The 57,671-nt window shown below is 56.1% G+C and carries 54 protein-coding genes and 1 tRNA gene (1 of these 55 running past the window's edge); 26 read left to right on the forward strand and 29 right to left on the reverse strand.

What is annotated here, in order from left to right:
* Window positions 1-179: 179 nt before the first annotated feature.
* Window positions 180-956: a ferredoxin--NADP reductase gene (locus AACY26_RS16470; RefSeq protein WP_339515692.1), complete on the reverse strand. Its 777-nt coding sequence runs from the start codon at window positions 954-956 to the stop codon at window positions 180-182.
* A gap of 143 nt (window positions 957-1,099) precedes the next feature.
* Here AACY26_RS16470 and AACY26_RS16475 point away from each other — a divergent pair, with 143 nt between their 5' ends.
* The 4 genes from AACY26_RS16475 to AACY26_RS16490 all read left to right on the forward strand — a co-directional run bounded on the left by AACY26_RS16475 (window position 1,100) and on the right by AACY26_RS16490 (window position 4,963).
* On the forward strand, window positions 1,100-2,236 hold the full coding sequence (locus tag AACY26_RS16475; protein WP_339515693.1) for a class I SAM-dependent methyltransferase: 1,137 nt from the start codon (window positions 1,100-1,102) through the stop codon (window positions 2,234-2,236).
* Window positions 2,237-2,388: 152 nt separating this feature from the next.
* Entirely contained in the window at window positions 2,389-3,186 is a 798-nt protein-coding gene (locus tag AACY26_RS16480) for a transporter substrate-binding domain-containing protein (RefSeq protein ID WP_339515694.1), read from the forward strand.
* A gap of 84 nt (window positions 3,187-3,270) precedes the next feature.
* Window positions 3,271-4,218 carry an amino acid ABC transporter permease gene (locus AACY26_RS16485; RefSeq protein ID WP_445261318.1) on the forward strand — a complete coding sequence of 316 codons (948 nt, stop codon included), beginning with the start codon at window positions 3,271-3,273 and terminating at the stop codon, window positions 4,216-4,218.
* A 19-nt stretch (window positions 4,219-4,237) separates the two neighbouring features.
* Complete coding sequence (locus AACY26_RS16490) at window positions 4,238-4,963, forward strand: amino acid ABC transporter ATP-binding protein (protein WP_339516091.1); 726 nt, start codon at window positions 4,238-4,240, stop codon at window positions 4,961-4,963.
* 195 nt (window positions 4,964-5,158) lie between these two features.
* Here AACY26_RS16490 and AACY26_RS16495 read toward each other — a convergent pair whose 3' ends face one another.
* The 5 genes from AACY26_RS16495 to AACY26_RS16515 form a co-directional block, all read right to left on the reverse strand.
* The gene (locus AACY26_RS16495; RefSeq protein WP_339515696.1) at window positions 5,159-5,299 is read right to left on the reverse strand and encodes a DUF2474 domain-containing protein; all 141 of its coding nucleotides are present in this window, start codon (window positions 5,297-5,299) and stop codon (window positions 5,159-5,161) included.
* A gap of 10 nt (window positions 5,300-5,309) precedes the next feature.
* Window positions 5,310-6,320 carry a cytochrome d ubiquinol oxidase subunit II gene (cydB, locus tag AACY26_RS16500; protein ID WP_339515697.1) on the reverse strand — a complete coding sequence of 337 codons (1,011 nt, stop codon included), beginning with the start codon at window positions 6,318-6,320 and terminating at the stop codon, window positions 5,310-5,312.
* 2 nt (window positions 6,321-6,322) lie between these two features.
* Window positions 6,323-7,750, reverse strand: a complete 1,428-nt coding sequence (locus AACY26_RS16505) for a cytochrome ubiquinol oxidase subunit I (protein WP_339515698.1) — start codon at window positions 7,748-7,750, stop codon at window positions 6,323-6,325.
* Between the two features lie 262 nt (window positions 7,751-8,012).
* Window positions 8,013-8,597: a nucleotidyltransferase family protein gene (locus tag AACY26_RS16510; RefSeq protein WP_339515699.1), complete on the reverse strand. Its 585-nt coding sequence runs from the start codon at window positions 8,595-8,597 to the stop codon at window positions 8,013-8,015.
* On the reverse strand, window positions 8,594-9,565 hold the full coding sequence (locus AACY26_RS16515; RefSeq protein WP_339515700.1) for an XdhC family protein: 972 nt from the start codon (window positions 9,563-9,565) through the stop codon (window positions 8,594-8,596). The genes AACY26_RS16510 and AACY26_RS16515 overlap by 4 nt, the downstream gene beginning before the upstream one ends.
* A gap of 167 nt (window positions 9,566-9,732) precedes the next feature.
* Between AACY26_RS16515 and AACY26_RS16520 the strand changes: the two genes are divergently transcribed.
* From AACY26_RS16520 to trmA, 3 genes are all read left to right on the forward strand, one after another.
* On the forward strand, window positions 9,733-10,995 hold the full coding sequence (locus AACY26_RS16520) for an MFS transporter (protein ID WP_339515701.1): 1,263 nt from the start codon (window positions 9,733-9,735) through the stop codon (window positions 10,993-10,995).
* Window positions 10,996-11,281: 286 nt separating this feature from the next.
* On the forward strand, window positions 11,282-12,577 hold the full coding sequence (locus tag AACY26_RS16525) for an NCS2 family permease (RefSeq protein ID WP_339515702.1): 1,296 nt from the start codon (window positions 11,282-11,284) through the stop codon (window positions 12,575-12,577).
* Window positions 12,578-12,654: 77 nt separating this feature from the next.
* A complete protein-coding gene (gene trmA / locus AACY26_RS16530) occupies window positions 12,655-13,743 on the forward strand; it encodes a tRNA (uridine(54)-C5)-methyltransferase TrmA (RefSeq protein WP_339515703.1) in 1,089 nt (362 codons plus the stop codon).
* A 51-nt stretch (window positions 13,744-13,794) separates the two neighbouring features.
* Here trmA and AACY26_RS16535 read toward each other — a convergent pair whose 3' ends face one another.
* The gene (locus AACY26_RS16535) at window positions 13,795-14,181 is read right to left on the reverse strand and encodes a DUF4345 domain-containing protein (protein ID WP_339515704.1); all 387 of its coding nucleotides are present in this window, start codon (window positions 14,179-14,181) and stop codon (window positions 13,795-13,797) included.
* 156 nt (window positions 14,182-14,337) lie between these two features.
* Here AACY26_RS16535 and ypfJ point away from each other — a divergent pair, with 156 nt between their 5' ends.
* The gene (gene ypfJ, locus AACY26_RS16540; RefSeq protein ID WP_339515705.1) at window positions 14,338-15,219 is read left to right on the forward strand and encodes a KPN_02809 family neutral zinc metallopeptidase; all 882 of its coding nucleotides are present in this window, start codon (window positions 14,338-14,340) and stop codon (window positions 15,217-15,219) included.
* 50 nt (window positions 15,220-15,269) lie between these two features.
* On the opposite strand, the gene AACY26_RS16545 is transcribed toward ypfJ, so the two are convergent.
* Together AACY26_RS16545 and AACY26_RS16550 are read right to left on the reverse strand one after the other, a co-directional pair.
* A complete protein-coding gene (locus AACY26_RS16545) occupies window positions 15,270-16,157 on the reverse strand; it encodes a PA4780 family RIO1-like protein kinase (protein WP_339515706.1) in 888 nt (295 codons plus the stop codon).
* Between the two features lie 107 nt (window positions 16,158-16,264).
* Entirely contained in the window at window positions 16,265-17,155 is an 891-nt protein-coding gene (locus AACY26_RS16550) for a LysR family transcriptional regulator (protein ID WP_339515707.1), read from the reverse strand.
* Window positions 17,156-17,256: 101 nt separating this feature from the next.
* Between AACY26_RS16550 and AACY26_RS16555 the strand changes: the two genes are divergently transcribed.
* Both AACY26_RS16555 and AACY26_RS16560 read left to right on the forward strand, forming a co-directional pair.
* Entirely contained in the window at window positions 17,257-17,898 is a 642-nt protein-coding gene (locus AACY26_RS16555; protein ID WP_339515708.1) for an NAD(P)-dependent oxidoreductase, read from the forward strand.
* A 31-nt stretch (window positions 17,899-17,929) separates the two neighbouring features.
* Window positions 17,930-18,214: a DUF2218 domain-containing protein gene (locus AACY26_RS16560; RefSeq protein ID WP_339515709.1), complete on the forward strand. Its 285-nt coding sequence runs from the start codon at window positions 17,930-17,932 to the stop codon at window positions 18,212-18,214.
* Window positions 18,215-18,219: 5 nt separating this feature from the next.
* On the opposite strand, the gene AACY26_RS16565 is transcribed toward AACY26_RS16560, so the two are convergent.
* From AACY26_RS16565 to AACY26_RS16575, 3 genes are all read right to left on the reverse strand, one after another.
* Window positions 18,220-19,407: a response regulator gene (locus AACY26_RS16565; protein ID WP_339515710.1), complete on the reverse strand. Its 1,188-nt coding sequence runs from the start codon at window positions 19,405-19,407 to the stop codon at window positions 18,220-18,222.
* 26 nt (window positions 19,408-19,433) lie between these two features.
* On the reverse strand, window positions 19,434-22,952 hold the full coding sequence (locus AACY26_RS16570) for a response regulator (protein WP_339515711.1): 3,519 nt from the start codon (window positions 22,950-22,952) through the stop codon (window positions 19,434-19,436).
* Between the two features lie 157 nt (window positions 22,953-23,109).
* Window positions 23,110-24,393 (reverse strand): acetyl-CoA C-acetyltransferase, encoded by a 1,284-nt coding sequence (locus AACY26_RS16575; RefSeq protein WP_339515712.1) that lies wholly within the window; start codon window positions 24,391-24,393, stop codon window positions 23,110-23,112.
* Window positions 24,394-24,629: 236 nt separating this feature from the next.
* Between AACY26_RS16575 and AACY26_RS16580 the strand changes: the two genes are divergently transcribed.
* A complete protein-coding gene (locus AACY26_RS16580) occupies window positions 24,630-25,982 on the forward strand; it encodes a 3-oxoacyl-ACP reductase (protein ID WP_339515713.1) in 1,353 nt (450 codons plus the stop codon).
* 48 nt (window positions 25,983-26,030) lie between these two features.
* Here AACY26_RS16580 and AACY26_RS16585 read toward each other — a convergent pair whose 3' ends face one another.
* The gene (locus tag AACY26_RS16585) at window positions 26,031-27,023 is read right to left on the reverse strand and encodes an AraC family transcriptional regulator (RefSeq protein WP_339515714.1); all 993 of its coding nucleotides are present in this window, start codon (window positions 27,021-27,023) and stop codon (window positions 26,031-26,033) included.
* 220 nt (window positions 27,024-27,243) lie between these two features.
* Between AACY26_RS16585 and AACY26_RS16590 the strand changes: the two genes are divergently transcribed.
* The 12 genes from AACY26_RS16590 (at window position 27,244) to AACY26_RS16645 (ending at window position 35,875) form a co-directional block, all read left to right on the forward strand.
* Window positions 27,244-28,104: a MaoC family dehydratase gene (locus tag AACY26_RS16590; RefSeq protein ID WP_339515715.1), complete on the forward strand. Its 861-nt coding sequence runs from the start codon at window positions 27,244-27,246 to the stop codon at window positions 28,102-28,104.
* A gap of 127 nt (window positions 28,105-28,231) precedes the next feature.
* Window positions 28,232-28,537 (forward strand): nucleotide pyrophosphohydrolase, encoded by a 306-nt coding sequence (locus tag AACY26_RS16595; protein ID WP_339515716.1) that lies wholly within the window; start codon window positions 28,232-28,234, stop codon window positions 28,535-28,537.
* On the forward strand, window positions 28,534-29,283 hold the full coding sequence (locus tag AACY26_RS16600) for a methyltransferase domain-containing protein (RefSeq protein ID WP_339515717.1): 750 nt from the start codon (window positions 28,534-28,536) through the stop codon (window positions 29,281-29,283). Before AACY26_RS16595 ends, AACY26_RS16600 begins: the two co-directional genes overlap by 4 nt.
* A 9-nt stretch (window positions 29,284-29,292) precedes the next feature.
* Entirely contained in the window at window positions 29,293-29,919 is a 627-nt protein-coding gene (locus tag AACY26_RS16605; protein WP_339515718.1) for a DUF4136 domain-containing protein, read from the forward strand.
* A gap of 108 nt (window positions 29,920-30,027) precedes the next feature.
* Window positions 30,028-30,591 (forward strand): DUF4136 domain-containing protein, encoded by a 564-nt coding sequence (locus tag AACY26_RS16610; RefSeq protein ID WP_339515719.1) that lies wholly within the window; start codon window positions 30,028-30,030, stop codon window positions 30,589-30,591.
* Entirely contained in the window at window positions 30,591-31,079 is a 489-nt protein-coding gene (locus AACY26_RS16615) for a GNAT family N-acetyltransferase (RefSeq protein ID WP_339515720.1), read from the forward strand. The genes AACY26_RS16610 and AACY26_RS16615 overlap by 1 nt, the downstream gene beginning before the upstream one ends.
* Window positions 31,076-31,450: a DsrE family protein gene (locus AACY26_RS16620; RefSeq protein ID WP_339515721.1), complete on the forward strand. Its 375-nt coding sequence runs from the start codon at window positions 31,076-31,078 to the stop codon at window positions 31,448-31,450. Before AACY26_RS16615 ends, AACY26_RS16620 begins: the two co-directional genes overlap by 4 nt.
* Window positions 31,447-31,905 carry a glycine cleavage system protein H gene (locus AACY26_RS16625; protein WP_339515722.1) on the forward strand — a complete coding sequence of 153 codons (459 nt, stop codon included), beginning with the start codon at window positions 31,447-31,449 and terminating at the stop codon, window positions 31,903-31,905. The genes AACY26_RS16620 and AACY26_RS16625 overlap by 4 nt, the downstream gene beginning before the upstream one ends.
* A 107-nt stretch (window positions 31,906-32,012) precedes the next feature.
* A complete protein-coding gene (locus AACY26_RS16630) occupies window positions 32,013-32,963 on the forward strand; it encodes an alpha/beta fold hydrolase (protein ID WP_339515723.1) in 951 nt (316 codons plus the stop codon).
* A 567-nt stretch (window positions 32,964-33,530) separates the two neighbouring features.
* Complete coding sequence (locus tag AACY26_RS16635; RefSeq protein WP_339515724.1) at window positions 33,531-34,481, forward strand: hypothetical protein; 951 nt, start codon at window positions 33,531-33,533, stop codon at window positions 34,479-34,481.
* Between the two features lie 56 nt (window positions 34,482-34,537).
* Window positions 34,538-35,422 carry a hypothetical protein gene (locus AACY26_RS16640; protein ID WP_339515725.1) on the forward strand — a complete coding sequence of 295 codons (885 nt, stop codon included), beginning with the start codon at window positions 34,538-34,540 and terminating at the stop codon, window positions 35,420-35,422.
* Window positions 35,423-35,587: 165 nt separating this feature from the next.
* Window positions 35,588-35,875, forward strand: coding sequence for a hypothetical protein (locus tag AACY26_RS16645; RefSeq protein ID WP_339515726.1), 288 nt, complete (start codon window positions 35,588-35,590; stop codon window positions 35,873-35,875).
* Between the two features lie 127 nt (window positions 35,876-36,002).
* On the opposite strand, the gene AACY26_RS16650 is transcribed toward AACY26_RS16645, so the two are convergent.
* A tRNA-Sec gene (locus tag AACY26_RS16650) sits at window positions 36,003-36,098 on the reverse strand.
* A 198-nt stretch (window positions 36,099-36,296) separates the two neighbouring features.
* On the opposite strand from AACY26_RS16650, the gene AACY26_RS16655 reads away from it, so the two are divergent.
* Window positions 36,297-36,857, forward strand: a complete 561-nt coding sequence (locus AACY26_RS16655; RefSeq protein WP_339515727.1) for a hypothetical protein — start codon at window positions 36,297-36,299, stop codon at window positions 36,855-36,857.
* 84 nt (window positions 36,858-36,941) lie between these two features.
* On the opposite strand, the gene AACY26_RS16660 is transcribed toward AACY26_RS16655, so the two are convergent.
* The 9 genes from AACY26_RS16660 to AACY26_RS16700 all read right to left on the reverse strand — a co-directional run bounded on the left by AACY26_RS16660 (window position 36,942) and on the right by AACY26_RS16700 (window position 49,925).
* Window positions 36,942-37,481 (reverse strand): metal-dependent hydrolase, encoded by a 540-nt coding sequence (locus AACY26_RS16660; protein WP_339515728.1) that lies wholly within the window; start codon window positions 37,479-37,481, stop codon window positions 36,942-36,944.
* A gap of 36 nt (window positions 37,482-37,517) precedes the next feature.
* Entirely contained in the window at window positions 37,518-39,425 is a 1,908-nt protein-coding gene (selB, locus tag AACY26_RS16665; protein WP_339515729.1) for a selenocysteine-specific translation elongation factor, read from the reverse strand.
* Between the two features lie 3 nt (window positions 39,426-39,428).
* Window positions 39,429-40,829, reverse strand: a complete 1,401-nt coding sequence (selA, locus tag AACY26_RS16670) for an L-seryl-tRNA(Sec) selenium transferase (protein ID WP_339515730.1) — start codon at window positions 40,827-40,829, stop codon at window positions 39,429-39,431.
* Between the two features lie 41 nt (window positions 40,830-40,870).
* A complete protein-coding gene (gene fdhE / locus AACY26_RS16675) occupies window positions 40,871-41,800 on the reverse strand; it encodes a formate dehydrogenase accessory protein FdhE (protein WP_339515731.1) in 930 nt (309 codons plus the stop codon).
* Window positions 41,801-41,887: 87 nt separating this feature from the next.
* The gene (locus AACY26_RS16680; RefSeq protein ID WP_339515732.1) at window positions 41,888-42,517 is read right to left on the reverse strand and encodes a formate dehydrogenase subunit gamma; all 630 of its coding nucleotides are present in this window, start codon (window positions 42,515-42,517) and stop codon (window positions 41,888-41,890) included.
* A gap of 58 nt (window positions 42,518-42,575) precedes the next feature.
* Window positions 42,576-43,505, reverse strand: a complete 930-nt coding sequence (fdxH, locus tag AACY26_RS16685; RefSeq protein WP_339515733.1) for a formate dehydrogenase subunit beta — start codon at window positions 43,503-43,505, stop codon at window positions 42,576-42,578.
* A gap of 10 nt (window positions 43,506-43,515) precedes the next feature.
* A complete protein-coding gene (gene fdnG, locus AACY26_RS16690) occupies window positions 43,516-46,596 on the reverse strand; it encodes a formate dehydrogenase-N subunit alpha (RefSeq protein ID WP_339515734.1) in 3,081 nt (1,026 codons plus the stop codon).
* A gap of 122 nt (window positions 46,597-46,718) precedes the next feature.
* Window positions 46,719-49,472 carry a PAS domain-containing protein gene (locus tag AACY26_RS16695; protein ID WP_339515735.1) on the reverse strand — a complete coding sequence of 918 codons (2,754 nt, stop codon included), beginning with the start codon at window positions 49,470-49,472 and terminating at the stop codon, window positions 46,719-46,721.
* Between the two features lie 9 nt (window positions 49,473-49,481).
* A complete protein-coding gene (locus tag AACY26_RS16700) occupies window positions 49,482-49,925 on the reverse strand; it encodes a TadE/TadG family type IV pilus assembly protein (protein WP_339515736.1) in 444 nt (147 codons plus the stop codon).
* 128 nt (window positions 49,926-50,053) lie between these two features.
* Here AACY26_RS16700 and AACY26_RS16705 point away from each other — a divergent pair, with 128 nt between their 5' ends.
* Window positions 50,054-50,530, forward strand: a complete 477-nt coding sequence (locus AACY26_RS16705; protein WP_339515737.1) for a prepilin peptidase — start codon at window positions 50,054-50,056, stop codon at window positions 50,528-50,530.
* A 149-nt stretch (window positions 50,531-50,679) separates the two neighbouring features.
* Window positions 50,680-51,456, forward strand: a complete 777-nt coding sequence (locus tag AACY26_RS16710) for a response regulator transcription factor (RefSeq protein ID WP_339515738.1) — start codon at window positions 50,680-50,682, stop codon at window positions 51,454-51,456.
* 86 nt (window positions 51,457-51,542) lie between these two features.
* On the opposite strand, the gene AACY26_RS16715 is transcribed toward AACY26_RS16710, so the two are convergent.
* The 6 genes from AACY26_RS16715 to AACY26_RS16740 form a co-directional block, all read right to left on the reverse strand.
* Complete coding sequence (locus AACY26_RS16715; protein ID WP_339515739.1) at window positions 51,543-53,612, reverse strand: pilus assembly protein TadG-related protein; 2,070 nt, start codon at window positions 53,610-53,612, stop codon at window positions 51,543-51,545.
* A 137-nt stretch (window positions 53,613-53,749) separates the two neighbouring features.
* A complete protein-coding gene (locus tag AACY26_RS16720) occupies window positions 53,750-54,052 on the reverse strand; it encodes a DUF3613 domain-containing protein (RefSeq protein ID WP_339515740.1) in 303 nt (100 codons plus the stop codon).
* Entirely contained in the window at window positions 54,049-54,837 is a 789-nt protein-coding gene (locus tag AACY26_RS16725; protein ID WP_339515741.1) for a tetratricopeptide repeat protein, read from the reverse strand. Before AACY26_RS16725 ends, AACY26_RS16720 begins: the two co-directional genes overlap by 4 nt.
* Window positions 54,834-55,736: a type II secretion system F family protein gene (locus AACY26_RS16730; protein WP_339515742.1), complete on the reverse strand. Its 903-nt coding sequence runs from the start codon at window positions 55,734-55,736 to the stop codon at window positions 54,834-54,836. The genes AACY26_RS16725 and AACY26_RS16730 overlap by 4 nt, the downstream gene beginning before the upstream one ends.
* Window position 55,737: 1 nt before the next feature.
* Complete coding sequence (locus AACY26_RS16735) at window positions 55,738-56,619, reverse strand: type II secretion system F family protein (protein ID WP_339515743.1); 882 nt, start codon at window positions 56,617-56,619, stop codon at window positions 55,738-55,740.
* A protein-coding gene (locus AACY26_RS16740; RefSeq protein WP_339515744.1) for a CpaF family protein crosses the window boundary here: on the reverse strand, window positions 56,616-57,671 show its 3' portion. Its footprint extends 216 nt past the window's final position; only the last 1,056 of its 1,272 coding nucleotides appear in the window; the start codon falls outside the window, past its right edge; it ends in the stop codon at window positions 56,616-56,618. The genes AACY26_RS16735 and AACY26_RS16740 overlap by 4 nt, the downstream gene beginning before the upstream one ends.

Raw genomic sequence — 57,671 nt, forward strand, 5'->3', positions numbered from 1 at the left:
GACACGGCTTGCACTCGCTCCCCCGAGGATCAATCGGGAACTATCGCTCTAAAATAAGCAGTAGTCGAGATACAAGGGCGGGCAACGCGAAGTTTGCCCGCCATGACACTGCGATTAACTGAATATTCACTACTCCGGTGGACAAGCTTCGCGCTGTCGCACCCCACACCTGTCGCAGCCTACCAATAATTCTCAACGGCTACCTGGCCAGGCCTGCGGGTCAGGCTTAGCTGCATGTCACGTTGTTTCAAGAGTTGGCGCAGGTCATCAATCATCTGTGGATTACCGCAGAGCATCACCCGCGAGTTTTCAGCATCCATCGCTACACCTGCTGCACGCTCCAGTTCGCCGCTCTCAAGTAACGTGGTGATCCGTTGGTTGAGGCAACCCGGCAGGGGCTCACGCGTAACCACGGGCACATACACCAGCTTGTGCGCATGCTCGGCAAGGTGTTCCATCGTCCTGAGTTGCTTGATCAACGCTTGATAGGCCAACTCCTGCTGAGTGCGAGCGCTGTAAACCAAAATAATCCGTTCAAAGCGCTCCCACACCTCCAAGCCTTGCAGTATCGACAGAAACGGCGCCAACCCCGTGCCGCTGGCGACCAACCACAGGTCACGGCCATCAATAAAACGATCAAGGGTGAGAAAGCCAAAAGCTTGTTTATCCACCAACAGCGTATCGCCGACAGACAAACGACTCAGTTCGCTGGTGAACTCACCGTCCGGCACGACGATTGAAAAGAACTCGAGAAAATCGTCGTGCGGCGCCGAAACCATTGAATAGGCTCGCCAGACAATACTGCCATCGGGCTTGGAAACGCCTAGACGAGCGAATTGCCCGGCAACAAATCTAAACCCTTGGTCACGTGAACAGCGCAAACTGAATAAAGTCGGCGACCAGACATGCACATCGCTAAGCGTTTGCCGGGTAAACTTGTCATCACTTGCGCTCATAGGGCTCCCCAATTGAGTTGGCGGACGGGCTTGAGCAATTCATTAATGCGGCACGGCTACCAAGCTACGACAGCTAAGCAACCGCTCGGCCCATGAGCCTGCAGTGTCGCGCACTTTTCCGTTGATAAAAACCAGCAGCTTATATGCCTATATTCGTTACGCCTTTTGCTCCACTGGAATTGATCCGCCAGCCAGAACAGTCGCACGAGACCTTGCAGGCCTTTGACGCTGCGGATGAATACCTGCTCAACCAATTTGCCGAACGAGGCGTTGAGGCGAACCTGCGCGTGTTGATTCTCAACGACAACTTTGGCGCACTGGCCTGCGCGTTGGCCGCTATTAAACAACCGCGCATGCTGATCACCAGCAGTTCAGACTCACATTTGGGGCACATGGCGCTGGGGATCAATCTGCAACGCAATCAGTTGGCCGCAGACGCAGTCAATTTCGTACCAGCGCAGCAATCGCCGCAAGGGCCCTTTGATCGTGTATTGATCCGAATCCCCAAGACACTGGCCCTGCTCGAAGAGCAACTGATCCGCCTGCACGGCCAGTTGGCACCGGGGGCTCAGGTTGTGGCAGCGGGCATGGTCAAACATCTACCGCGCGCAGCAGGCGATCTGTTGGAAAAATACATCGGGCCGGTGCAAGCGTCCCTGGCCGTCAAAAAGGCGCGCCTGCTGATTGCCTCGCCTGAACCCAAACCGCAGCCAGTATCTCCTTATCCCAGCCGCTACAGCCTGGATAAGCCGCCGCTCAACCTGATAAACCATGCCAATGTGTTCTGCCGCGAAGGCCTCGACATCGGCACGCGGGCCTTCTTGCCACACCTGCCCAAGGATCAACGCCCGCTACGGGTTGCAGACTTGGGGTGCGGCAATGGTGTCCTGGCGATCACCTACGCACTGAGCAATCCCGAGGCGCAACTGACACTGGTTGATGAGTCTTACATGGCGGTGCAATCGGCACGGGAGAACTGGCTAGCCGCGCTTGGCGAGAGGCCGGTGGATATCCGTGCTGGCGATGGCCTGGCTGAACAACCGACTGAGTCATTGGACAGGGTGCTGTGCAATCCACCCTTTCACCAACAGCAGGTGGTGGGCGACTTCCTGGCCTGGCGAATGTTCCAGCAAGCACACTCGGCGCTGGTGACGGGCGGCGAACTGTGGATTGTCGGCAATCGTCACCTGGGCTACCACCATAAGCTCAAGCGCCTGTTTCGTGGCGTCGAACAAATGGCGTCGAACCCTAAGTTCGTCATTCTCAAAGCCATCAAGTAGCTGATAACGACCAACTTCCCTTTAAGCGACCAGCAACGTCTCCCGGACTTTTTCATTCAAGGCTTAACCTGTTATAACAAATAGCCTTTACAAAAGGCCGATGCCAACAAATAAGAACGCACTAATGCGCTCAAAAGAATAAGGACTCTCACATGAGAAAATTTTTTACCGGTTTGGCGATTACCGCCAGCCTGCTAGGTGCTTCAATCACAGCTCAAGCGGGTCCAGTTCTTGATGACATTGTTAAATCCGGGGAGCTTAAGGTTTGTTTCGATGCGGGCTACATGCCTTTCGAAATGAAGAGCAAGTCAGGCCAATTTATCGGTTTTGATATCGACATGAGCAAACTGCTCGCCAAGCAGATGGGGGTTAAATACGTCCCAGTCAACACCGCTTGGGATGGCATTATTCCGACCCTGCTGACTGGCAAGTGCCACATGATCAACGGCGGCATGACCATCAACACCCAGCGCAATATGCGGGTGAACTTCGCAGATCCCTACATCGTGATCGGCCAGAGCATCCTGCTGAACCCTAAGCTCAAGGGCAAAATCAACGACTACAAAGACCTCAATGATCCGCAATACACCATCACCACCAAACTCGGCACCACCGGTGAGCAAGCGGTCAAGCGCCTGCTGAGCAAAGCCAAGATCAATGTCTTTGAAACCCAGTCTGATGCCGTGCTTGAAGTCACCAACGGCAAAGCGGATGCCTTTATCTACGACCTGCCATTCAACGCGATCTACTTTGCCCAGAACAAAGACAAGATCGTTCACCTGGATAAGCCATTCACCTTCGAGCCACTGGGCTGGGCTGTTGCCCAGGGTGACCCGGAAATGCTCAATGTGCTGAACAACTTCCTGCGTCAGATCAAGGGTGAAGGTACCTACGATCGTCTCTACGCCAAGTGGTTCGAAAGCGACGCCTGGCTCAACCAGGTTCAGTAAGACCATCAGGCCAGACTCAACCTCTGGCCTGATTTCCACTTGCCCCGCGCGTTACCGTAAAACCTAAATTTTCAGGAGGTCACTTTGTTGACCAGTCCCCGACGATGGCTTTGGCACGGCCTATCAGTACTTATCATTGCGGGCCTTATGGGCACGCTGTACATAGCCTCCAAGCAGATCAACTACAGCTGGCAATGGGCACGTGTGCTGCCTTACATCGTCAACACCGCCCCGCTCGACTTGCGGGCCAGCGGCAATGGCACCATCACTGATGTTACTCCAGATGCGATCACCCTGACCCTCGACGACGGCGGCAACACACAAGTCTTCAAGCCCTATGACCAGGCAGTTGCGACCCAGGGCGACTTGATATTCGAAGGTGATGTGGTCGCACGCACCGTGCAATGGCGCGCGGGTCCACTGCTCCATGGCTTGTGGGTAACCCTGAAGATATCGGTGATTTCACTGTTCTTCGCCACACTGCTCGGTCTGGCTGCTGGCCTGATGCGAATTTCCAGCAATCCGGCCTGCCAAAACCTGGCATTTGCCTACGTCGGCTTGATTCGCGGCACGCCGTTGCTGGTACAGATATTTATCATGTACTTCTTTGTCGGCACCATGCTCAACCTTGACCGCTTCTCTGCCGGGGTCATGGCGCTGTCGATCTTTACCGGTGCCTACATTGCTGAAATCGTACGTTCCGGCATCCAGTCGATCTCACCTGGACAAATGGAAGCTGCGCGCTCGCTGGGCATGTCTTATCCCAAGGCGATGACCCACGTTATCCTGCCGCAGGCATTCAAGCGCACACTGCCGCCAATGGCGGGCCAATTGATCAACCTGATCAAGGATTCCTCGCTGGTTTCGGTGATTGCGATTACCGACCTGACCAAAGCTGGCCGCGAGGCTATCAGCGGTAACTTCGCGACCTTCGAAGTATGGATTACCGTTGCCGGCCTGTACCTGATTCTGACAACACTGCTGTCGTGGGTTGTCCGCCGCATTGAAAAGAGGTTAGCCGCTAGTGACTGAAGCCTATACCGGCAAGGACATGATCGTTGCCACCCAAGTTAACAAAATCTACGCCAATGGTTGCCATGCCCTTAAAAACGTCAGTGCGACCATTGCGCGTGGCGAAGTGGTTGTCATCATCGGGCCATCCGGCTCGGGAAAATCGACCTTTTTGCGCGCACTCAACCAGCTTGAGCAGATCAATAACGGCCAGATCATTATCGATGGCATCAACATGTATGCCCCCGGCACCAACATCAACAAGCTGCGTGAACGCGTCGGCATGGTGTTTCAGTCGTTCAACCTGTTTCCGCACAAGACGGTTAAAGGCAATGTCATGCTCGCGCCGATCAAGGTCGCCAAGCGCGATCCAAAGAAGGCCGAGCAAGATGCCGAACAACTGCTTAAACGCGTAGGTTTGGGCGACAAGCTGAACGTTTACCCGGCGCAACTTTCCGGGGGCCAGCAACAACGCGTAGCCATCGCCCGCGCACTGGCAATGAACCCGGATGTAATGCTGTTTGATGAACCCACATCGGCGCTTGACCCGGAAATGGTCGGCGAAGTGCTGGATGTAATGAAGAGCCTGGCCAATGATGGCATGACCATGGTGGTGGTAACCCACGAGATGGGTTTTGCCCGCGAAGTGGCTGACCGCGTGCTGTTTATGGAAGACGGCGAACTGCTGGTCAGCGACACGCCAGACAATATCTTCAGCAGCACCAAGCACCCGCGGCTAGAGCAGTTTCTATCGAAGCTGCTGTAGGGTGGACGGCGCTCTTCCGTCCACCATTAAACACCGCAAACATTTAAGCCGATTGCCAACGCTGGTGGGCAAGCTGCGCGTTGCCACACCCTACGAGGAAGACGACGCTTTATCGCTCAGCGTCAACACCCGCGTAGGGTGGACGGCGCTTTTCCGTCCACCATTGAACACCGCAAACAATTAAGCCGATTGCCCTTAGCTGGTCATGCCTGCTGCGCTCATAAACCAGCGCAGCAGCAATGACACAACCCCCAGTGCCAGTACGCTGCCCGCCCAGATTGCCACCAGCCAGCCGATACGCTGATACAAGGGTTTCTTCTGTTGCGGGCCGGTCATGCTGCGCTCCTTAGTGGTAGCCATGTTCGTGGGTTATCTTGCCGCGGAACACGTAGTAGCTCCAGGCGGTGTACATCAGAATAAACGGAATGATGAACAGCGCCCCTACCAGGATAAACGCCTGGCTTTGCGGCGGCGATGCGGCCTCCCAGATAGTCACGCTTGGCGGGATAATGTTCGGCCACAGGCTCAGACCCAAACCGCTGTAGCCCAAGAAGATAAGGCCAAGGGTTAGCAAAAATGGCGCGTAGTGCTGACGCTTTTGCACGGCCCGCCACAATGCCCAGGTACAGACCAGTACCAGTATTGGCACCGGTGAGAGCCAGAAAAGGTTCGGCAGGCTGAACCAGCGCTCAGCAATTTCGGGGTGGGCCAACGGCGTCCACAGGCTGACGATACCGGTAACCGCCAGGACCACAAGAATCAGCGGCTTGCCCAGGTCATGCATCTGCTCTTGCAGGCGCCCTTCGGTTTTCATGATCAGCCAAGTGCAACCCAGCAAGGCATAGGCGGCGACCAGCGCCAGGCCACAAAACAGCGCGAAGGGTTTTAGCCAGTCCAGCGGGCCACCGGCATATGTCCGGCCAACCACTTCGATACCATCGATATAGGCGCCAAGGGTGACGCCTTGAAAGAAGGTTGCGGTGATTGAGCCACCAATAAAGGCCTTGTCCCAGATATGCCGCTTGTGGGCTTTGGCCTTGAAGCGAAACTCAAAGGCCACACCGCGAAAAATCAAACCGAGCAGCATGAAGATCAGCGGCAGATAGAGGGCATCCAGCACCACTGCATAGGCCAGCGGAAATGCGCCAAACAGCGCCGCGCCCCCCAGTACCAGCCAGGTTTCATTGCCATCCCAAACCGGCGCCACCGAGTTCATCATCAGGTCACGTTCGCTATCATCCTTGACGAACGGGAAAAGGATACCGATGCCCAGATCGAATCCATCCATGACTACGTACATCATCACACCGAACGCGATGATCACCGCCCAGATATGCGAGAGATCTATGCCGACCATGTTCAGCTCCTTTCAGTCTGGATGTCGTCTTCATCATCCGGTGCAGCAGACAGCGGACGAGACGGCGTGCGTTGTTGGCCTGGGCCACCCTCTTGATGGTTAGTGCCTTCAACAGGCAAAGGCCCTTTGCGCACCAGGCGCATCATGTAGCCGAGACCGGCACCGAAGAGCGCGAAATAAACCACCACAAACAGCACCAAGGTCACGCTCATCTGCACGACCGTATGATTTGAAACCGCGTCTGAGGTGCGCATCAACCCGTACACAACCCAGGGTTGGCGGCCAATTTCCGTGGTGAACCAGCCCGCCAGGATTGCGATCAAGCCCGAAGGTCCCATCCATAGCGCCATGTACAAGAAAGCACGGTTGTTATAGAGCCTACCTTTGGGGCGCAACAGCAACGCCCAGGCGCCCATCATGATCATCAACAAGCCAAGCCCCACCATGATCCGGAAGCTCCAGAACACCACGGTCGAGTTGGGCCGGTCTTCCTTGGGGAATTCCTTGAGCGCGGGCACTTGCTTATCGAGGCTGTGGGTCAGGATCAAGCTGCCCAATTTAGGAATTTCGACCTTGAAGCGGGTTTCCTCGCGCTCCATGTCCGGCCAACCAAACAGAATCAACGGCGTTGCTTCACCCGGAGGGTTTTCCCAGTGCCCCTCAATCGCAGCAATTTTGGCAGGTTGATGCTCCAGCGTATTGAGGCCGTGGGCATCGCCGATCACCGCCTGAATGGGTGCAACGATAAGCGCCATCCACATTGCCATTGAGAGCATCTTGCGCACAGCGGGATTATCTCGACCGCGCAGTAGGTGCCAGGCCGCAGATGCGCCGACAAAGAAAGCCGTTGCCAAGAAGGCAGCCGTTGCCATGTGCATCAGGCGATAAGGGAACGACGGATTGAACACCACCGCGAACCAATCGACGGGAATCACCCGGCCATCAACAATTTCGAAGCCTTGCGGCGTCTGCATCCAACTGTTGGAGGCGAGAATCCAGAATGTCGAGATCAGTGTGCCGATGGCGACCATCAGCGTAGAAAAGAAGTGCAAGCCTGGTCCGACGCGGTTCAAGCCAAAGAGCATGACACCGAGAAAACCGGCTTCGAGAAAGAATGCAGTGAGCACTTCGTACGTCAGCAAGGGGCCGGTAACGGCACCGGCAAAGTCAGAGAAGGCACTCCAGTTAGTCCCAAACTGATAAGCCATCACCAGGCCTGAAACCACGCCCATGCCAAAGTTGACGGCAAAGATTTTCGACCAAAAGTGATACAAATCCATGTATACGCTTTTGCCGGTTTTCAGCCACAAGCCTTCAAGAACGGCCAAGTAGCTGGCCAAACCAATGGTGATTGCAGGGAAGATGATATGAAACGAAATAGTGAAAGCAAACTGGATCCGGGCTAACTCCAATGCCTCTAAGCCAAACATGGCGCGTCCTCAATCAGGTGATACACAACCTCGCGTCATTCGAGGCCTGCTAATAACGTACTAGACTCTGATCATCAAATGACGCCAGCGTTCTTATCGTAAACACATGCAGCGATACCGGGCACATTCCTTGGCCTCTAGTTGCAGTGAAAAGCATCCGCTCGTAACAAGCCAGACGTTGATCCATATCAATACCCAACTAAGGATAGCTGGATAGCTGGAATTAACCGCTGTGGCTCTTTGTCGCGATCAGTCGCGCTTGTCAGCGCAATGCCTGCGGACAATCGACATCGAGCAAGACTGCAGGGTCATCAACATCCAGCCCGACGCAGGCATGGGCATGCGCTTGTAAAATTGTCCGGGCACCCTGCTCGCCCTTGAGCGCCTGCAGTTGCGGCCAGTACTTGCGACCGAATATGACCGGATGACCGCGCGAGCCCTTGTGCACAGGAAACACAATCTGTGAAATGTCGGCCGCTTGAACCAGGCGCTGCAGCGTCTGGTCCGCGAGCCAGGGCATGTCCCCCAGCAAGACGGCAACAGCAGACGCCTGGCTGTCCAGCACTGCAACCTGGGTAATAGCTGCGGCTAAACTAGTGCCCATGCCTTGATCGGCATCAGCACAACGCACAATTTGCGTGTGCGGCCCGAGGCCCAGCGCCTGCGGCTCGTCATCGTCACGCAGAACCACATAAAGTTGCCCGAAGTGGCGTTGAGCGCGAGCGACAGCCGTTGCCAGCAAGCCTTGGCCATCACTGAGCCGTGCGATGCGCTTATCACTGCCAAAACGCCGCCCTCGCCCAGCGGCCAGCACCACGGCAACAACTGAGTTTGGCGCGCTGTTCAAAGTTGCGCCTTGGCGATGCCGTTGCGCAGGCGGACGATATCTGCGAGCACGGCCAGAGCAATTTCAGCCGGGGTTTTACTGCCGAGGTTAAGACCAATAGGCGCCTGTATCCGCGCCAGATCAGCCTCACACAGGCCACCCGAACGCAACAAACGCTCGAAACGCTTGCGAGTGGTTTGCTGCGAGCCCATCACGCCGATATAAAAGGCCTCGGTGCGCACCGCTTCGATCATCGCCAAATCATCGATTCGCGGGTCGTGGGTCAGCGCGACAACGGCGGTGTCGGCATGACAGCCACCCGCGGCGATAACCATCGAGGGCAACTCACGGCGGATCTCGACGCCCGGCAGCTCAACACCGTCAAGCACCTCATCGCGCGGGTCACAGAGCACCACTTCAAAGCCGAGGGTCTTGCCAAACTCGGCGCAGACATGGGCGACGCTGGAATAACCAGCCAGCAGCAGACGTTGCGCGGCGCCAATCCGGATATGCAAGGTGTCCAGGTCGCGGCGTACCCGAGGCCCATGATCAGAGTCTGCACTCAACTGCCATGTGCCCTGCGGCACTGTGACCGAACGCAATAAGCGGCGCTGCCCAAGCAAGGCGCTTTCCAGCTCCCGCAAATGCGCCTGCACTTCACAGCTGGAGGCCAGGTTCTCGACCAGCACTTCCAGGACACCGCCGCAGGGCAAGCTGATATTGGAGTGACTGTCACTGCCGTCGCCGTAGCGCACCAAGGCTGAAGGCTCAGCAAATGCACCTTCAGCCACACGTTGCAGAAAGTCATCTTCTACACAACCGCCAGACAAGGACCCCAGCCAATTGCCCTGTTCGTTGACGACCAACAAAGAGCCAGGCGCCCTGGGCGCCGAGCCATAGGTAAATAGCACTGTGCACAGCCAAACCCGCTGGCCAGCCTGCGACCACTGCAATGCCTGACGAATCACCAGTAAATCTAGATGCTGCATTAACGGCTCCGCCCCTTTGGTAGCGCATCACTTTATCAGGACTTTAGGACCCAGGCAGGCCTGAGTCATACAAAGCCATTGTCGGCAACGATGATATGCACAGAAGCAGCCGAAACAATTTGTTTCAGTTAGACTTTGCGGCCGACCACGCCCGAGCTGACGCTGTTATGTCAAATACCACGCCAACCCTGTTGCGCCACCATCGCCCCTTTATAGCTTTCTGGCTGGCGCGCGTTGCAACTGCCAGCGGCTTCCAGATGCTGACGGTTGCCATCGGTTGGCATATCTACAAGCTCACTGGCAGCGTGCTCGACCTGGGGTTGGTTGGCTTGGCCGAATTTCTACCGCGCGTACTGTTTATGCTGCACACCGGCCACGTTGCCGATCGCTACAACCGTGCACGCATTGCTGCCCTCTGCCAGACCGTGCAGGCGTTGATTGCCCTGGCATTGGTGATTAGCAGCTACAGCGGTGATATCAGCCGCGAGATGATTTTCCTGCTGGCGTTCAGCCTGGGGGCGGCAAGAGCCTTTGAAATGCCCGCCACGCAAGCATTACTGCCGCGCTTGGTGCCGCCGGCATTGTTTCCCGCAGCGGTTGCGGCATCGGCATCGGCCATGCAAACCGCAACCATTGTCGCCCCTGCTCTGGGCGGCTTCCTGTTTGCCTTTGGCAGCATCTGGGTGTATGTGCCGACCGCAATCCTGTATGCGCTGGCCTGCGCCTTGATGCTCAGCCTGCCCAAACACCAAGAGCAGCAAAGCAAGGAAAAAGCATCGCTGAACAACCTGCTGGCTGGCATTCGCTTTATTCGCAGTCGCCCCGATGTGTTTGGGGCTATCTCGCTCGACCTGTTTGCGGTGTTGCTCGGCGGCGCAACCGCGCTCTTGCCAGTATTTGCCAAAGACATCCTGATGACCGGCCCATGGGGACTTGGCTTGCTGCGCTCGGCGCCAGCGGTGGGCGCGTTGCTGATGTCCTTCTGGTTGGCGCGTTTTCCGATCAACCGTCATGTCGGACGGACCATGTTCACCGCAGTGGCGATTTTTGGTGTCGCCACTATCGCTTTCGGAATCTCGACCTCATTCTGGTTCAGCCTCTTGGTACTGGTGGTGCTTGGCGCTGCCGACATGATCAGCATGGTTATCCGTGGTGCCTTTGTGCAACTACAAACACCTGACGCCATGCGTGGCCGGGTCAGCGCGGTCAATGGCTTGTTTATTGGCGCATCCAACCAGCTCGGCGAGTTCGAATCCGGCCTTACCGCACACTGGTTCGGCACTGTGCCTGCTGTTGTGCTCGGCGGTGTCGGCACGCTGCTGGTAACCGGCACATGGATCAAGCTGTTCCCGACGTTGGCTCATCGCGACACGCTGGAACAAACCGAGCAAGAACTGGCCGCAACCCAGAAAGCAGGAGCCAGCACTTAAAGCCACATGGCGCCGACAGTGGCGCCTGTACTACGCTGCCTTATACCCGCCCGGCGCCGGGCACGTATTCAGACTCAGGCATCCGCGATTGGCGCTGCCAGTCGTTGATGCATCATGGGTACAGAAGCCAAGCAGCCTGTCGGCTCATAAATTCACCGCCAGCGGGCTTACTGCTATGATGCGCGCCTTTTTCGCAATCGCCAGCTATACAGTTCACCCATGGATGGATGTAGTTAGCTATCGATCAGGCCACTTTCGGCGCATTTAGCGTCATGGGGAACTCCGCATGCTGGAAAGACTGTTCCAACTCAAAGCACACAACACCAACATTCGAACAGAGATGCTGGCCGGTCTGACCACCTTCCTGACGATGGCGTACATCTTGTTCGTCAATCCGAGCATCCTCGGGGAAACAGGCATGGATAAAGGCGCAATCTTTGTCGCCACCTGCCTGGCCGCAGCGATTGGCTCGGCGATCATGGGGTTTATCGCCAACTACCCAATCGCCCTCGCCCCGGGCATGGGGCTCAATGCCTTTTTCACTTACACCGTGGTCCTGCATATGGGCCACACCTGGCAAGTCGCGCTGGGCGCAGTGTTCCTCTCGGCGTGCATGTTCTTTCTGTTGTCGATTTTCAAGATTCGTGAATGGATCATCAACAGCATCCCGCTGGAACTGCGCTCGGCGATTGCCGCAGGCATTGGTCTATTCCTCGCGCTAATTGCCCTCAAGGAGTCGGGCATCGTCGTTTCCAACCCTGCCACCCTGGTGGGCATGGGCGACCTGTCCAAACCCGAGCCGCTGCTGGCGATCCTCGGCTTTTTCGTTATCGTCGCGCTTGAAGCGCGCCGGGTTACAGGTGCGGTGCTGATCGGTATTTTGCTGACCACCGGCATTGGTATTGCGCTGGGGGTTTCACAATTCGGCGGTTTTGTATCCATGCCACCATCGCTGGCCCCGACCTTTATGCAACTGGACATCATGGGCGCGCTGGACATCGGCTTGGTTAGCGTGGTGTTCGCGTTTCTCTTCGTTGACCTGTTCGATAACTCCGGCACCTTGATTGCCGTCGCGAAAAAAGCTGGCCTGATGCGCGCTGACGGCCATATGCCGAAAATGGGCCGGGCGCTGATCGCCGACAGCAGCGCGGCCATGGTCGGCTCACTGCTCGGTACTTCAACCACCACCAGCTATATCGAGTCAGCCGCAGGCGTCACCGCTGGCGGACGCACCGGCCTGACTGCCGTCGTGGTTGCCCTCCTGTTCTTGCTGGCGTTGTTCTTCTCGCCATTGGCAGGCAGTGTTCCGGCATTCGCCACGGCACCTGCACTGTTGTTTGTCGCGGTACTGATGACCGCTGGCCTGGCCGAGATCGACTGGAGTGACATCACCCTTGCCGCTCCCGTGGTGATCACTGCACTGGCAATGCCACTGACCTTCTCGATCGCCAACGGCATTGCCTTTGGTTTTATCGCATGGGCCGCTATCAAGTTGCTGGCGGGGCGCTGGAAAGAACTGAACCCAGCGCTGGTCATCCTGGCTATTCTGTTTGTGATGAAATTCGCCTGGTTTAACGCCTAGAACCGTTCGCTAAAGTCCACACCTGATGATCGCAGCAAGATACCCTGCTGCCTTCTGACCACGCTGAAGAGTTACTCATGAGTGCGCCACAATTCGATCCAGCCAGCTACGACGCTCAACTGGAAGAAAAAAAGCAACGTCTGGTCAACCTGCTCGCGCCGTTCAACGCGCCTGCGCCAGATGTTTTCGATTCGCCGCGCGAAAATTACCGTTTGCGCGCCGAGTTCCGTTTGTGGCGTGAAGGCAATGAACGCTTTTATGCAATGTTTGCCGCAGGCGACAAGCGCACCCCAATCCTGATTGATGACTTTCCGATTGCCAGCCAGCGCATCAATGATTTGATGCCGCGTGTAAAAGCGGCTTGGCAAGCCAGCGAGGCGCTGAACTTCAAGCTGTTCCAGGCGGAGTTCCTGACAACCTTGGCCGGTGATGCGCTGATCACCCTGTGTTATCACCGCCCGCTTGATGAGCACTGGCAAAACGCGGCTCAACAGCTTGCCAACGAGCTGGGCGTCAGCCTGATCGGACGCTCCCGTGGCCAGCGCCTGGTAATTGGCCGCGATCATGTGGTTGAAGAGTTAGAGGTAAACGGGCGCGGCTTCAGTTATCGCCAGCCTGAAGGTGCCTTCACCCAACCCAACGGCACGGTCAACCAGAAGATGCTCAACTGGGCCTTCGATGCCTTGGGCGAACGCCAGGACGACTTGCTTGAGCTGTATTGCGGCAACGGCAATTTCACCCTGCCGTTGGCCACCCGCGTGCGCAAGGTGCTGGCCACTGAGATCAGCAAGTCGTCAGTCAACGCCGCCCTGGCCAATCTTGCCGACAACCAAGTCGATAACGTCAGCCTGGTGCGTTTGTCTGCTGAAGAGCTCACCGAAGCGCTCAATGAGGTGCGTCCGTTCCGCCGTCTGGCTGGCATCGACCTCAAAAGCTACGACTTTGGCACCGTGTTTGTTGACCCGCCGCGCGCCGGCATGGACCCGGACACCTGCGAACTGTGCCGACGCTTCGAGCGCATCTTGTATATTTCCTGCAACCCGCAGACGCTGGCCGACAACATCGAACAGCTTAGCGACACACACCGCATTGAGCGCTGCGCGGTATTCGACCAATTCCCCTACACCCATCATATGGAATCGGGTGTGTTGCTGGTGCGCAAGTAAGCACATTGCTCAACTCGCCACTACACAGCCCATCAAAGGGCTGTGTAGCACCTAGCCTCGATTGAGGCTGCGCAAGGCATAGAAACTCAGCCCACCGGCCACCACTTCCGCTAGCAGGGCGTAGAGATTGAAGGTTTGCCCAGCGCCACCATCGAGCCACAAGCCGCCCAATCTGGCGACGGCCAGAGCGCTGTAAAGCAGCACCATCAAGGTCAAAGCACTGCGGGTCAGGTCGATGCGGGTCAGCGCCAGCCCCAGGAAAGCCGCCAAGCCGATTTGCAGGCCGCCGTAATAGGCGCGCACGTCGGTCACAGCCGCAGCCTCCATCAGCAACATGCCGGAAACATTGGCCATGGGTTGTGGGTTCACAAAGTAAGCCAGGCCCAAGCCAAACAAAATAATGATTTGGATCGTCAAAACAACTCTTGCCACTAACATCACTTACTCCTTCTAAGCCATTTATAGCTGCCAGCTTAGGCGCCATCAGAGTCCAAGCCCAGCAATACTCATAATTGACTCTGACTGACGACTGGACTGGCGTCTGGCTTATACTGAGCAACACTGATTAACAGCAATATCACAGGGAATCGAGTAATGCGCTGGAGCAAAGGACGACGCAGTGACAACGTGGTGGATGCCCGCGGCAGCGGTGGTGCAGGCAGACGGTTCGGTGGCGGCCGAGGCTTGAGCCTGGGTGGGATCGCCGTAATCGTAGTGGTCGGGCTGCTAATGGGCCAGGACCCGCTGCAGATCCTTGGCAACATAGCAGGCCAAGCCACGCAAACCAGTGCGCCAGCCCCTCAGCAACAGCCCAACAACCCGGCTGCCAATGACCAGCAGTCTGAGTTCGTACGTTCGATTCTGGGCGACACCGAAGACACTTGGCGCGAGATTTTCAGCAACGCCAATCGCCAATACCAGGACCCGAAGCTGGTGTTATTCAGTGGTGGGGTTAACTCAGCCTGCGGCTTTGCCGACGCGGCGGTAGGCCCGTTCTATTGCCCGGGCGATCGTCAGGTCTACCTCGACTTGTCGTTCTTCCAAGAGCTTGAACAACGCTTCGGCGCGGCCGGTGACTTCGCCCAGGCTTACGTCATTGCCCATGAGATCGGCCACCATGTGCAAACCTTGCTCGGCGTATCGGCAAAAGTGGATGCCGCCCGCAGGGCTGGTCAACGCATGGAAGGCAACAATGGCTTGCTGGTCCGCCAGGAACTGCAGGCAGACTGCCTCGCTGGAGTTTGGGCCAACAGCGCGCAACGTCGCCTGAACTGGCTGGAGCCTGGTGACCTTGAGGAAGCCTTGAATGCGGCCAATGCCATTGGTGATGATCGCCTGCAGAAACAAACACGCGGCCAGGTGATGCCTGACTCCTTCACCCACGGCACCTCGGCGCAGCGCACCCGTTGGTTCAAGGCCGGATTTGAAAGCGGCAAGCTGGGCAGCTGTGACACCTTTGGCGCTGCGAGCCTGTAACCCGAACCTGCATCGAGACATAAAAAAGCCCCTTTACAGGGGCTTTTTAGTTACTGCATCCACGGCGGTGGCGGCTCTTCCCCGGACGGGGCATCATCCGCGTCGAGCAGTGCCTGGCGTCGCGCTTCCTCAGCCAATGCGGCCTTGATTTCACGCATCACCGCCTCAACGTCTGCGGCATCTTCCGGGTCATCAAACTCTCCGGTCAATACCGACTCGGGCGTTAGTTTGCCCTCCTCGTATAAGGCCCACATTTCCTTGGCGTACTTGGTGTATTTGAGCTCAGGGGCAAACTGCCCGAAATAGGCAGCCATGTTGCCCACGTCGCGCTCAAGCATCTTGAACGCATGGTTATTGCCCGCAGCATCGACCGCTTGCGGCAAGTCGATAATCACCGGTCCTTCTGGGCCGAGCAATACGTTGAACTCGGACAAGTCGCCGTGCACCAGGCCGGCGCAGAGCATCTTGACGATTTCCTCGATCATAAATGCATGGAATTCGCGGGCATCATCCGGATGCAGGTCAACATCATTGAGGCGAGGCGCAACATCACCCTCGCCATCATCGACCAACTCCATCAATAGCACGCCTTCGAGGAAATCATAGGGCTTGGGCACGCGTACGCCTGCACTGGCCAGCCTGAACAAAGCGCCTACCTCAGCATTTTGCCAGGCATCTTCCTGACCTTTACGACCGTACTTGGAGCCCTTGGCCATTGCCCGCGCGTCGCGGCTGTTACGCACCTTGCGACCTTCCTGGTATTCCGCAGCCTGGCGGAACCCACGCTTATTTGCCTCCTTATAGACCTTTGCACACCGCAATTCCTGACCACAGCGCACCACATAAACTGCAGCCTCTTTACCACTCATTAGCGGGCGTATCACCTCGTCGATCAGACCATCTTCGACTAAGGGTTCAAGACGTTTTGGAGTCTTCATCAGCTTTAATCACGGGTCCTTTGTGGCTCACTTCACCTGTTCTGCTCGTTATACGGCAATCTTTCGACAGCGCCCAGTCTATACGACCATTACCTTGCTTGAGCCTGTTAATTCGCCAACAAATGTCGGCGTAGTGCCTCAACCGCATAACGCACCTTGGCTGGCTGTACATCGCGCCTCGGCGTCACTATATAAATCCCCACCGGAGGCATTTGCCAACCGGGTAACACTGCTCGTAACTGACCTGTCGCCAGTTCATCACGAATCTCATGCTCGGGCTGCAGCGATATGCCCATCCCTGCCAGCGTAAAGTTACGCACCGCAAGCAGATTGTTGCAACCCACCCGACCTTCAATACGAATTTTCTCAACCTGAGAGTCTGGTCCTTGTAGGCTGAGGGTTTCATGCATCTGCATCGTACTGAGCATTACCCAATCGGCGGTTACCAGGTCTTGTGGGCTGTTTATCGGTGGGCGGTTCAATAAATAACTCGGTGCCGCGCAAAATACGAAGACGGCATCGCCAATGTGCCGCGCAACCAGGCTGGAGTCTTGCTGAGGGCCTACGCGGATAGCCAGATCGATACGCTTATCAACCAGATCGATACGCTCGTCCTGAAAGAACAGCTGCACACTCAAGCCCTTGTGCGCTTGCAGTAACGGCGCCAGTGCGTCACTCAAGTGGCGCCCTGAAAAGCCCACCGGCACCGCGATTCGCAACTCACCGACCGCCGCATCCCGCATCTCGGCCAACCGCTGCTCAGCCTCCTGCGCCAGCGCCATGACCTGTGCGCTGCTTTGGTAAAAGGCCGCGCCTGCTTCGGTCAGGGTGAGCTTGCGCGTGGTGCGATGCAGCAGACTGACTTGGGTGCTTTGTTCCAGCTTGCGGATCTGCTGGCTAACCGCAGATGCGGTCATTCCGAGCACCTCAGCGGCAGCAACCATCGAGCCACGCTCAACCACAGTGGCAAAGATTGCCATGCGCTTTAACTGCTCCATTATTAAGCCCTGCTTATTAGTCAAAGCGTTTATAGCCTATTTATCCGACCTTTACCCGTATGAAATTATCTATCCACTGAATCACATTGGAAATGCAGCAGATGAAAATCGCCCTGATTGGCGCCACAGGATTTGTCGGTGCAGGCGTTCTGTCCGAAGCATTGAGCCGTGGCCACGAGGTGACCGGCATTGTCCGTTCACCTGAAAAGTTACCGAACAACCCTTTGCTCACGGCGCGCAAAGGCGATGCATACGATGCCAACGATATCGCTCAAGCCGTTGCCGGCCACGATGCTGTGGTGCACGCCTTCAACCCCGGCTGGGGCGAGGCAAATATCCGCCAGTTGTTTATTCAAGGCAGCCAGGCGATCTACGCCGGAACCAAGCAAGCTGGGGTCAAACGTTTGTTGGTGGTTGGCGGCGCAGGCAGTTTGTATGTCGCCCCTGGCGTGCAGTTGATCGACACTCCAGAGTTTCCAGCGGCCTACAAGGAAGGGGCTGAAGGGGCACGCCAGGTGCTGCACCTGTTGCAAGACAAAGTTGATCTCGACTGGAGCTTTATCTCACCGCCAGCCCTTTTGGAGCCGGGCGAGCGCAGCGGTAAGTTTCGTATTGGCACCGACCAACTACTGATGAGCGGGCAAACGCCTGCCAACATCAGTGTCGCAGACTTGGCGGTGGCCATTATTGATGAACTGGAAGCACCCGCGCATATCCATCAACGTTTTACCGTCGGCTATTGAGCCTTCCACAAACCTGCAAAAGGCATTACCCATGACCTTAACTTCATCAGCATTCGTCAGCACCGACAGCCCGGCGCGTTATATCAGCCGGCTATGCAAACATTTCGCCCATAAAATCCCGGTCAGCTTTGACGAGCAACAGGGGCGCATCGAGTTTGAGTTTGGCCTGGCATTACTCCAAGCCAGCGAAACCGGCCTGCAACTGAGCGTACAGGCCGGAACAGAAGAGCAATTGGAACGACTCAAAGGCGTGGTAGCCAGCCACTTTGAGCGGTTTGCCTGGAAGGAAGCCCTGACGCTCGACTGGAGTCAGTAACCGGCTTACTCCTCGCTCGGCAAGCTCAACTCTATCGCTTCGCCCATCGAGTCATTAAGGCGCTCAAGCTCGAAATTGAGGGCATCTGCGTCTTCCTCCAGGGACAAAGCGATCGCGGCAAAAGCATCTGCAGCCTCAATGAACGCCAGCACCACCGATGGGTCGAATAAGGTTCCGCTGGCAGCATTGATTCGTGCCATGGCCGCGGCGTGACTGAGCGGCTGGCGATACGCATGATGGCTGGTCAGTTGCTCGTAACAACCCGCTACGGCCATCAATCGCGCCGAAAGCGGGATTTGCTCGCCACGCAAACCTTGCGGATAACCAGTACCGTCCCAGTTTTCATGTTGGCTGTAGACAATATCCTTGGCCTCGCTCAAAAAGCTGTTCGCGCCTTCGAGTTTTTGCTCAGCGGCGTCCAGCGCCACATAGCCAGCCTTGGCATGACTGCGCATCAGCTCCAGGTCACGGCCTTCAAGCTCCGTCGGGCTCAGCAGGATACGGTCCGGCAACACCAGCTTGCCAATACCGTGCAGCAAGGCTGAGCGCCCTAGCTGGGCAATTCGCTCCTCGCTGAGTTCAGCACTCAAGCCTGGCTGCTGGCGCGCCAATGCCGTCGCCAAGGTGACAATATAGGCTTTTATGCGCGCCAGATGCTGGCTACAGGGATTGTCACGCATGGCCGCCAACCCGGCCATGGCCTCAATCGCGACCTCCTGGTGCTTTTCGATGTCACGGGTGCGCCGACGCACCTCCAGCTCCAGGTACTCGCTTTTGTCACGCAGAAAATCTGCGCCGGCCTTGAGCTGCAGGTGTGATTTGACCCGTGCCATCACAATCGGCGGGCTAATCGGCTTGGTGATGTAGTCAACGGCGCCCAGGTCGAAACCAAGCTGCTCATCGGCAATCTCGCTCTTGGCCGTCAGGAAGATGACTGGAATATTCTCGGTCCGGGGGTTTTGCTTTAACGCACGGCAGACTTCATAGCCGTCCATACCGGGCATCATCACATCAAGCAAAATCAAGTCCGGTGGCGTGTCACTCGCCGCGATTCGCAAGGCATTGATACCAGTGCTGGCCACTTTCACCCGGTAACTGTCGAGCAGTAACTCACTCATCAGCTCAAGGTTGTCAGGAACATCATCAACAACAAGCACCAGCGGCTGATCTGAATAATTGAAGCTGTCGTCCATCATCCTATCTCCTGAATACTTCATATCTAGTCGCTGCATCGCTTGCGGATTATGTGTAGCGCACCAGAGAAGTCATAAGCTCGCATGGCACTGGCTAGCCCGTCGTAATCAGCTTTGAAGAAGATGCACAGTTGCTGTGCATGTGCATCAAAAAGCTTCCCGGCGCGCGGATCATCATCAATCAGTAATCGTTCAAGCTTGACGCACAGATCACGCATCGCGGCCTCGTCGACTGCAGACTCACTGGCCGAATCAAACACTGGAAACTGTCTGCGGATCGCGCTCACTAACTCCTGCAGATTGTTTTGCACGCGTTGCAGCACCTCCTCCAAATCCTGGTGCTGTGCATCCTTGATTGCAGACTCCAACGCCATCGTTTGCACTTGCAAGTCATTGGCGCCCAAATTACCGGCCAGGCCTTTTAGTGTGTGTGCCAATCGCTCGGCCACTTGCAATTCACCGGCCTGGATTGCCGCTCGGATTTGCTCTGCAGCATCGCTTTGACTGCTGGCAAATTTAGTCAGCAAGCGTTGGTACAAGCCGATCTTTCCCAGCACGCGGCGCAAACCGCTGTTGCCATCAATTCCGGGAAGCTGCCAACTCGCAACCACTGCCTGAGCCACATTCGACACTTTGTCGATACCGGCGGTGACGGGCGCCTGCGATGCCGAGGGCTGGACCAGCATCCAACGCGTTAGAGTCGCCCAAAGCTCGCGAGGTTCGATAGGTTTACCAATATAGTCATTCATTCCAGCACGAATGCAGCGCTCACGATCCTCGGGGAGCGCGTTGGCGGTCATGGCGATCACCGGGAGCGTAGCGAAGCGAGGCTCTTTGCGAAGCGCAAAGGTGGCTGAAATCCCGTCAAGCACGGGCATCTGCATGTCCATCAAGACGACTGAATAGTAGCCATCGGGATTGGCTCGCAGCTTGGTCAAGGCAACCTCGCCATGTTCAGCCTCATCAATCTGCAAGCCACTGCCTTCAGCCAGACCAATCACCACTTCGCGATTGAGTTCATTATCTTCAACCAACAATACCCGATGGCCGCTAAAGTCAGGCAGCTCCTCGCCACGCTGCGCACGCACCTCAAGATCGACCACATCGGCATCAAAGCTGCGCAGCACCGCATCACGCAGCAGGCCGGGATTGACGGGTTTAAACAGCACATCATCAATACCAACTGAATTGGCGCTGACCAACAATTCTTCACGACCATAGGCGGTGACCATCAAGATTTGCGGCGGGCTTGATAGGTCGAGTGCGCGCAGGCGGCGAGTGGTTTCAATGCCGTCCATCACCGGCATTTGCCAGTCGATCAGCACCAAATCATAAGGCTGGCCCTGGTCAATAGCCTGGGGGATTTGGCTAAGCGCCTGGGCGCCTGACTCAACAACATCAACCACCATGCCCATATTGCTGAGCAAGCCATCAAGTACCTGGCGCGCAGTGCTGTTGTCGTCCACCACCAAGACTCGACGACCTTGCAGTTGAACAGGAGACTCTAGCGGCGCATCTTGGGCAAGCCCGATACCAAAGGGTACCGAGCACCAGAACAAACTCCCCTTGCCCTGCTGGCTCTCGACACCAACCTGCCCGCCCATGGCCTCAACCAGCTTTTTGCAGATAGCCAAGCCAAGCCCGGTGCCACCGTATTTGCGGGTGGTCGAGGTATCTGCCTGCTGGAATGACTGAAACAACCGGCTAATTTGTTCCTTGCTCATGCCTATGCCGGTGTCGCGTACCGCAAAGTAAATATGCGTTTCCTTGGCGCTACTGTGCTGCACGCTTATTCGCAGTTCGACTTCGCCGGATTCAGTGAACTTAACCGCGTTATTGCAGAAGTTAATCAACACCTGGCCCAAGCGCAGTGGGTCTCCAATTAAAAACTGCGGCACTGCCGGATCAAGGTTGAAGACCAACTCAAGGTTCTTTTCATTGGCCTTGTCGGCGATCAGGTTGGCGACATTTTCCAGCACCTGGCGCAGGTCGAAATCGATATGTTCGACATTCAGCTTGCCAGCCTCAATCTTCGAGAAATCCAGGATGTCGTTGATAATGCCCAGCAAGTGTTGCCCGGACTGCTGGATCTTATTCAGGTAATCACGCTGCCGTGGAGAAGGGTCGGCGCGCAACCCAAGGTGTGACATGCCGATGATGGCATTCATCGGGGTACGGATCTCGTGGCTCATGTTGGCCAAGAAGTCTGACTTGAGCCGCGCGGTATCTTCAGCCATCTCCTTGGCAGCCAAGAGCGCTTCCTCTGCCTGTTTGCGCGAGGTGATGTCACGGCTCACGCCAACCAACCCGAGCAATGCGCCCTGATCATCTTGGAATGTGGTGCGCAAGGTATCAAAGACCGCGCGACGCCCATCCGGATAGCGCGCCCAGCCTTCGGTTTCAAATGCGCCCTGGCGGGTCAGGGCAACTTTATCGTGGCCCGCACGGGCATTTGCCCATTCGGCGCCGAGCAACTCAAGATCGCTCTTGCCGATAGCCTCTTCGGGCGTAATGCCGAACAATTCGGCGCAAGCTTGGTTAATCCCGCCGTAATGACCTTTTTCGTCCTTGAACCAGATCGGATCAGGAATCGCATTGATCAAGGCGATCAGCGTGCGGCGCTGGAGCTGCGCCTCTGCCTCTGCCCGCTCGCGCTCGGCAATTTGCACGCTGAGCCGTCGGTTCCACACCAAGACAAAGCCCATCAACAGCATCAGACCGAGCAGATAGGGCCAACCGACCGTCAACAACCGCTGCCAGTTGAACTCAGTCAGTGCTGGCAACCAGTGGCCTTTAATAGTTGCAGTGTCTTCATCGGTGACCGTCAGCAGCGCCTTATCCAGAACCCGCTGCAGCTGTGGCGCGCTCTTGCGCACGGCAAACCTCAGCTCGCTACTGCTCAAACCTGACTCAGCCCGAACCTCGATATTGGTCAGGTTCAGCTCTCGAATCAGGTAGGTCGCAACGATCATATCGCCGACATAAGCGTCGACACGTCCGGATGACAACGCCTGCAATGCCTCGGAGGTATTGTCGACCCGCATCAACCGGATACCTGGAACACTTTCCTTGAGCCGCGACTCAATCAAGTAGCCTCGTTCAACCGCAACTTCGTGCCCCTGCAAATCAGACAGGGTTTGCAGCGTCTCTTCCGCGCGGGTAAACACCAGGCTGCTGCTGACAACATAAGGCTGGGTAAACAGCATAAAGGTATCGCGCTCGGGCGAGCTAACCACTGAAGGCAGCACATCGACCTCATCGGTGCGCAAGGCGACCAAGGCGGCGTCCCAGTTATCAAACTGCACCACCTCGACGCGCATCCCCAGCCGACGACTGATCAGCTGTAAGTACTCACCACTGAGCCCGGTATGCACACCTTGCTTGTCGATCACATCAAAGGGTGCCCAGCCATCACGCTCGACACCAACACGAATAACAGGGTGAGCCTTGACCCACGCCTGATCGTCATCACTGAGCGGCACTTGCGCGGCCTGCACCGAAACACACAGCAACCAGCACAGCAGCAACCCACCAAAACGCACCATTGTTCGAATCCTTTGCCCAAGCCGTCCTTGAATTAACTAGTTGCAGCTTAGACTCTGCGAGCGAAAACACCTGCTGCTGACAAATAAATGCAGCTATAAAAAAACGGCGCCATAAAGGCGCCGTTTTTAGTCAGAGTCGGTGCGCAGCGCACCCACCTCACTTCTCTAGAATAGCCGTCACACCTTGTCCGCCAGCGGCGCAGATAGAAATCAAACCGCGGGCTTCGGTTTGCTCGGCCGCCGCCAGCAATTTGGCAAGGTTAGCCACGATGCGTCCACCGGTCGCCGCGAATGGATGACCCGCAGCCAACGAACTGCCTTTGACATTCATCTTGCTGCGATCAATCGAACCCAGGGGCTTATCCAAGCCCAGCCGCGTCTTGCAGTACTCAGGATCTTCCCAAGCCTTGAGCGTGCATAACACTTGCGCGGCAAATGCTTCATGGATCTCGTAAAAGTCGAAGTCTTGCAAACTCAGGTTGTTACGCGCCAGCAACCGGGGCACGGCGTAGACAGGCGCCATAAGCAAGCCTTCAGCACCATCGACAAAGTCCACCGCTGCGGCTTCACCATCGCGCCAATAAGCCAGAATGGGTAGACCACGCGCCTTTGCCCACTCTTCGCTGGCGAGCAGCACCAGGGAAGCGCCATCGGTCAACGGTGTTGAATTTGCTGCGGTCAGGGTACCGCGCGAGCTGCGCTCAAAGACGGGCTTGAGCGTTGCGAGCTTTTCGAGGCTGATATCCGGACGGAGGTTGTTATCGCGGGTCAGGCTGCGAAATGGCGTCAGCAAATCATCTTGCCAACCCTCAGCGTAAGCCGCTGCCATTTTCTGATGGCTGGCGACGGCCAGCTGATCTTGCTCATCACGCGGAATCATCCATGTTTGCGCCATCAGTTCGCAATGCTCGCCCATCGACAAGCCAGTACGTGGCTCGCCATTGCGCGGCAGGGATGGCGCCAAATGGCGGGGGCGGATTTTCAGCAGGGTCTTGATCTTGTCACCGGTGGATTTGCTGCGATTGGCTTCAAGCAGAATCTTGCGCAAGCCTTCGTTAACCCCAATGGGCGCATCCGAGGTCGTATCGACACCGCCGGCGACGCCGCACTCAATCTGGCCCATGGCGATCTTGTTGGCGACCAGCAACGCGGCTTCAAGCCCCGTGCCACAGGCCTGCTGGATATCGTAAGCAGGCGTTTGCGGGGACAGCAAAGAGCCCAGCACGCACTCACGCGTCAGGTTGAAATCCCGCGAATGCTTGAGTACTGCGCCAGCAACCACTTCACCCAGACGTTCGCCATGCAAGTTAAAGCGCTCGACCAGACCGCCCAGCGCACTGGTGAGCATTTCCTGATTACTGGCTGTGGCGTACGCCGTATTGGAGCGCGCGAACGGGGTACGATTGCCGCCAATAATGGCAACGCGACGCAGTTGGGTCATGGGTGACTCCTTGCGAAAGTAAAGTTTGAGTGTCGCATAGGCTAGCCTGTAATCGCAGTTTCGCATTGACCTGCGCGCCAGCCCAATAAAGATTCAAGTCAATTGCTGCATACTGTTGTCACAGTAGAGTGAATAACTTCTGATGGCTAAAGGAAAAAACTGTATCGCACTGCCTTTGCAAGCCGCTTTCAGAAGACCCTTAGCTCACTTTTTTGTTCAGCGTGCAGGAGCCTTTCATGTCTGACCGTTATCTCTCTTTTGCCAACTCAGCCACTGGCCGCCGCGTAGTCAGCGCCTTGGGCTTGCCCGCGCCGCTACGACTGGAACGCTGGACAGCCGGACGCACCCGTCCAGTCGATGGCGCCATACTGCTTAGCAACGGCCCGATGAGCAAAGTCATCAGTGGTTTTGCCAACAAGCTCAGCGATCAAATCTTTGCCAACGAAGAAGGCACCTTCGATTTGCCACGCTGGACCGCAGAACACTCGCCAAAGCTCAAGGCGCTGGTGTTTGATGCCAGCGAACTAACCAGTTTCGCGCAGCTCGGCGCACTGCGCGAGTTCTTTCAACCTGCCTTCAAGGGGCTGGGCAGCTGCCCCCATGTGGTGGTGATCGGCCGTCCACCGCAAAGTATCAAAGATCCTGTCGCGGCCAGCGTGCAGCGCTCGCTTGAAGGCTTCACCCGCTCACTGGGCAAAGAGATACGTCGTGGCGGCACCGTACAACTGCTCTATGTCGGCAAAGGTGGAGAAGCCCAGCTGGAGGGCGCACTGCGCTTTTTCCTGTCGCCAAAAAGCGCTTACGTTTCGGGTCAGATGTTGCATCTGGGCGCCTGTAGCGCCGAGGTCAAGGACTGGACACGTCCACTGGCGGGCAAAACTGCACTGGTCACAGGCGCCTCGCGTGGCATTGGCGCAGCAATTGCCGAAACCCTGGCCCGGGATGGTGCTGAGGTTGTCTTGCTGGATGTTCCAGCCATGCAGAATGACCTGGAAGCCTTGGCGGCACGCTTGGGCGGGCGCAGCATTGCACTGGATATTTGTGCCGAGAACGCTGCACAGATGCTGCTTGAAGCATTGCCTGAAGGTCTCGACATCCTGGTGCACAACGCTGGAATTACCCGCGACAAGACGCTGGCGAAGATGAGCGATGGTTTCTGGAACTCGGTCATTAACGTTAACGTCAGCGCCCCCTTGGTTCTCACCCAAGCGCTACTTGATGCGAATAAGCTGCATGAAAATGCGCGGCTGGTACTTATTTCTTCGATTAGCGGTATCGCCGGCAACATGGGGCAAACCAACTACGCCACCAGTAAAGCCGGAGTCATTGGTGTGACCCAGTCAATGGCCCCGGCCTTGGCCAAGCAAAACATCAGCATCAATGCAGTGGCGCCCGGTTTTATCGAAACGCAAATGACCGCGGCCATACCGCTAACCTTGCGTGAAGCGGGCCGGCGCATGAATTCGATGGGCCAGGGAGGTTTGCCACAGGATGTCGCAGAAGCCGTTGCCTGGTTTGCCCAACCCTCCTCCGGCGCAGTGACCGGCCAGGTCATGCGCGTTTGCGGACAAAGCCTGCTGGGCGCCTAAGCGTTAGAAATCACCAAGCGCTTCACCTTGCTTCAGGTGAAGCGCTGCTCAGCTGCGTCCCTGATTACGAAACTCGACCGGGGTCACGCCAACCCAGCGCTTGAACGCTCGATAAAACGTACTGGGTTCGGAGAAGCCTGTGAGTTCGACAATGACCTCGATACGCTCATCGGTATTGAGCAGCAGGTCCTTGGCCAGCCGACAGCGGTAATCACTGACCAAGTCATTAAAGCGCACGCCTGCAGTGGTCAAACGCTCGCGCAAGCGCCGGGTTGGCATGCCCAGGCGCAGCGAGACTTGCTCAAGGGTTGCACGGTTTTCGATCACCAGTTCGGCAATCAACTCGCGTACGTTATTGACCAAGTCAATGCGCTCGATTTCACTCAACTTACGCTGCGCCAATAAATCATGCATCTGTAGCAGTTCAGGCTGCGCTAGCGCCGATGACCTGTCCAGGATTGTGCTGTCAAACACCAATGCATAACGCTCACTCCCCAGGTGTGCAGGGCAGCCATACACCGCTCGATACTGCTCGGCCGATGCACCTTGCTCATGAGTGAAATGCACCTCGTAAACGACAAACTCATCCTCAGTCAGGGCGTTGAACAAACGAATGACGGCCCCGGCCAGCATCTCCGTAAAGTGACGCGACACGCCGCTGCACGCTGCCAAGGTCAAGACCGCACGGTCGCCATCGACATCAAGACGCGCACTCAAGGTATCGGAAAGCAGGCGTATGTAACGCAAGGCATGGCGCAGCCCTGCGCCGAAGGTTTCGCTCGAAAAGAACAAGTATTCCAGCAACAGGCCTTGGTAAATGGGCAGGTGCTCGACGAGAAACAAACCCGCGTGTTCATCGCCCGTCTCATCAATCACCGCCTGCCAAAACAAGGCTTGAAGCCCGTGAGGAAAACGCTTGGGCGGCAACTCCCCTGCCTGCAAACCAATGCGTGCCAAGACCTTGGCGGGATCAGTCCCATTGGCTTGTAACGCGGCGATTACCGGCCCCATCAACGCAATATCATCCGTAAGATCGCGCATGCTTATGACTTCTTATGACTAAGTAATGTCTGAACTGCATCTCAATGCAGCTTTGCCAAGCCGACTCAAGCAAGCATCTTGCATGAATACCGAACGGCTGAGGACAAACTATTGTCCAACAATCTGTTGACTGGCATGACAAGCACTTGAGCGACATGGCCAATGTTTGAGGCTTGGCAGCCACTAAGCTGCTGACAACGTTTAAATGAGGCGCATATTAATGACTATCCAATGGCATGACCTTGATACTGTGTCGGCACATCCCGGGTTGTATCTGCAGGCGGTGCTGCGCCGTAACGTCACAGGCAAGGTGCTACCGGATCTGGGCCTGCGCGCACAAATCACCATTGACCCGCACAACCTTGCGGGCTATCGAAAAGTCTGCGGTATTGTCGAATCCAGCCTGCTACCTCCCGCCTACCCGCACGTGCTGGCGTTTCCCCTGCAATTGAGACTACTCACCGACAAGCGCTTTCCTTTCCCGTTGCTCGGCCTGGTTCACCTGGAAAATAGTATCCAGGTATTACGTCCACTCGCGGGACTTGGCCCGTTCACCATCAGTGTGCATGCCGAAAACCTCAAACCCCATGAGAAAGGCGCCGTGTTCAGCATTATCACTCGCCTGGAAGATCAACTCGGCCTGCTTTGGCAAGGCGACAGCCGGATCCTGTGTCGCGGAGTCAAGCTGGACGCCAGCCCGGAAACCGCCCAGGAGTTTGAGAACATGCAACTGAGCGAGCTCGCGCATTGGCATGCGCCAAGTGATATCGGCCGGCGCTATGCAAGGGTTTCTGGCGACTACAACCCTATCCACATGTCAGCACTGAGCGCCAAGCTGTTTGGCTTCCCGCGCGCAATAGCCCATGGTCTGTGGAATAAGGGCCGTGTATTGGCCGAGCTGGCTGACCAGCTTCCAGACAGTGGCTATCAGGTGTATGTGCGCTTCAAAAAACCGCTGTTGTTGCCTGGCGACGTTACCCTCAAAGCCAGCGCCAATGCCCCAAGCGGGCAATTTATGCTGAGCGGGAGCAATGATGTGCCACACTTACAAGGTAAATGGCAGCCTCTGGAAACCATCTGACGGTCACTGCGCCCTGTCACCACGGCGCATGCCAACGTTTTCAGGACCGTTTGAAGGCAGCGCGGTAAAGCGCGCTTGCACAGTCACAGGATCCATCACAAGCTACGCGCCTTGAAAGGAGCGCAGCATGAATATCACCGAACTCACCCGCCGCCTGCACGCTATTCGTGACCATAACGACTGGCGCCAATTTCACAGCCCTAAAAACCTGGCAATGGCCGCAAGTGTCGAAATGGCTGAGCTGGTTGAAATTTTCCAGTGGCTGACCGAGCAGCAATCCCGCGAACTGCCGAGTGATGTACTCGAACACGCTGGGCAGGAAGTTGGCGATATCATTCTGTACCTTGTGCTGCTGTGCAGCGAATTGGGATTGGACATGGACCAAGTCGTGCGCGCCAAGCTGGCCGACAGCGAGAAGCGATTTTGCGTATGAAGGATCGTCATTTTGATGAACTCGCCACCCGCTTTGCCGAGAAAATCTACGGCGGCGCCAAAGGTGCAATTCGCCTTGCTGTCTTGCAGGCCGACCTTGCCGAAGCCCTGCCCGAGCGTCCATTACGCGTGCTGGATATTGGCGCTGGGCTGGGGCATATGTCTTTGTGGCTGGCACAACGGGGCCACCACCTGACCTTGGCCGAGCCTGCCGAACCGATGCTGAACGGCGCACGTGAACGCTTCGCCGAAGCTGGCATTGAGGCCACATTCATCCAGGCCCCATGGCAAGACCTGCTCGGCCAGGGTCATCAACCCTATGACCTGGTTATCTGCCACGCGGTACTGGAATGGCTGGCCGAGCCACACGCCATTCTACCGGTGCTGCATCAGCTCACTGCGCCTGGCGGCTGGTTGTCCTTGGCCTTCTATAACAAAGATGCCTTGATCTACCGCAACCTGCTCAAAGGGCATTTTCGCAAACTACGCAAAGCTGAGTTTTCCGGTGAAAAACAAAGCCTGACACCACAAAGACCGGTTGACCCGCATGAGCTGGCAACGCAACTTAGCCAGGACTGGCAAGTCGAAATACAAAGTGGCGTAAGGGTTTTTCACGACTACATGCCACGGGACTTTCAGCTAAAGGCAGAACTCATCGACCTTTTAGAGATGGAACTCGCTTACCGACGGCACCCGACATTTTCAGGTTTAGGTCGCTATCTGCACTGGATCTGCCGTCCACGTTAAAGGAGTCGCATGATGAATCGTGCAGCAATCTTAATCTTGAGCCTGACAGCGCTGCTTGTCCTTGCCGGATGCCAGTCAAGCAACCCTTACCAGGCATCCTCAGAACCATTGCCACCTGCGCCGGCACAAGCGGCCGGGCATGTTGACCTCAGCGCCTACCCCGCCCCACCCCGGGACTACGGGCGTTATCGCAGTTGGGCCTGGGCCAACAAGCAACTCCCCGCCGGCAGCGCCTGGGCAAGTAGCGCCATGATCAGCAGCGCAGTGAGCAACAGCCTTGACCGTGCCGGATTGCGCCCTGTTCAATCCGGTAAAACTGCAGACTTGTGGGTTAGCGCAAGCGTGCGCCTGGAAACACGCCTGCGTCAGACCTACGATCAAGGCGGGGTCTACTATGGTGCTGGCAGCGGCTATTATGATCGGTATGATCGATACGGTGCTTATGGCAGCGTGCCCATTGTGCGCACCTACCAGGAAGAGGTCGCGGTCGTGCACATCGATCTTTTCGACAGCCGCGACGGCCAGCCCATCTGGAGCGGTTCGGCCTCAGCACTCAGCGGCAGCAATGAAAGCGAACGCAATAAAGCGCTGCGCGAAGCCACGAATAACGCACTCTCAAGCTATCCACCGAACTAGCGAACCGCTGAACAACTTTTCAGCGGTTCCCTAAGCGAGACAGCTTGCAAGCCCTGCGATTTCCTCGTCATGGATCTACAAACCTTAAGTTACTGTCGGAGACACACAATGAAACGCCATTTGGTATTACTCGCCAGTATCTTGCTGCTTAGCGCTTGCCAGAGCATCCAGATTGACCGCGACTACGACACCAACCGGGACTTTGCACGCTACCAAAACTGGTCGTGGAAAAGCCCTGCACTGACCTATTCGCCAGATGATCCACGGATCAAAAGCGACCTGACAGAACAACGTATCCGTGATGCGATAAAGGACCAGTTTGAGCAACGAGGCTTACGCGCAGCGCCAGCCAATACCCAAGGCGATGTGAGTGTTCAAGTTGCACTTATCGTCGACGACCGGCAAAACCTCTACACCACCAACTACGGCGGCGGTTGGAACAACGCCTGGGGTGGCGGCTACTGGGGCGGGCCGATCTACACCGAAACCCAGACGGTCGATTACAAGGTTGGCACCTTGCAGGTAGACCTCTACGACGGCAAGGACAACAAGCTGGTATGGCGGGGCAGCGCACAGCAAGTCATGCCGCGCAATACCCTTAGCCCAACCGAGCGCGAAGCTGCGATCCGCGAAACCGTGGCCAAGGTGCTCAGCCAATATCCTCCGCATTGATGATCAACCCTCATCGACTCAGCCACCGACCTGCCGAAGCGCGTGACCTGCTCACCATTGCGACTTTTATGCAGAGTGCCGAAGAGCTGTTCTACAGCTATCCCAAGGCGAGCTGGCCGCTCACGCCAGCTCAGGTCGCCGATGCAATCGACAAGCGTTGCGGCAGCACGGTTGTCTTGCTCAACGATGATGTGGTCGGTTTTGCCAACTATTATCAATGGCAAGAAGGCCTCTATTGCGCGCTCGGCAATGTGATGGTCGCGCCTAATGCTCGCGGCAAAGGTATTGCGCGCCACCTGATCATGGTCATGGAGGAGCAAGCACGCACCCAGTTGCACGCCAAGCGTATGCGCCTGTCATGCTTCAACGGCAATACCGCAGGCCTGCTGCTCTACAGCCAACTGGGTTATGAACCGTTCGCCATAGTCGAGCGCGAAACACCAGAAGGTAAACGCGCTGCGTTAATTCAGATGGACAAAGCCTTATGAGCAACACAACCGCCCAGCGCGTCTTGATAGTGGTGACCAGCGGCCCCAGCACAGCTGCCCGTTGTGCCGCGCCGTTTTACACCGCCACACTGCTGGCCTGCATGGACGCGCAAGTGACTGTCTTCCTCAGCGGCGAGGCGGCTCAGCTGGCGCAAGTAGAAGTGGCCGATAGCCTCTACGCAGCCGCAGATGGCGAGCCCGTCCGGCACTTTATCCAGCAAGCTAAAAGCGCAGGCGTACGACTGCTGATGTGCCGCGCGCCGGGCCTTGTGATCGACGAAAACGGTCTTATCCCCGAACTGGATGAAATCGCCAGCGGCGGCGAGCTGGCCCAGATGATTCTTGAATACGACAAAGTCCTGAGCCTATGAAACTAAACGGTTTGGAGTTCCCCGATGACCTGCTCTACGCACCCGACCACAACCTGTGGTTACGCGAGGAAACCGACGCCACGCTAACCATTGGCCTCAGCGCATATGGCTGCGCCAGCTACGGTCAGATATTCGCCTTCACCCCCAAGCGGGACGGCCAGGTCATTGAGGCGGATCGCAGCTTTGGTATCGTCGAGTTCGCCAAGGCGGCGTCCTCTGCCCGCTCCCCCATCGCCGGAACCTTGATTGCCAGCAATGGCGAAGTGGTGCGTCGCCCGGCGCTAATCAACCTAGATTGCTACGGCGCAGGCTGGATGATCCGCCTGCAGCCCAGCTATTGGGCCAACGCCCGCCAGCAACTGCTGAGCGGCGATGCAGCCTTGGCGGCCTTCGCCGAACGCATGCGCCTGGATGGCTTCAACCCGGATGATGATGGCGTTCAAGCACTGCGCTGAAGCAGGCAACCCATCGCGTTATCCACCATTCGACTGATGAATGCTGCTTAGTCTGAAAGCCACCCTCTGCTAGCTTGGGCCTTATCGGCAATCGCGAGGACATCGGCATGCAAGCGCAAGACTTGGCAGTAAACGGTATCAACCTGCATGTGCATATGGCTGGCCCTGAAAAGGGTCGGCCGGTCTGGCTGCTGCACGGCTTCCCCGAATGCTGGCATTCATGGCGCGAGCAAATACCGGTGCTGGTCGCTGCAGGTTACCGCGTGTTTATCCCGGAAATGCGCGGCTACGGCCGCAGTGGCGCCCCGCAAGACATCAAGGCATACGACGTACTGACGATTTGCGCCGATATCCAAGACTGCATGACCGCACTCAACCAGCATAATGCCTGCATTGTCGGCCACGATTGGGGCGCGATGGTTGCCTGGCACCTCGCCCAACTCGAACCGCAGCGGGTTAGCACCCTGGTGACCATGTCCGTACCTTTCGCCGGACGCGGCAAGCGCCCGGCAATCGACGTCATGCGTGAGTTGTTTGCCGAGCGATTCAACTACATTGTCTACTTTCAACAGCCTGGCGTGGCTGAACAGGAACTGGATACCGATATCGCACGTAGCCTGCGCATCTTCATCCAAGGCGCCAGCTCCAGCGACTTGCTGCTGCAAGAGCGCCCCGCCGACAGCAAGTTATTCGACGGCATCGAAACACCCAATGAGTTGCCCGAATGGTGCAGCGAAAAAGACTTTCAGGTCTATGTCGAAACCTTCCGCGAACACGGCTTTCGCGGCGCCCTCAACTGGTACCGCAACTTCGAACGCAACTGGCAGAAAACCGAATACCTGCAGGATGTAAAAATCACTCAACCCACCCTCTTCCTGGTCGGCGACAAAGACCCAGTCGCCTCCCTTGAAGCCCACACAATCAGTCGCATGCCAAGCCGAGTCAACAACCTGGAACAACACCAACTAAGCGAATGCGGCCACTGGATACAAAGCGAAAAAGCCAAAGAAGTGAATGAACTGATGCTGGGCTTTCTGGCAAAACACTTCCCCACGTAGGGTGCGACAACGCGAAGCTTGTCCACCAAGCCTTAGAAGCCGCGATCAAACGTGGAGAAATAACCCAGCCGTACACCGCACCAATGGTGGATGAAAAAACGTCACCCACCCTACGCCAAGCCCCGTAGGGCGCGACAACGCGAAGCTTGTCCGCCAAAGCCCTAAGCCGAGCAGCTTGGATCGCGCGGAATTGCTCTGTGGAGAGCAGGGAAATGAAGAGAGGGAAATGGCGGAAGGCAGTGGAAGTTGGACCCTACAATTTACTATGTAATTGCTGCACTGACCCGCTCAATGCAAGGGTTTGAGCTTTTTGTACTGCTCGAATTTGCACATAAAAGCCCTTCGTTTTCGACACATAGACTCTTGATGCCTATCCTCCGCCTGAATGGTGTGGCACATTGGCATTAGTCCATATTGCTGCTTGCAGCAGAAAAATAAATCGTGGCCCGTCCCCTGATATCACCCCTGTGTTAAATCCCTAACAGGTGATTCAAACCTTTAGCTTCGTTCACAGGGCTGACTGAAGTCATCTCATTAACCAAACGTTAAAAATATTTAAGGAAAGTCGTGAAGTTTAAAAAATTGTCCCATGCATTCATTTTTTTATTTTTACTAATTATTTTAGTTTTTATCCCAGGACACAGCTTGACGCCACCTTTATCTATCAAAGCAACATTTTCTTGGATAGGTATTACCATGCTCGTTTTTTTAGTAGCGAAAAATCTTATCAAAGCTAGCCAAGATGAATACAGTGCGCTAGTAACTCATATCAAAGGTAAGATTCCTTCCTTCAAAGGTGAGATAGTTGAAAGCAGCATGGCATTGTGGTTGTCTTATTCTGGGTTGACCTGTTGGTTTTTAATGGCTTTACTTAAAGATATCTTCTTCCCTTTACCGCTACTCATCCTAGGTGCAACTCTAATGGTTTGGGGGTTGTCTATTTTCTTAGAAGAGAATGGTGTTTATAAGTTTTCAGAGTCACGACTATCTAATAAATGGGTATTAAGCGCAATTGCCTCAGCGGTTCTTTATTGGGCAGGCTTTAAGAGCGCAGGGCAGGTAAACTCAGTATTTGGTATCGATCCTGGATTTTTTCCTTTTACATTGGCTGCGATGATTTTAGTTAATGTAATTGTCTTGTTTTGTCTAATTATGCTCCCCGTACTTCTTGTTTTGGTGGGTGTAACGTTATTAAAGTTTGTAAACGATATTTCAGGCAAGCATAAAAGCAAAGAATCTATGATTTTTTCAGTAGTTTTGGCTTTTAGCGCGTACGCTTCTATTATCGGAATTATAATGCAATTTCCTGAAGCACAAGAGAATATAGTTAGGTCAATTGCATTGAAAACCGACTTTAATTCGACGCATTTATGCAAAGGTGATTGGCTTAAAGATAAAGCAGTAATTTTTGTAGGCCCCAACTCAAGCTACGTGTTAACAGATTCTAATAATCATGAAGGTAAGTATGAAATATATAAATGCATATCTTTTAGCAAGGTAATAAATTCGGATTCGTAATTTATAAAGCTGGACAATAACTTACTTAATTATTTTAGCTTAAGGAAAAATATTCTATGAGCAATGAGAGCAATGAGAGCAATCAAGAGAGTACTGATGAAGAGCGCCAAGATTATACAGTTGCTGAGATCCTTGAAAGCTTTCCACCCAATAAACTAGCACGAATTTTGGATTTATCAGAGCGCAAACCAGTTGACAATGTGTCTCGCGATGTACTCCGAACACCTGAAATACAACTGCATTGTCCGAGTGAGAGTTGCAATGGGATTCGTTTTTTTCGATGTGTTTTTGGCTTGCGCATTCGAATAGGGGAAGTTAAAACTTATGCTTATGTAACTTACAGGTGCTCTAACTGTCAAGAGACTGAAAAAACATTTTCCCTTGCAATAAAGCTAGATGAGGAGTACGGCGCTACAGGCGAGCTATATAAGCTTGGAGAAACACCACCGTTCGGGCCTCCAACACCGCCAAAGTTAATGAAATTAATTGGCTCTGATAGAGATGATTTCCTTAAAGGAAGACGATGCGAAAACCAAGGCCTTGGGGTAGGGGCATTTGTTTATTATCGAAGAGTAGTAGAGAATCAAAAAAACAGAATATTAAATGAAATAATTAAGGTCTCAGAAAAGCTTTCTGCGCCAGCTGAGAAAGTTGAGCTTTTGAGGCAGGCAGTGAATGAAACGCAGTTTAGCAAAGCTCTTGATATGGCAAAAGATCTTTTGCCTGAAAGCCTTCTTATCAATGGCCATAGTCCTATTAAATTGCTTTATGGTGCACTAAGTGAAGGGGTCCATACCTTATCGGATGACCAATGTTTAGGATTGGCTACTAGCATTCGGATTGTTCTTGGCGAACTATCTGAGCGACTCTCGCAAGCTTTGAAAGATGAAGCAGAACTTTCAAAAGCACTTTCCACACTAATGCATTTTAGGAAAGGGTAACTTATGATATTAATCATCTGCTGCACAGAACTAGCTTTTGAGAGTTTTACCCATCTCATGCGACGGACATAACAATAGGGGACAGACCACGCTTTACAAGCTGAGTTTTTGAACAACCCTTAGTCTGCCCCTGTTATCCCCTCAACTATTGCCGCCAGCAACCTCATGAAAAAATTACTTGCAGTACTGCTCCTCGCCGGAATCGGAATCATGAGCATTGGTTACTACAGCCGACTTGATGATGGCGACTCTACTAATGTCTATTTCATTAAAAAACACCCAACATATCATATAAAATTTGAAAACATTTACGCCAACAATGGTGATGATAAAACGCTGAATCAGCTAGACCCTGAACTCAAACAGCTAGTGATCAATTACTGCAAATACAGACTCGGCATCGAAACAGAACTTAAAACTCAAGCTGAGCTTGACGCATGCAAGCAACGATAAGTTTAACTTTCACTTTTTAAATCTTCAGGGTGAAAAATAAATCTTCTTCGCGGAGAACAAACCACATTTCGAGCACCTTCGATTCAAGCACCGCCTGCCTCTACGACCCTCGGTTGAAGCCAGAAAATGGCGGAAGGCAGTAAGAGTCGAACTTACCTAGGAACGGCTGCCGTCCCCTACCGGGTTTGAAGCCCGGCCACGCCACCGGGCGTGATTGCCTTCCATATTGCTCTGTCTCAACGCGTCGTTGAATCGTCAAACCGAGCATACCCCATCAATGCAGCTTGATCCGAGCGCAATGCAAAAATCTTGAAAACCGTAGCAATCATTTTGCAATTGGACGGCGTATACGCAGCTAAGATAAGTACCGGGACCGCCTAATTTATCCAATACCAGCCTAGCCACTGCGAGAGCCGCACATTTGAGTAACTTTCCAGTAATCGCAACCATTCTGTCGATGATTCTTGGCCTGTCGGTGACCCGGCTGCTGACGGGGCTTGTCACCTTGTTCCGTATTCGCCATACAACGCCCATCGATTGGGTGCCGATAGTCTGGGCGGCTGTGCTGTTTTCGATTCAGCTTGAGTTTTGGTGGGCGATCAATCAGTTGCCGAAGCTCGAGGATAGCTTTTCGTTTTTAGAGTTTATTTTCTTTGTACTGCTAACACTGATGCTTTTTATCACGGCGTCCTTGCTGCTACCCAACCGCAGTGAGGATGAGGCCGATGGTGTGCAAGTATATTTCGAGAAGGACGGCCGCTACGCCCTGCTTTCACTGTCAGCATTTCTGGTGCTCGGTTTTATCCTTAACGTATTTATTCTGCACAGCCCCATGCTGGCGTACTGGGCGGTGCTGGATGTCTTGATGATCACCTTGCCCACCGTGGCATTCTTGGCAAAGTCACGGAAAATCTACGCCGCAATAACCCTGATCTACCTGCCCTTATCGACTATAGATCTGCTGGTTTCGCTTGCTGATTAAGCACAGCCACTGAGCTGGAAAAAACGGCAAAGGCAAGCCTCACAAGCCTCGTATCCCAACGCAGGGCTTATCGCCCACTGCAGATTAACGCGGCGCTGGCACTATTTTCCGCCTGATAAAAACCCCAACCAAGCCGATTACAAACCCCGGAAGAAAAATCCAAACCATTTCCGAGGCGATAACCCTGAGCCCTCTTTCGGTGAAGAAGGCGCCAACCCCAATCGGCGACACCTGCACCGGTCTGAACGCGAAAAACACACGTTCCAGACTGAACGGCCAGTACAAGGCTACGCCCTGCCCGCCGTTGGTTAGCGCATCCAATGCCGCATGAGAAGCGCAGGCAATAAAGCACATGGCGAAGACGACCCAGGGCTTTGATTTAAGTGGCTTGGCGAACAGCGTGAAGAAAGCCGCTATGCAGCCAGCAAAAAACAATGAATGGGTAAAACCCCGATGCCCCCACTCCGAGCTATAGGCAATGCCGAATTTAAAAGCCAGTACATCTGCATCCGGTGCGATGGCCAGAACTATCGCCAATACCAGCAAACGCAGGTTCATCGACGGGCTTTTGAAAACAGCGTAGACAACCAGTGGAACCACTGCGTGGGCGAAGGCTGAGGCCATGATTTTTCCTTAAATTTATCCGCTGTTTGGCAGGTATTACTTGATCTCTGCCAAGGCCGAATCCGTCCTTATTCTGCGCTCGCCAACCAGTCTGCGGGTGAAGCCAATCCGGTCGAAGTATTCGAGTAATTGAATACTGCGCTTGCGGCCGATGTTCAGGCTGTCGCGCCAGATAGCGGGTTTGATTGAGCCGTTTTGTTGTTCGATAGCCACTGCGATTGCAGCGAGTTGACGCAGGGTTTGTTCGGGGTAGAACAGGTCCTTGACCACCTGATGAAGCAGTCCGAGCCTGGCCAGTTTGCGCAGCAGCAAACGTACATCGGCTTCGTCTTTTTGCAGGGTGCCGGCAAGGTCGCGTACCCAAGGCGGGTCAAAGTTTCCTGCAATCAGTAATGGCCAGATTTGTTCGCGCAAGGCTTCATCGGTCTCACTAAGTTGCACCTGATGTTCAGGCAGATGCAGCCAGGGGCCACTACTGGCGACAGTACCAGATGCAAGCTGCTGTTCGAGCAGGCTGATAAACACAGGGCGCTCAAGAGCAGGCAATGCGTAACGGCGCAGACGATCACGGTCGGGGCCCAGTTCATCCGGGCACTCGGAATGAAAACGCTGTAAACCTTCTAGCAACTGCGCGGTTAATTGCTGCCAAACACTGCGGCTGAATAACCGGGGGCCGAGTCGCGTGCTGATTTCAAGCACATCATCAGGTAACGCCCACAATGCCCGAGGCTGATTGAACTGACGCTCAATGAGTATTGGATCAAGACCATTGAATGCGCGCTGCAGCAACGCCGGTAGAGCGCCTTCAAGCTCATCGACCAGCAGGCTATTGAGTTGCGCCAAGCGTGGCTCGGAGCGTCGGTTTCGCGCCGGGGCAAATGGGTCGAGTACACGCCCGCCAGCCACAGTGCGCTGCGCCGACTGGTCGCGTAAAACCAGCCTGTCGTTATGCACTGCATGCACCGGAGCGTTCAGCAGAATCTGCGCCAGTGCGGTTTTACCCGGCTCGACCTGGGTACCTTCCAGCAGCGCTACACGGCCGGTGACATCCTGTGCTGCAAGATGCACATGCACCGGCGTCCAGTGGCTGAAGTCTCGGCTTTCGCCGGGCAGTATTTCGAGCTGGATATCAATGCGGGTCGTCGGTGAATGCAGCGCTGGCGTCAGCAGCCAATCACCGCGGCGCACATGCTCCAGGGCCAAGCGCTCGCCGGTGATGTTCAGCGCCACGCGTTGCCCGGCAATAGCCTGCTCCGCCTGTTGGTTTTGTGCATGGATGCCGCGCACGCGAACGCTGCGGCCACTGGGGCTGAGCGTCAATTCATCACCCACCGCAACCTGCCCGGCCTTGGCGGTGCCCGTGACGACAATACCGGACCCGGAAACGCTGAATGCACGGTCAACGGGCAAACGAAAGTAGCCGCTGACACTGCGCTGCTGCACATGCTCCGCGCTGTTTTTAAGCGCCTCACGCAGTTCAGCGATGCCGTCACCTGCAACGCTCGATACGGGATAGATCGCAGAACCTGCAAGCGGGCCAGCACTGAGCAGTTGTGTGATTAGCTGCTGCACCTTGATCACTTGCTGGCTATCGACCCGGTCGATTTTGCTCAGTGCCACAATCGCGCGACGGATGCCCAATAGCTGCGCAATCGCCAGATGCTCGCGGGTTTGCGGCATGACGCCATCATCCGCCGCGACCACCAACAGCAGCAGATCAATACCACTGGAACCGGCGAGCATGTTATGCACAAAACGCTCGTGGCCCGGCATATCAATAAAGCCGGTGAGCTGGCCATCACCCAGGTCGGCGTAGAGGTAACCCAGGTCAATGGTGATCCCGCGCTCGCGCTCAGCCGGGCGTTTGTCACCCTGCTGGCCGGTAAGCGCTTGCAGCAATGCGGTTTTACCGTGGTCGATGTGCCCTGCCGTGCCGACGATCAAGGCTTACTCCTCGATTAGCAGGTGCAACTGCGCGGTGAATGCGGGCTCGTCATCCAGTTGGCGCAGGTCCAGCCACAAGGCGTCATCGTCAATACGGCCGAGCACCGGAATCGGCAAGCAACGCAGGTTTTCTTCCAGACTGCGCAACGCGCGGCCACGCAGGCGCTTGGATTGCAGCGGTCGAATGCAGATGGCTGCGCTGGGCAAGCGTGCAACCGGCTGAGCGCCGCTGCCGATCATGCCCAAGGCTGCTTGCACCGAGACTTGCCAGCCTTGGCCAAACTGTTGCGCGATCAGCGGGGCGACCCGTTGCGCCTGCGCCATGATTTGCGCCTGCGGACGACTGAGCAGACGCAAGCTGGTGAGACGCTCGGCCAAGCTATCCGGATCGCGATACAGATTAAGCACGGCCTCCAGCGCAGCCAGGGTCAGCTTATCAACGCGCAAGGCACGTTTGAGCGGGTTTTTCTTGATCTTGTTGATCAGCTCACGGCTGCCCAGAATCAAGCCAGCCTGCGGGCCGCCCAGGAGTTTGTCGCCGCTGAAGGTGACTATATCGGCGCCGTCGCGCAGGGCTTCCTGCACGGTTGGTTCTTTGGGCAAGCCCCAGCGGGTCAGGTCAACCAGCGTCCCGCTGCCCAGGTCTTCAAGCAGCGGCAGGTTGTTGGCGTGGGCAATGTCAGCCAACTGCGCCGTCGGCACACTGGCGGTGAAGCCTTGCACGCTGTAGTTGCTGGTGTGTACGCGCATCAGCAAGCCGGTGCGCGGGTTGATCACCGCTTCATAATCGCGGGCGTGGGTGCGATTGGTGGTGCCGACCTCAACCAGTTTTACCCCGGCGCGCGACATGATGTCGGGAATGCGAAACGCGCCGCCGATCTCGATCAACTCGCCACGGGAGATCACCCCTTCCTTGCGGGCGCCCAGGCTGTTGAGGGTTAGCAGTACCGCTGCGGCGTTGTTGTTGACCACGGTTACCGCTTCGGCGCCGGTCAGCTCGCGGATCAGACCGGTGATCAAGTCATCACGGTCACCGCGCTTGCCGGTGGCCAGGTCGAATTCAAGATTGAGCGGATAACGCGCGGCGAGGCTGACGGCTTCAATGGCCTCTTCCGGCAATAAGGCGCGGCCGAGATTGGTGTGCAACACGGTGCCCGTGAGGTTGAATACCCGGCGGATTTTACTGGCGTGTTGCGCGGCAAGGCGCTCGCCGACTCGCCCGGCCAGCACCGCCTCGCTGAGTTCAATGGCGGCCAAGGCACCATTTTGCGCAGGTTCGCGCAGCTCATCGAGCAAATCGCGAAGGGTTCTGAGCATGGCTTCGCGGCCATAGCGCTGTTGCAATGGGGCAATGGCCGGGCTGCGCAGCAAGCGGTCGACTGAAGGTAGACGAACAGGCGTCATCAAGCGTCCTTAACGTATGGGGCACACCTCAGTGTAGGCTCTCATTCCGCGCCGGGGGCAAGCAAGAGGTTTGGCGCGCGGCGCATATAACCGGCGTCCGCGACCATCATATCCAGATCAAGGCTGGCCAGATCGTCGGCCAACGCATCTGCCTCGCTGTCGTATTCAAGGTAGAAGTGTTTCAAGTAGCCCTGACAATTCGGGCAAACCTCGGCACGAATCGGTGCGGCCTCGGGCTTTGCATCATCAAGCTGACGCGACAGGTAGGCCAGTTGCTTGCTCTCTTCACAATGGCTGCATTTAACCCGCACGTAATGCCACTCACAGGAACACAGCGAGCAGGTCAGGTAACGCAAGCCAATCTGCTTGCCGCGATGACGAATCATGCCCGCCACGGGTGGCGAGCCGCAGGCTGGACATTGAGTGCAGCTTTCACGCTCGGACAAGGTGCCTTCAGGCAACGCCAGTAGCCAATGGGTAAACGCCACCTGCAACCCGGCACCGAGAAATGGCACCACGGCGGCGGGCAGCAAATCAAACTGGCCGCTTAACAGGTTCACCGCCCAGGCCTTGCGTTGGCCACTGTCCGCTTGGGTCAACTGCTTCAGCGCCGCAGAGACGGCTGGATTGTCCTGGGTCGAAAACTGCTCAAGCACCTTATCCAGCGCTTGCAGCCAATCATCGCCACGCACCAATGCCTCGAACGCCAGAGGTGGCATGCGATGCTCACGACTCAGGTCCAACGCACGTTGGTCTGGGCCCGGCAATGCAGGCAGCGCCGCGAGCGCACGGTGCTGTGCTTCGCAAAGCTGCGCCATAAGCAACAGATAACCGCCCAGTGGATGGTTGTGCGCAAGGGTTTTAAACCGCTCGGCACGGCGCTGAAATAATGCAGGGGTACAAGGGTTGAGAAACGGTGGGATATTTGCCGACGCTTCGATTTCGCCGCGCTCTAATATTCTGCCTGGCACGCAGGACTCCTTTCGCAAAACAGCTTGATGAGTGCATATGACAGCGGGCGCCATGCAAGTGCAATGCACCCGCATGGCCACCTTGGCTCAATGTTTGTTCTCGCCCTTCTCGACTTCTTTATACCAAAGGCTGTGATGCTTGCGCGCCCAGCCTTTGCTAACCCAGCCGGTAAGCATCGCGCCGACCGAGCCCTTGACCCAGATACCGGCGTAGATGTGCACGATGATGCTGACAATCAGCACCAGCGCAGCCACCGCATGCAGCAGCACAGACAAGCGAATTAGGTCGATGCCAAACAGATGGCTGAAGTACTCGCGCCAGATCACTATGCCGGTCACCAGCAACAGCAACATGCACACCAGCAACACCCAGAACAGCAACTTCTGGCCACCGTTGTAGCGACCGACTTCCGGCATATTGCCTTCGCGATTAGCAACCACGTCGCCCATTTGCTTGAGCCACTGCACGTCCCTTTTATGGATCATGTTGTGGCTCATAAAGCGCATCACCAGCCAGATAAAAAACAGGAACATGGCGATGCCGATAAACGGATGCAAGATGCGCGTCCATGGCCCGCCACCAAACAGGTGACTCAACCAGAACAAGGCCGGGTGAAACAGCGCCAGGCCCGATAACCCCGCGAGGACAAACAGAATCGCGACCGCCCAATGATTGCTGCGCTCGCCTGCGGTGTAGCGTTGGATGTCATGTTTCATCTTGACTCCTTCTAACCTCTGCAACGAGCAACGCCGTCGCAGAGGTTGATCATTTCACTCAGCGCGGGGCTTTAGGGTCGAATTCATGCACCGCTGGATCAACCTTGTGCACGGCTGCATCGACAGTCGCACCCGGTTCATCTTCTTCAACCACGTTGCGCCCAACGCGCAGGTAGTGGAAGAAGCCGATCAGCGCAGTCGCCCCCATCGCCAGCAATCCCAAGGGTTTGGCCACGCCCTTCCAGACGTGAACCATCGGATTGATGGCAGGGTCCGCAGGCAAGCCGGAGTAGAGCGCTGGCTTGTCAGCATGGTGCAGCACATACATCACATGGGTGCCGCCGACACCTGGCGGGTCATACAAACCGGCGTTTTCGTAACCGCGTGACTTGAGGTCGACGATGCGCTCGGCGGCGTGATCCTTCATGTCTTCCTTGGTGCCGAAGACAATCGCGCCAGTCGGACAGGTTTTGACGCAGGCCGGCTCCTGGCCTACGCCAACACGGTCTGAACAGAGGCTGCATTTGTAGGCTTTGTTATCTTTTTTCGAGATACGCGGCACATCAAATGGGCAACCGGTGATGCAGTAACCGCAACCGATGCAGTGGTCCTGATTGAAATCGACGATACCGTTGGCGTATTGCACAATCGCCCCCGGGCTCGGGCACGCGGTCAGGCAACCCGGTTCGGCGCAGTGCATGCAGCCGTCCTTGCGGATCAACCATTCGAGCTTGCCTGCTTCGTCTTCGTGCTCGGCAAAACGCATCAGGGTCCAGGAGTCGGCGCTCAGGTCTGCCGGGCTTTCGTAGGTGCCGTGGTTATGGCCGACCTCGTCACGCAGGTCGTTCCATTCCGAGCACGCCACCTGGCAAGCCTTGCAGCCGATACACTTGGACACGTCGATGAGTTTGGCCACCTCGTCAATCTGCCGGATGGACGGCGAATGGGTCGTGGTGGCGGAGCGGGCGATGATGTCTTGAGTAGCCATGCGTCAGCTCCTATGCCTTTTCCACGTTGACGAGGAAGGACTTGAACTCCGGCGTTTGCGTATTGGCGTCACCAACGAAGGGAGTCAGGGTGTTGGTCAGGTAACCATTGCGCGCCGCGCCGGAGAACCCCCAGTGAATCGGGATACCGATCTGGTGCACGGTTTTACCATCGACCGTCAGTGGCTTGAGGCGCTTGGTGACCACCGCAACCGCCTTGATGTAGCCACGGTTGCTCGATACCTTGACCCAATCGCCAGCGGCGATACCCAACTCCTTACCCAAGACCTCGCTGATTTCCACAAACTGTTCGGGCTGCACAATCGCGTTCAGGCGGCAGTGCTTGGTCCAGAAGTGGAAGTGCTCAGTCAGGCGGTAGGTCGTTGCGGCATAGGGGAAATCCGCCGCGCTACCGAACAGTTCCATGTCACCTTTGAACACCCGCGCAGCGGGGTTGCTGGTGACACGGGGGTCGTCAGGATGCAGCGGGTTGCGCCCAATCGGCGTTTCAAAGGGTTCGTAATGTTCCGGGAACGGGCCCTCGGCCATCTTGTCGACGGCAAAGAATCGCGCCACCCCTTCCGGGTTCATGATGAACGGATTCATCCCCGCCTCTGGCGGTGAGTCAGCCTTGAAGTCCGGCACATCGGCGCCGCCCCATGACTTGCCATTCCAGAACACCAGCGGCTTTTTCAGGCCTTGCCACGGTTTGCCAGATACATCGGCAGAGGCACGGTTGTAGAGAATCCGCCGGTTGGCAGGCCACGACCACGCCCAGCCAAGGGTTTGGCCGATGCCGTACGGATCGGAGTTGTCACGCCGCGCCATCTGGTTGCCCTGCTGGGTCCAGGAGCCGCAGAACAACCAACAACCGCTGGATGTGCTGCCGTCGGCGCGCAGCTGCGCAAAGCCTGCCAGCTGATCACCGCCTTTGACCAGCAATGCACCCGTTGCGGGGTCGGTCAGGTCGGTTATCGCCTTGCCTGAATACTCCTTGGCGAGTTCTTCCGCCGAGGGTTCATCCGGCTGCAAGTATGGCCAGTCAAGATTAAGGATCGGGGCCGGGAATTTACCGCCGTCCTTGGCATACATATCCCGTAGGCGGTGATACAAACCAGCCATGATCTGGATATCAGTGCGTGCCTTGCCCGGTGGCTCCGCGCCCTTCCAGTGCCACTGCAGCCAACGGCCACTGTTGACCAGCGAGCCGTCCTCCTCGGCAAAGCATGAGGTTGGCAGGCGGAACACTTCGGTCTGGATATCCGCGGTATTGACGTCGTTGAATTCATCGACGTTGCGCCAGAACTCAGAAGTCTCAGTCGCCAGCGGGTCCATGATGACAAGGTACTTGAGCTTGGCCAGCGCCGCACCAATCTTGGCCTTGTTCGGGAACGAGGCAATCGGATTGAAGCCCTGACAGAAGTAACCATTGACCTTGCCTTGGTACATCATGTCGAAGACTTTCAGCACATCGTAACCCGGTGCTGGCGCATCGAGCTTGGGCAACCAGTCGTAGCCCCAATTGTTTTCCGCGCTGACGTTTTTGCCGTACCAGGCCTTCATCAGGCTGACATGAAACTTCTCGTAATTCTGCCAGTATGAAAGTTGTCCCGGACGCAGCGGTTTACTGGTGCGTTTGGCGATGTAGCCTGCGTAGTCCTGCTCGGCATCACTGGGTAGCGTCAGATAGCCCGGCAGCAAGTTTGAAAGCAAGCCAAGGTCAGTCAGCCCCTGGATATTGGAGTGACCGCGCAAGGCGTTCATGCCGCCGCCAGGCATACCAATATTGCCCAATAGCAGCTGCAACATGGCGCCAGCACGAATCATCTGCGAGCCGGTTGAATGCTGGGTCCAGCCGAGCGCGTACATGATGGTCATGACTTTGCCCGGCGCCGAGGTTTCGGCGATGGTGTCCCAAACCTGCATCATCTGGGTTTTCGGCGTGCCGCAAATGCTGCTGACCATATCCGGCGTATAGCGGCTGTAATGCTTCTTCAACAGGTTGAATACGCAGCGTGGATGACTCAAGGTCGGGTCAACCTTGGCGAAACCATCCTCGCCAATCTCGTAGCCCCAGCCAGATTTGTCCGGATAGCCACGCTTGGCTTCGTCATAGCCGCTAAAGAAACCGGCCTCGAAGTCATAACCTTCGCGCACGATAAAGCTGACGTCGGTGTAGTTACGGACGTACTCGTGCTGGTACTTGTCGTTTTCGATCAGGTAGTAGATCAGCCCGCCAAGGAAGGCGATATCCGAGCCGGTACGAATAGGCGCATACAGGTCCGCCACCGAGGCGGAACGGGTAAAGCGCGGATCGACCACAATCAGCTTGGCGTTGTTATGCGCCTTGGCTTCGGTCACCCATTTGAAGCCGCACGGATGCGCTTCAGCAGCGTTGCCACCCATGATCAAGACCAGATCGGCATTCTTGATGTCGGTCCAGTGATTGGTCATGGCGCCGCGGCCAAACGTCGGGGCAAGACTTGCCACCGTCGGGCCGTGTCAGACACGTGCTTGGTTATCGAATCCTAATATGCCGAGTGAACGCACCACCTTGTGAGTGATGTAGCCTGCTTCGTTGGACGATGCCGACGCCGCGAGAAAACCTGTGCTCAACCAGCGATTGACCCTTTGGCCTTGCTCGTTGGTTTCGATGAAGTTGGCGTCACGATCCGCCTTCATGTGCTTGGAGATGCGCTCAAGCGCTTCGTCCCACTCGAGTTCTTTCCACTCGTTGAAACCGGCCTCACGCACTTGCGGGACCTTCAAGCGGCTTTCACTGTGAACGAAGTCGAGCAGCCCAGCGCCTTTAGGGCAAAGGGTGCCACGGTTGACCGGGTGATCAGAGTCACCTTCGATATGGATAATATTTTGCGCAACGTTCTTCGCGGCGTCGCCCTGGCTATACATGATCAGGCCGCAACCGACCGAGCAATATGGGCAGGTGTTGCGCGTCTCGATCGTACGCGCCAGTTTAAAATGGCGTATCTGGTCGGCATAGGCATTGGGCGGTGCAACCCCCAACGCCGCTAGGCTCGACGTTCCAAGGCCTACAGCGCAGACCTTGAAGAACTGTCGACGATTCATATCCATCGTGATTCTCCTGCATCAGGCAGTTGTCGTCCCGATACATTGCCGGAACGTAGCATCATGAAGACTAGCTTGTGCCTGATTATTTACCAGCAGGAGACAGATCTTTTGTATGGCTAGCCATACTATGGGCTGGGGTTTAAAGCGGGCGGTAACAGAATGCTGAAACAGGCACCCTCCTCGCGATTGAAAGCCCTTAACTGCCCTCCCATTTGCTCGATAATGCCGAAGCTGACCGACAACCCCAACCCCGTGCCTTTGCCCGCCGGTTTAGTGGTAAAGAACGGCTCGAAGATGCGTTCAAGCAAGCGCGGTTCTATACCCCCCGCGTTGTCCTGCACCTCAATCAGCACCCCTTCGGGCAATAAAGTAGCGGACAACGCAATGCGCGGGGCGAAGTCGGATTCACGCTCCAGGCGCGAGAACAGCGCGTCCCGCGCATTGACCATGAGGTTGATCAACACTTGCTCAAGTTGATCGCCATGACCACTGACCCTGACCCTGAAATCCACCGGCGCAAACTGCAGTTCGACACCCTTGCCCAACAAGCCATCGCGCAGCAGCGACATGGCACCCTCGATTGCCTGCATGGGGTCAAACAAGGCATGTTCAGCCTCGGAGCGGCGCCCGAACACGCGCATGTGATCGACAATCCTCGCCGCGCGCAGCACCTGCGCCTCAATCCGCTTCAGCTTGTCTTCCAGGTATTCGGCAGGCACCTCGCCCGCAGAGATGCGTTTCAGGGTATTGGCCACAGCCATGCGCATCACATTCAGCGGCTGATTCAACTCATGGGCCATGCCGGTGGCCATCTCGCCAAGCGTGGCCATCTTGGCGCCTTGAAACAGTTGCTGTTGAGCCTTGCGTACCTCGGTGTTGTCGCGGCCAACGGCCTGCACTTCAAGCAGGTTGCCTTGCTCATCAAAAATTCCGCGATCGGCCCACACCCACCAGGCATGCTCACGCCCCGGCAACTGCATGCATATTTCAGCGGTGCTGATCGGCTGCTCGGGCGTGAGGCCAAGCAGGCGTTGCGCAAAGGCCTCTCGCTGTTCGGCAGAGAGCCACTCGCCAAGGTTGGCACCAATAAGCTGCTCAGTGCTGCGTTCCAGGTAATCCGCTAACGGCCGGTTGGCGAAGTTGAGCGTCAGGTCCGGCATATAACGGCAAATCATCGCTGGCGAATCCTCGACCAGAATTCGATAGCGCTCTTCACTTTCACGGATGCGCTCGGCTGCAAGCGTGGCCTCGGTAATATCCAGCCACAGGCCGACGGCTTCACGTGGTCGTCCCAGCTCATCGCGCAGCAGCTTCGACTCATCCAACAACCAATGGTATTGGCCTTGGCGATCACGCAAGCGATAGCGACAACTGACAGCGCCGTTGCGCAGCAATTGCCGTGCACGGTCAAAGAAGATTTCGTGGTCATCCGGATGGACTATTTCGGCGAGCAAGCCTGCTTGCAACTCGGCCAGGCTCCAGCCCAGCAAGGGCTGCAAACTGTCGCTGCAGAACTCCAGCTGCAAAGCCCCATCGTCGTGACGCTGCACGTAAATCACCGCTGGCGCGCTGGCGATCAGGTTGCTTAAGCGCTCATGTGCTTGCGAGGCCTTGGCCTGCTGTTCCTTGATATCGCTGATATCGATCAAGAAGCCATAAATGCGCAGATTTTTACCAGCCCCCTTGGCCAGGGCTTGCAGGCGATACCAGCTATAGCTTTCGACCTTGTCAGCAACCTGCAGACGCAGGCACTGGATAAAGCTCTGCCCGCCCTCAACCAAACGATTGAGGCGCACGCGAAACTCGTCGCGGTCACTGCCATGAATGCGCTCAAGCCAAGCCGACAACTCAAGCTCGCCAGCAAGCTCAACCCCAAGCGCTGCCGCTAGTTCTGGCGCCAACTGCAAGCGCTGGTCGTGACTATTGAATGTCCACCAACCGGCGCCAAGCAACCCCTGCAACGCGCTTTGTCGATCTTGCTGGTGGGCCTGTTGCAAAGCCTGTATACGCGCGGTCAAGGCGCCGCCAATCTGGTCAAATAACCGCGTCCAGTCGGTAACCTGCAACGCGGGGGCATGGAGTTGGGCGTCAAAACCTGCACAGAGCAGCCAGGCAGTTGTAAGCCCTTGATGCTGATAAGGCGTGATAAAGCCAAGCCCTTGGGGAAACAACACCTGAAGCCCAGGATGCTTGGTTAATGTCAGCGCGCTCAGCTGCTGTGGACTGGCCTGCGATAAATCATCAAACACCCGCCCCAGCGCCTGCTCATCACGCCACACCTGGCTGTTGTAAGCGTTTTGCTGGGCATAGACCCGCCACTCGCCAGCCTTGTCGCGCAGAGCAATCGCCACGCTGGGGATTCGCAGCCTTTGACGCAACTCGCAGAGCACTTCGACCGTTGCTGTCTGCAACCGCTCGCCTGACTGATAACCCAAACGCTGAGCGAAGTCGGCGGCCTCGGCCAGCACATGGCGACGCAGGTCGCTGCTACGTGCCTGCTCGACCAGATCAGACACATCCAATAACTGCAGCAGCCAGCCTTCCGCATGGGCTTGCAGCCAGCCCCGCAGAGTCATAACCGAGCCGCCACGCCCATCGAAATCAAGCTCAAGCAGTTGCTGTTGATAGCTCGGAATATCAGCAGCCAATGCTGAACTGTTGCATAGGTAATCATTGAGCGGGCGCTGTGTTGCCGTGACGGCCAGGCGCACGGCCAATGGCCCGGCAATGCCTGTGACCAAGCCTTGAGTGTCCAGAAACAGGCTCAACCCCGCCGGACTTGGCGGCATATTTACTGACGGCTGCGGCTCGGTATCAGCGGGGGTTTGATTACTGGCAGTCAGATCATTTTTTGGATTAAAGCCAAACCAGCTCGCCATGGCCTTTCCTTAATTATTCAGCTTGATGCTAGCGGTTGCGACAAGGTCGTCCGGTAAGTTTGGTAACCGCCCAATGCCCGGAATGACAAGAAATGGCACCAGCGGGTTTGCGTTGTACGGATAACTGATACGCACGCTCATCACGCCATCGGCGCCCGGTGGCGTGATAACGACTGCAACCAGATCACGGCTCGAACTGGGCATCCAGCTCAATTGTTGATCAATCACGGTCAAGGCTTCTTGCTGGTAATCCGCCTGCCCCGGCACCAGGCCCACGGCTTGGCGCACAGCCTCGGCTGAGGCGTTGTTAAATGACTGCATCATCAACAATGGCAGGCTATAACTAACGGTGCCGTAGAAAATGGCGAAGAACAGTACGAACACCAATGCAAATTCAATCGCGGCGGCTCCCCTCTGGCGGCGAGCAGATGCCCTGGCAACAATATGTTTCATTTTCGGTGCCTCCACTACATGCCCAGCATTTATTCAGGGTTGAAGATTTAATCCGATTTGTAGAGCATCTAAACATCTGGCACTAACGTACCACTTACTATTCCTCAACCTACAAGGCTCAACCATTAATGAATACCGCCATATTGCTAATCTGGCTGGCGATTTGCGCCTTGCAGGATGTCCAGAAAAAGCGCATTTCCAATTGGCTGACATTCGGTGGCATTGCCTTCGCCCTTTTCTATTTGCTGCTACGCGATCAAAGCCTGCTCGGCTACACCGCCGTAGAAGCCTTTATTGCCGCGGCTTTCGCCGTATTGCTTAGCCTGCCCGGTTACATGCTTAACAAGCTGGGGGCGGCAGACGTCAAACTTTTGATATTCATCGGCCTTTGCGGCAACAGCCAGATACTGCTGATAACGATTGCCGCCGCGGGCATCCTTCTTCTCGCTTGGGCGGCAGTCGCCCAGAAAACTTGGCCTACTCTCAGCCGCTCAACCCAAGAGCGACTCAAATATCTGCAGCCTCACTCCAAATCGGCTTATCCCTACGGGCTATTTCTTTTTGGCGGATTTTTGACATCTCTTATTCTGACTAAAACTTTCTGAATACAGACAAAGTGCTATACCTTAAGTATGGGACGAACGTACTGACTGCTTGAAAGATGCAATCTTGAGCATTCACTGCTTGTCGCATGGGCTTTAGCTGCAAACACAACATCGATGTTAAAAAAACTAAAATGACTGGATGAGTTGACATGGAAAGGCATCAACGCTTGATTAAACTCCTCGTCGTGGATGACGAGCCGGATATCGTTGACGAGCTTTGTGAGTTTCTTAGCCACAGTGGTTACACCTGCATTGGCTGTCACAGTGCGCACGAGGCAATCGAATTGTTCTGCGCCGACCCGCAAATCGGCATTGTGCTGAGCGATTTGCACTTGCCGGGGAAAAATGGCATCAGCCTGATCAGTACCTTGGAGAAGACCTACGACGGTAATCGCCAGTTCGAAGCGATCATTTTCACGGGCCAAACCGAAACTCAGGATGTGGTCGCGGCTATGCGCGCAGGCGTTGCCGACTTCTATCAAAAACCCATCAATATGGATGAAGTTGGCCGGGCGGTCCGACGCCTTGAACGACACTTGCAGGAGCGCCTCGACGATGGCGCCAAGCTCGACCAGATGAACCAGAAACTGCATTTTTTGGCTGAGTCGATCGGCGAGTTGCATCTGGACCTGCACCAGATGCGCAGCCACTTTGGCCAGACTGAACCCAACCCTGCCACAGAATGTGCTGATGCAATCCCGGCGCACTTCAATCAATTGTCTCCGCGCCAACTGGAAGTCGCACGCCTGATTGGCAAGGGCTTGACCAACTATCAGATCGCTTGCGAACTGGGGATTACCGAAAACACGGTAAAACTCTATGTGTCGCAAGTTCTGCGCCTGACCCACATGCACAATCGCACGCAATTGGCGCTGGCGTTGTCGCCTAATCGAAAGAGTGAAGGCTCTGCGGTAGTCGCTCACTAAAGGACCACTGCGCCGAGCGCGCAGCTGTCCTTTGACCTGCTGATTCGTAGAGCCTGAGTCAACCTGAAAACGGCGCGCACCGAGGCTCATAGCAGTAACTCGGCGCGACTGCCGCAGGTCAGGTTTGCGCCAACATCGGCTTTGGCCAGCTCAATGCCCAGACCGTTGAGCAAGGTGTTGACCAAAGGATCAACCAGCGGCGCAAGTACACCCTGAATTACACCTTCCAGACTACCCAGCAGTGAGCTGATAAGGCCCACTGAAGTCGTTATCAAGCCACCAAGCAAACCAGGACTGCTACTGGAATAGGGCTCTAAATCGATACCCGCCAAGGTAGTAGCTAAGCTACCCGCCACATTGTTATTGGCGTTGGCAGACTTGTAATAAGGCGTCTCACCCACATTTGGCAGTTCGTTTGCGTTTGGCGCGCTAAAAAGCAAAGAAGGCGCATTTATCCCACTGCCTATAACGCTTGAATTAAGGGTGAGGCCGAGTCCGGAACGAACGGTAAATGCAGCTTGCTTGCGGTCGGAAACCCAGCTTCCGCTGGTTGTTTGCCACTGAGGATCGAAGCAAATTGTAAGCAGGCAAGATGTTGGCCTGACTCGTTGCTCACCCAGCTTGACCAAGGCCAATGGCGCCGCGACAGGTAAGTTTGGCGAGTTGAATACCTTATCCCGAACATCGGCCGGATCATCACCCAATTGCCCGACCGCCAGGTTCAAGGCGGATGTCGTCACATCGACTTCAAGGCTCTTATCGGTGTTGCTTGTGCAGCTGAAATCCGTAACCCGTGCTTGCGCCTCGGCGACATCCAGCATCACATCAATTCGACCTCCAGGCAGTACCTGTGCAGCGCTGATGCTTTTACTTGCGCATGGCCCACAAAGGATTCCCTGCACCAGATCACCGACTGCCCCGAGCAAGTTAAGGTTGAGTACGCTATTCAAAAAGCTGCCAACAGACGAAGTGGCAGCCGAGGGCTGTAAAATACTGTCCAAAGTAGTGGTCGTCCCACTCAAATCAATACTCAGTGCGGTGCGGATTTGCGCCGAGCGCACGGCAATCTGATTCGGCCCGTAGGGGTCCGCTATGGCCAGTTCGGGGTTACCAATCGCCGACAACTGTGGCGGTTCGATGACTTTGATATTCAGGGTGACATTGGTCAGCCCCGGCACCGTAATGGGCAGGCTGGCAACGGCTGCGCTTTTACTGTTGGCCAGCTCGACCGTGCCCTGAACCAACTGCAGAAGGTTGAGCGCGGTATCTAGCCCTGCCTTTTGCGTGGCGCTTTGAACATTGATCAGCTCGCCCAGTTGCAACAGTGGCGAGGCGGCTGGCACCACTGCGGAAAGGGCATTGAGCCCCGCAATCGCCGCATCCAGATCAGCGCTGGTTCCCGCCTGCTGCAGCGTTGTGGCGGCAACATCGAGCAAGGTGCCGAGCGACAGGTTTTCATCGAGCAACGACTGATAATCCCCCACCGTAATGCCCTGGTTGATTGCCAGTTGGTCGAGGTAGTCCAACAGATTTATCTGGCTCTTGGCCAAGCCGTCCCAGCCCGCGGCCGAGAGATTGACTGAACCACCGAGCAGGCCACCAATCAGTGCGTTAAGCAGCGGTGACTGGGTGGAATCCACCGTTGCCAGCGTGGTGCGCAAGGTCAATGCGGCAAGCGGCTCACGCTTGGCAGCAACGGCTTGGGCAGCAATAGTCACCTGTTCGCCAAACAGTCCGCCCAGAATAAGGCTGGCGGGCACCTCGCGACGGGCATCGACTTTAATCGCACTGCCCGTGGCGTCGGCAAGAAAGCTGCGGCGGCTGCCACTTTCATCGACATTTCCGCATGTGGCAACCAAGGTGCGCTGGGTATCAAGGGTGAAGCCATTGCGCACTTGCGCGTTCTCGGCCGCATAGCTTTGCGCGGTCGTTGCCCCGCCCCCCGCTTGGCAATTTCCATCACGCAGCACCGCTTCCAAAGCCGCCATGTCTGCCACGCGCTGGAGGCTGCGTTTCTCCAGATACAGGCGGCCCGTGTCGATTGCCAGCATCAGGAAAGTAAGCGCCATCAGCATCACCAGCGCTGCCATGATGCCAATAGCACCGCGCTGGCGTTGATAGCTCAGTATATGTTGAGGAGAACGCCTGCTAGCCATGCTATCGCTCCTGCCCGTAGGGTGTGACAAGTGCAACTTGTCCACCATCGTCATATCTATTCATCGTCTAGATGGCGGACAAAACAAGCGTTGTCCGCCCTACTTGGCGGATGTGGCACCTGCAGCTCGTCCGCCTACTAGTTGCTGCCTCCCGTTGACATTTTCCCACCCTGTTCTTGTTCGAAAAACTCGGGGATCGGGTGGCTGTAACTGTCGAGCCAGCGCTGGTAAGCCAGTTCACGCTCGGCCGGGGTCGCGGTTTGCAATTTCATGGACGCAGCCCGTCCGTCACGCTGGATAGCCAACCAACTTTCGGTCTTGGAATTTTGCGGTATCGGCTTGGTGGTCGCCGCTTCCTCAGCCGGTGAAGGAACAGGCATGAGCAGGCCCAGCGTAAACAAACCGCAAGTCGCCAGATGCTTTATTGATGAGCTATTCATGGTTGGATGTCCTGTTGAATGAGGCTGACGGCCTCGCCAATAACACCTACGGATGTGACAGCGGCTGAGCCACCAGTCGAATCACTTGCGCCATCCTGGCTAGCCAATGGCAGCGGGGTTGCAGCAGATTTCAACTGTTCAGAGCGCTGCAACGCTTCACGAACCTGCGCAGCACTCAGGTGCAGGCGGGAAACCAAATCAGCCGCTTGCTGCGACTTGTTTTCCACAAACAACAGGGCCAGCAGGTTGGTCGCTGGCAGGCTGTCCGACTGGCTCAACTCAACGGCGGTCAGAAACTCAAAGCGGGCATCGTCGGTACGCTTTTGGGTGAGGTAGACCACGCCGAGGTCATTGCGAATCTTGGCGTCGGTGGGTGCCAAAGCTGCGGCGCGTTCGAGTCGCTGCATGGCCTCGACCTGATCACCTCGTGCGGCGGCAAGTTGCCCAAGGCCTTGCTCGCCGGCGGCGCTCAGGCAGGTTCCGATCAGGCTTTCATAGAGCGCCTGGGCTTCTCCGCGACCAATGCTGCGCATGATCCGCGCCTGGCGCAAGCGCACCTCTGGCGAGGATTGCGGCAACCCCTGCAAGTTAGCCAAGGCCGCATACAGCCGCCCTTCATCCGCCATTTCTTTGGCCAAGTTCAGCGCCAACTCCTGTTCCTGGCTGGGTTTGTTGGCGCAGCCCTGAGCATTGTCTGCGGCATACCCCGGCATTACCTGATTCGCCGTACAGCCACTTAACACCGCGGCGCACAACGCGCTGCCAAACACTATTGCCAACTTCATGAAATACCTCCAAGTGCGCGGCCTATTGCGCTCATGCCTGGTCCGGCAAGGACAATCAGCAATGCAGGAAACAGAAACAGCATCATCACCACTGACATCTTCCCTGACAGCTTGGAGATGTATTCCTGAAGATTGGTCAGGCGGCGCTCATCAAGCAGCTTTTTCAGCGCCAGCAGAGAACTCATTGCCCCGCCGCCCTGGCGAATCAGTTGCTGCAGAATCGCCAGGCTGTCGCTCAGCTCATCGACATCCAGTTGCTTGCCCATGACGCTAAGTTCGTCGGCAAGCTCCAACCCTGAATCAACATGCTTGAGCACTGCATCGAGCTCAGTGGTAAGCACAGGCAGCAACTTTTTACTTTCCAGGCTGATAACCCGAAGTGACTGCTCAACCGTCAAGCCGGCATCAAATAGAATGCGCAACAGCGGAATGAATATGGAGACCTCATTGATCAGTTGCTGTTGACGCCGGGCCGCTGCCATAGCGAGCACCCGTTTGGGCAATAGAAAGCCGCAACCCAGGGCCAGAATCCAGTACACCCAGGCTTTCTCCGGGGGCTGCGCCAAGAATGAAATCACCAGCACCACCAGCCCCAACATAAGGAATGGCAGGAGTAATTGGCAGGCCATATAAAACGCCCGCTGGTTGGCTCGGCGCCAGCCGATACGGTTGAGCAATATATGTGTCTCGCCATCGAGGCTGAGCAACTTGCGCCCCACACCACTGCGACCGAGCTGCTGGATAAGTGCATCGCCGCGCCGGTGCTTGTGCTGAGCTTGCTCGCGACCACCGACCAGGCGCTTGGCAACCACCGCCCGCACCCGTTGTTGCTGCACGGCGTTGGCAATCAACAAGACAGCTGATATGGACAGCAGCAAGACCATCACAGCCCAGGCCATCTCAGATACTCCTCAGCATGCGCCAGAGCATCACAGTGCCCAGCACTTGCAGGATAAAGGCGCACAAGAGCATTTTCTGTCCGCTGCTATCGAGCCACATGCTCATCAAGTAGCTGGGATTGACCGCCAATATATAAGCAGCCATCGACACCGGGAGCACACCCAGAACCACAGCCGTCAGCCGTGTTTCACCGGTCATTGCGCGAAGCTGCCGGGCGATTTGTTCACGCTCCTGAATCACCTTGATCAAGCCAGCTAGCAATTCGCTGGCACTGCCACCAAAGCGATGATTAACCTTGACCCCCAAAGCGAGAATCCGCAGCTCTTCTTGCTCGTAGAGTTCGGCGACATCATCCAGCGCCTCCGGCAAGCTGACGCCTAACTTGACGTTGCGCTGCACCCGCGCCAATGCACCGTGCAAAGGCTCAGGCGCGGTATCGATACCCTTGACCAGTGCATCACCCAAGGTCCGACCGGTTTGCAGGCTGCGCATGACCTGATCGAGCATTTGCGGCAACTGATGCACCACCCGCCGCAGACGCCGACGATAACGCCAGCTAAGCAGCATATGCAGGCCTAACGGCGGCAGCACCAGTGCAACCAATGCAAAGATCCAGCCGCCAATCAGTTGCCCCAGCACCAGCAGCGCCATCCAGAGGCTGAACAAGAGCCCGAGCCGCTCGCTGGGCAGCTTCAGGCCTGCGCGCAGGAAGGCACGTTCCAGCCAGCCCCAGCGGCTATCCTTGATCATTTCCGGCTTGGCCTGACCAAGCCGCTCAATCACATGCTCGGTGCGTGACTGGCGCCAACCGTACTGCATCACCAGCAAGCCCAGCGCTGCCAGCACCAGGCAAATTGCAGCCAGCAGCAGCGACGCGTTCATTGCAGTTCCCGCCAGGCATGTTGAAGTTTTTCACTGGCAGGGTTCATTGCCTCACGCAGGAACTTGCCAGAGTGACGTTCGAGCCGGAACAGGGTGTTGGTGACGTAGACATCATCGCGAATGCCCACCACCTCGACCACTTCACTGACGCAACGGCGGCCATTGGGCAGGCGGGTGAGTTGGATAACGATGTCGAGCGCAGCGCAGATCATCTGGCGCAAGGTACGCTCGGCGACTTGACGACCGGTGAGGCCGACCAGGGTTTCCAGGCGCAGCAATGCATCCTGTGCGCTGTTGGCATGCACGGTGCTCATTGAGCCATCGTGACCGGTGTTCATGGCCTGCAGCACGTCTATCACTTCCACGCCGCGAATCTCACCGAGAATGATTCGGTCCGGGCGCATCCGCAAGGCGTTACGAATCAGATCGCTAGCCGCCACTTCACCATGGCCTTCAGCATTCGGCGGACGTGTTTCCAGGCGAACAACGTGCGGGTGATTAAGCTGCAATTCGGCGGTGTCTTCGATGGTGACAATCCGCTCATGTTCCGCGACCAACAAACTCATGACATTGAGCATGGTGGTCTTGCCGGTGCCGGTACCGCCGCTGACCAGAACGTTGCAGCGTTGGCTCACGGCAAGCCGGATAAACTGCAGAACCGCTTCATCAACCGATTGATGCGCGAGCAAATCCGCACTTTGCAGCAAGTCCTTGCGAAACTTACGCACTGACAAGCAAGGGCCATCAAGGGCGATTGGCGGAATAATCGCATTGACCCGGCTGCCGTCTGGCATGCGCGCATCGACCATTGGGCAAGACTCATCGAGCCTGCGCCCAAGTGGCGCTAGAATTCGCTGGATCACCCGCTGCACATGCTGATCATCAATAAAGCGCAGGTCGCTTTGGTGGAGCATGCCTTCACGTTCGATAAACACGCGATTGGGGCCATTGACCAGAATTTCTGTTACCGAGGCGTCATGCAGCAACACCTCAAGCGGGCCAAAACCGGTGAGTTCATCCACCAGCTCTTCGGCCAGTCGTTCCATTTCATA

The organism is Pseudomonas sp. RL_15y_Pfl2_60, assembly GCF_963970595.1.
Lineage (GTDB): Bacteria > Pseudomonadota > Gammaproteobacteria > Pseudomonadales > Pseudomonadaceae > Aquipseudomonas.

Coding starts and splice junctions, on each gene's coding strand:
- AACY26_RS16470 (WP_339515692.1), bottom strand. CDS start 956: ATGAGCGCAAGTGATGACAAGTTTACCCGGCAAACGCTTAGCGATGTG.
- AACY26_RS16475 (WP_339515693.1), top strand. CDS start 1,100: ATGCCTATATTCGTTACGCCTTTTGCTCCACTGGAATTGATCCGCCAG.
- AACY26_RS16480 (WP_339515694.1), top strand. CDS start 2,389: ATGAGAAAATTTTTTACCGGTTTGGCGATTACCGCCAGCCTGCTAGGT.
- AACY26_RS16490 (WP_339516091.1), top strand. CDS start 4,238: ATGATCGTTGCCACCCAAGTTAACAAAATCTACGCCAATGGTTGCCAT.
- AACY26_RS16495 (WP_339515696.1), bottom strand. CDS start 5,299: ATGACCGGCCCGCAACAGAAGAAACCCTTGTATCAGCGTATCGGCTGG.
- cydB (WP_339515697.1), bottom strand. CDS start 6,320: ATGGTCGGCATAGATCTCTCGCATATCTGGGCGGTGATCATCGCGTTC.
- AACY26_RS16505 (WP_339515698.1), bottom strand. CDS start 7,750: ATGTTTGGCTTAGAGGCATTGGAGTTAGCCCGGATCCAGTTTGCTTTC.
- AACY26_RS16515 (WP_339515700.1), bottom strand. CDS start 9,565: ATGCAGCATCTAGATTTACTGGTGATTCGTCAGGCATTGCAGTGGTCG.
- AACY26_RS16520 (WP_339515701.1), top strand. CDS start 9,733: ATGTCAAATACCACGCCAACCCTGTTGCGCCACCATCGCCCCTTTATA.
- AACY26_RS16525 (WP_339515702.1), top strand. CDS start 11,282: ATGCTGGAAAGACTGTTCCAACTCAAAGCACACAACACCAACATTCGA.
- trmA (WP_339515703.1), top strand. CDS start 12,655: ATGAGTGCGCCACAATTCGATCCAGCCAGCTACGACGCTCAACTGGAA.
- AACY26_RS16535 (WP_339515704.1), bottom strand. CDS start 14,181: ATGTTAGTGGCAAGAGTTGTTTTGACGATCCAAATCATTATTTTGTTT.
- ypfJ (WP_339515705.1), top strand. CDS start 14,338: ATGCGCTGGAGCAAAGGACGACGCAGTGACAACGTGGTGGATGCCCGC.
- AACY26_RS16545 (WP_339515706.1), bottom strand. CDS start 16,157: ATGAAGACTCCAAAACGTCTTGAACCCTTAGTCGAAGATGGTCTGATC.
- AACY26_RS16550 (WP_339515707.1), bottom strand. CDS start 17,155: ATGGAGCAGTTAAAGCGCATGGCAATCTTTGCCACTGTGGTTGAGCGT.
- AACY26_RS16555 (WP_339515708.1), top strand. CDS start 17,257: ATGAAAATCGCCCTGATTGGCGCCACAGGATTTGTCGGTGCAGGCGTT.
- AACY26_RS16560 (WP_339515709.1), top strand. CDS start 17,930: ATGACCTTAACTTCATCAGCATTCGTCAGCACCGACAGCCCGGCGCGT.
- AACY26_RS16565 (WP_339515710.1), bottom strand. CDS start 19,407: ATGGACGACAGCTTCAATTATTCAGATCAGCCGCTGGTGCTTGTTGTT.
- AACY26_RS16570 (WP_339515711.1), bottom strand. CDS start 22,952: ATGGTGCGTTTTGGTGGGTTGCTGCTGTGCTGGTTGCTGTGTGTTTCG.
- AACY26_RS16575 (WP_339515712.1), bottom strand. CDS start 24,393: ATGACCCAACTGCGTCGCGTTGCCATTATTGGCGGCAATCGTACCCCG.
- AACY26_RS16580 (WP_339515713.1), top strand. CDS start 24,630: ATGTCTGACCGTTATCTCTCTTTTGCCAACTCAGCCACTGGCCGCCGC.
- AACY26_RS16585 (WP_339515714.1), bottom strand. CDS start 27,023: ATGCGCGATCTTACGGATGATATTGCGTTGATGGGGCCGGTAATCGCC.
- AACY26_RS16590 (WP_339515715.1), top strand. CDS start 27,244: ATGACTATCCAATGGCATGACCTTGATACTGTGTCGGCACATCCCGGG.
- AACY26_RS16595 (WP_339515716.1), top strand. CDS start 28,232: ATGAATATCACCGAACTCACCCGCCGCCTGCACGCTATTCGTGACCAT.
- AACY26_RS16600 (WP_339515717.1), top strand. CDS start 28,534: ATGAAGGATCGTCATTTTGATGAACTCGCCACCCGCTTTGCCGAGAAA.
- AACY26_RS16605 (WP_339515718.1), top strand. CDS start 29,293: ATGATGAATCGTGCAGCAATCTTAATCTTGAGCCTGACAGCGCTGCTT.
- AACY26_RS16610 (WP_339515719.1), top strand. CDS start 30,028: ATGAAACGCCATTTGGTATTACTCGCCAGTATCTTGCTGCTTAGCGCT.
- AACY26_RS16615 (WP_339515720.1), top strand. CDS start 30,591: ATGATCAACCCTCATCGACTCAGCCACCGACCTGCCGAAGCGCGTGAC.
- AACY26_RS16620 (WP_339515721.1), top strand. CDS start 31,076: ATGAGCAACACAACCGCCCAGCGCGTCTTGATAGTGGTGACCAGCGGC.
- AACY26_RS16625 (WP_339515722.1), top strand. CDS start 31,447: ATGAAACTAAACGGTTTGGAGTTCCCCGATGACCTGCTCTACGCACCC.
- AACY26_RS16630 (WP_339515723.1), top strand. CDS start 32,013: ATGCAAGCGCAAGACTTGGCAGTAAACGGTATCAACCTGCATGTGCAT.
- AACY26_RS16640 (WP_339515725.1), top strand. CDS start 34,538: ATGAGCAATGAGAGCAATGAGAGCAATCAAGAGAGTACTGATGAAGAG.
- AACY26_RS16645 (WP_339515726.1), top strand. CDS start 35,588: ATGAAAAAATTACTTGCAGTACTGCTCCTCGCCGGAATCGGAATCATG.
- AACY26_RS16660 (WP_339515728.1), bottom strand. CDS start 37,481: ATGGCCTCAGCCTTCGCCCACGCAGTGGTTCCACTGGTTGTCTACGCT.
- selA (WP_339515730.1), bottom strand. CDS start 40,829: ATGACGCCTGTTCGTCTACCTTCAGTCGACCGCTTGCTGCGCAGCCCG.
- AACY26_RS16680 (WP_339515732.1), bottom strand. CDS start 42,517: ATGAAACATGACATCCAACGCTACACCGCAGGCGAGCGCAGCAATCAT.
- fdxH (WP_339515733.1), bottom strand. CDS start 43,505: ATGGCTACTCAAGACATCATCGCCCGCTCCGCCACCACGACCCATTCG.
- AACY26_RS16695 (WP_339515735.1), bottom strand. CDS start 49,472: ATGGCGAGCTGGTTTGGCTTTAATCCAAAAAATGATCTGACTGCCAGT.
- AACY26_RS16700 (WP_339515736.1), bottom strand. CDS start 49,925: ATGAAACATATTGTTGCCAGGGCATCTGCTCGCCGCCAGAGGGGAGCC.
- AACY26_RS16705 (WP_339515737.1), top strand. CDS start 50,054: ATGAATACCGCCATATTGCTAATCTGGCTGGCGATTTGCGCCTTGCAG.
- AACY26_RS16710 (WP_339515738.1), top strand. CDS start 50,680: ATGGAAAGGCATCAACGCTTGATTAAACTCCTCGTCGTGGATGACGAG.
- AACY26_RS16715 (WP_339515739.1), bottom strand. CDS start 53,612: ATGGCTAGCAGGCGTTCTCCTCAACATATACTGAGCTATCAACGCCAG.
- AACY26_RS16720 (WP_339515740.1), bottom strand. CDS start 54,052: ATGAATAGCTCATCAATAAAGCATCTGGCGACTTGCGGTTTGTTTACG.
- AACY26_RS16725 (WP_339515741.1), bottom strand. CDS start 54,837: ATGAAGTTGGCAATAGTGTTTGGCAGCGCGTTGTGCGCCGCGGTGTTA.
- AACY26_RS16730 (WP_339515742.1), bottom strand. CDS start 55,736: ATGGCCTGGGCTGTGATGGTCTTGCTGCTGTCCATATCAGCTGTCTTG.
- AACY26_RS16735 (WP_339515743.1), bottom strand. CDS start 56,619: ATGAACGCGTCGCTGCTGCTGGCTGCAATTTGCCTGGTGCTGGCAGCG.